Annotated in this window: 51 protein-coding genes, 2 tRNA genes and 1 rRNA gene; 51 read left to right on the top strand and 3 right to left on the bottom strand. The window is 37.7% G+C overall.

Annotation, left to right across the window (positions count from 1 at the left end):
* From rrf to rsmI, 11 genes are all read left to right on the top strand, one after another.
* A 5S ribosomal RNA gene (gene rrf / locus ACFX4G_RS28215) occupies positions 1 to 77 on the top strand; the annotation flags it as partial.
* 139 nt (positions 78 to 216) lie between these two features.
* On the top strand, positions 217 to 399 hold the full coding sequence (locus tag ACFX4G_RS26420) for a sigma factor G inhibitor Gin (protein ID WP_013081329.1): 183 nt from the start codon (positions 217 to 219) through the stop codon (positions 397 to 399).
* A gap of 153 nt (positions 400 to 552) precedes the next feature.
* Positions 553 to 1,977: an aminotransferase class I/II-fold pyridoxal phosphate-dependent enzyme gene (locus tag ACFX4G_RS26425; RefSeq protein ID WP_377577996.1), complete on the top strand. Its 1,425-nt coding sequence runs from the start codon at positions 553 to 555 to the stop codon at positions 1,975 to 1,977.
* A gap of 16 nt (positions 1,978 to 1,993) precedes the next feature.
* Positions 1,994 to 2,620 carry a dTMP kinase gene (gene tmk, locus ACFX4G_RS26430; protein ID WP_377577999.1) on the top strand — a complete coding sequence of 209 codons (627 nt, stop codon included), beginning with the start codon at positions 1,994 to 1,996 and terminating at the stop codon, positions 2,618 to 2,620.
* A gap of 63 nt (positions 2,621 to 2,683) precedes the next feature.
* Positions 2,684 to 3,013, top strand: a complete 330-nt coding sequence (locus ACFX4G_RS26435; protein WP_043979044.1) for a cyclic-di-AMP receptor — start codon at positions 2,684 to 2,686, stop codon at positions 3,011 to 3,013.
* A gap of 33 nt (positions 3,014 to 3,046) precedes the next feature.
* Complete coding sequence (gene holB, locus ACFX4G_RS26440; protein ID WP_377578002.1) at positions 3,047 to 4,039, top strand: DNA polymerase III subunit delta'; 993 nt, start codon at positions 3,047 to 3,049, stop codon at positions 4,037 to 4,039.
* Positions 4,040 to 4,043: 4 nt separating this feature from the next.
* On the top strand, positions 4,044 to 4,871 hold the full coding sequence (locus tag ACFX4G_RS26445) for a PSP1 domain-containing protein (RefSeq protein WP_013054847.1): 828 nt from the start codon (positions 4,044 to 4,046) through the stop codon (positions 4,869 to 4,871).
* 14 nt (positions 4,872 to 4,885) lie between these two features.
* The gene (gene yabA / locus ACFX4G_RS26450) at positions 4,886 to 5,251 is read left to right on the top strand and encodes a DNA replication initiation control protein YabA (RefSeq protein ID WP_013054848.1); all 366 of its coding nucleotides are present in this window, start codon (positions 4,886 to 4,888) and stop codon (positions 5,249 to 5,251) included.
* Positions 5,252 to 5,329: 78 nt separating this feature from the next.
* Positions 5,330 to 6,076, top strand: coding sequence for a tRNA1(Val) (adenine(37)-N6)-methyltransferase (locus ACFX4G_RS26455; RefSeq protein WP_097825382.1), 747 nt, complete (start codon positions 5,330 to 5,332; stop codon positions 6,074 to 6,076).
* On the top strand, positions 6,063 to 6,350 hold the full coding sequence (locus tag ACFX4G_RS26460) for a GIY-YIG nuclease family protein (protein ID WP_043979037.1): 288 nt from the start codon (positions 6,063 to 6,065) through the stop codon (positions 6,348 to 6,350). The genes ACFX4G_RS26455 and ACFX4G_RS26460 overlap by 14 nt, the downstream gene beginning before the upstream one ends.
* Positions 6,328 to 7,200, top strand: a complete 873-nt coding sequence (rsmI, locus tag ACFX4G_RS26465) for a 16S rRNA (cytidine(1402)-2'-O)-methyltransferase (protein WP_377578005.1) — start codon at positions 6,328 to 6,330, stop codon at positions 7,198 to 7,200. Before ACFX4G_RS26460 ends, rsmI begins: the two co-directional genes overlap by 23 nt.
* 32 nt (positions 7,201 to 7,232) lie before the next feature.
* On the opposite strand, the gene ACFX4G_RS26470 is transcribed toward rsmI, so the two are convergent.
* Positions 7,233 to 7,523, bottom strand: coding sequence for a transition state genes transcriptional regulator AbrB (locus ACFX4G_RS26470; protein WP_170836841.1), 291 nt, complete (start codon positions 7,521 to 7,523; stop codon positions 7,233 to 7,235).
* A gap of 566 nt (positions 7,524 to 8,089) precedes the next feature.
* Here ACFX4G_RS26470 and metG point away from each other — a divergent pair.
* The 25 genes from metG to ACFX4G_RS26595 all read left to right on the top strand — a co-directional run bounded on the left by metG (position 8,090) and on the right by ACFX4G_RS26595 (position 31,491).
* Positions 8,090 to 10,072: a methionine--tRNA ligase gene (gene metG, locus ACFX4G_RS26475; protein WP_097825381.1), complete on the top strand. Its 1,983-nt coding sequence runs from the start codon at positions 8,090 to 8,092 to the stop codon at positions 10,070 to 10,072.
* 90 nt (positions 10,073 to 10,162) lie between these two features.
* Positions 10,163 to 10,933, top strand: coding sequence for a TatD family hydrolase (locus ACFX4G_RS26480; RefSeq protein WP_013081336.1), 771 nt, complete (start codon positions 10,163 to 10,165; stop codon positions 10,931 to 10,933).
* Positions 10,934 to 11,156: 223 nt separating this feature from the next.
* Positions 11,157 to 11,720, top strand: coding sequence for a ribonuclease M5 (gene rnmV, locus ACFX4G_RS26485; protein ID WP_013081337.1), 564 nt, complete (start codon positions 11,157 to 11,159; stop codon positions 11,718 to 11,720).
* Positions 11,714 to 12,592 carry a 16S rRNA (adenine(1518)-N(6)/adenine(1519)-N(6))-dimethyltransferase RsmA gene (rsmA, locus tag ACFX4G_RS26490; protein WP_377578009.1) on the top strand — a complete coding sequence of 293 codons (879 nt, stop codon included), beginning with the start codon at positions 11,714 to 11,716 and terminating at the stop codon, positions 12,590 to 12,592. Before rnmV ends, rsmA begins: the two co-directional genes overlap by 7 nt.
* Positions 12,593 to 12,669: 77 nt before the next feature.
* Positions 12,670 to 13,542: a sporulation peptidase YabG gene (gene yabG, locus ACFX4G_RS26495; RefSeq protein WP_013081339.1), complete on the top strand. Its 873-nt coding sequence runs from the start codon at positions 12,670 to 12,672 to the stop codon at positions 13,540 to 13,542.
* 273 nt (positions 13,543 to 13,815) lie between these two features.
* Positions 13,816 to 14,049: a biofilm formation stimulator Veg gene (gene veg / locus ACFX4G_RS26500; protein WP_013054859.1), complete on the top strand. Its 234-nt coding sequence runs from the start codon at positions 13,816 to 13,818 to the stop codon at positions 14,047 to 14,049.
* 194 nt (positions 14,050 to 14,243) lie between these two features.
* Complete coding sequence (locus tag ACFX4G_RS26505; protein WP_013054860.1) at positions 14,244 to 14,414, top strand: small, acid-soluble spore protein, alpha/beta type; 171 nt, start codon at positions 14,244 to 14,246, stop codon at positions 14,412 to 14,414.
* A gap of 198 nt (positions 14,415 to 14,612) precedes the next feature.
* Positions 14,613 to 15,482, top strand: coding sequence for a 4-(cytidine 5'-diphospho)-2-C-methyl-D-erythritol kinase (gene ispE, locus ACFX4G_RS26510; protein WP_013054861.1), 870 nt, complete (start codon positions 14,613 to 14,615; stop codon positions 15,480 to 15,482).
* Positions 15,483 to 15,538: 56 nt separating this feature from the next.
* Positions 15,539 to 16,360, top strand: a complete 822-nt coding sequence (purR, locus tag ACFX4G_RS26515) for a pur operon repressor (RefSeq protein WP_013054862.1) — start codon at positions 15,539 to 15,541, stop codon at positions 16,358 to 16,360.
* 21 nt (positions 16,361 to 16,381) lie between these two features.
* Positions 16,382 to 16,759, top strand: coding sequence for a RidA family protein (locus ACFX4G_RS26520; RefSeq protein WP_013054863.1), 378 nt, complete (start codon positions 16,382 to 16,384; stop codon positions 16,757 to 16,759).
* A gap of 155 nt (positions 16,760 to 16,914) precedes the next feature.
* The gene (gene spoVG, locus ACFX4G_RS26525; protein WP_013054864.1) at positions 16,915 to 17,205 is read left to right on the top strand and encodes a septation regulator SpoVG; all 291 of its coding nucleotides are present in this window, start codon (positions 16,915 to 16,917) and stop codon (positions 17,203 to 17,205) included.
* Between the two features lie 194 nt (positions 17,206 to 17,399).
* Complete coding sequence (gene glmU / locus ACFX4G_RS26530; protein ID WP_377578012.1) at positions 17,400 to 18,779, top strand: bifunctional UDP-N-acetylglucosamine diphosphorylase/glucosamine-1-phosphate N-acetyltransferase GlmU; 1,380 nt, start codon at positions 17,400 to 17,402, stop codon at positions 18,777 to 18,779.
* 18 nt (positions 18,780 to 18,797) lie between these two features.
* Positions 18,798 to 19,751: a ribose-phosphate diphosphokinase gene (locus tag ACFX4G_RS26535; protein WP_013054866.1), complete on the top strand. Its 954-nt coding sequence runs from the start codon at positions 18,798 to 18,800 to the stop codon at positions 19,749 to 19,751.
* Between the two features lie 187 nt (positions 19,752 to 19,938).
* Positions 19,939 to 20,568 carry a 50S ribosomal protein L25/general stress protein Ctc gene (locus tag ACFX4G_RS26540; RefSeq protein ID WP_230185357.1) on the top strand — a complete coding sequence of 210 codons (630 nt, stop codon included), beginning with the start codon at positions 19,939 to 19,941 and terminating at the stop codon, positions 20,566 to 20,568.
* 139 nt (positions 20,569 to 20,707) lie between these two features.
* The gene (pth, locus tag ACFX4G_RS26545) at positions 20,708 to 21,265 is read left to right on the top strand and encodes an aminoacyl-tRNA hydrolase (protein ID WP_052500310.1); all 558 of its coding nucleotides are present in this window, start codon (positions 20,708 to 20,710) and stop codon (positions 21,263 to 21,265) included.
* Between the two features lie 59 nt (positions 21,266 to 21,324).
* Positions 21,325 to 21,555, top strand: coding sequence for an anti-sigma-F factor Fin (fin, locus tag ACFX4G_RS26550; RefSeq protein WP_013054869.1), 231 nt, complete (start codon positions 21,325 to 21,327; stop codon positions 21,553 to 21,555).
* A 69-nt stretch (positions 21,556 to 21,624) separates the two neighbouring features.
* Complete coding sequence (gene mfd, locus ACFX4G_RS26555) at positions 21,625 to 25,155, top strand: transcription-repair coupling factor (protein ID WP_377578016.1); 3,531 nt, start codon at positions 21,625 to 21,627, stop codon at positions 25,153 to 25,155.
* A gap of 249 nt (positions 25,156 to 25,404) precedes the next feature.
* Complete coding sequence (spoVT, locus tag ACFX4G_RS26560; RefSeq protein WP_013054872.1) at positions 25,405 to 25,941, top strand: stage V sporulation protein T; 537 nt, start codon at positions 25,405 to 25,407, stop codon at positions 25,939 to 25,941.
* 228 nt (positions 25,942 to 26,169) lie between these two features.
* On the top strand, positions 26,170 to 27,774 hold the full coding sequence (locus tag ACFX4G_RS26565; RefSeq protein ID WP_043979013.1) for a putative polysaccharide biosynthesis protein: 1,605 nt from the start codon (positions 26,170 to 26,172) through the stop codon (positions 27,772 to 27,774).
* 12 nt (positions 27,775 to 27,786) lie between these two features.
* Positions 27,787 to 29,247, top strand: a complete 1,461-nt coding sequence (gene yabN / locus ACFX4G_RS26570; protein WP_237075563.1) for a bifunctional methyltransferase/pyrophosphohydrolase YabN — start codon at positions 27,787 to 27,789, stop codon at positions 29,245 to 29,247.
* 20 nt (positions 29,248 to 29,267) lie between these two features.
* Positions 29,268 to 29,534 (top strand): RNA-binding S4 domain-containing protein, encoded by a 267-nt coding sequence (locus ACFX4G_RS26575; RefSeq protein WP_013054875.1) that lies wholly within the window; start codon positions 29,268 to 29,270, stop codon positions 29,532 to 29,534.
* Positions 29,535 to 29,633: 99 nt separating this feature from the next.
* Positions 29,634 to 29,939, top strand: a complete 306-nt coding sequence (yabP, locus tag ACFX4G_RS26580) for a sporulation protein YabP (RefSeq protein WP_013054876.1) — start codon at positions 29,634 to 29,636, stop codon at positions 29,937 to 29,939.
* A complete protein-coding gene (gene yabQ, locus ACFX4G_RS26585; RefSeq protein WP_097825374.1) occupies positions 29,936 to 30,559 on the top strand; it encodes a spore cortex biosynthesis protein YabQ in 624 nt (207 codons plus the stop codon). Before yabP ends, yabQ begins: the two co-directional genes overlap by 4 nt.
* 4 nt (positions 30,560 to 30,563) lie before the next feature.
* Entirely contained in the window at positions 30,564 to 30,935 is a 372-nt protein-coding gene (locus ACFX4G_RS26590; protein ID WP_013054878.1) for an FtsB family cell division protein, read from the top strand.
* 88 nt (positions 30,936 to 31,023) lie between these two features.
* Positions 31,024 to 31,491: a S1 domain-containing RNA-binding protein gene (locus ACFX4G_RS26595; protein ID WP_013054879.1), complete on the top strand. Its 468-nt coding sequence runs from the start codon at positions 31,024 to 31,026 to the stop codon at positions 31,489 to 31,491.
* Positions 31,492 to 31,611: 120 nt separating this feature from the next.
* Here ACFX4G_RS26595 and ACFX4G_RS26600 read toward each other — a convergent pair.
* Positions 31,612 to 31,683 (bottom strand) — tRNA-Glu (locus tag ACFX4G_RS26600).
* Positions 31,684 to 31,693: 10 nt separating this feature from the next.
* Positions 31,694 to 31,767: transfer RNA gene (locus ACFX4G_RS26605), tRNA-Met, on the bottom strand.
* A 312-nt stretch (positions 31,768 to 32,079) separates the two neighbouring features.
* Here ACFX4G_RS26605 and spoIIE point away from each other — a divergent pair.
* The 15 genes from spoIIE (at position 32,080) to lysS (ending at position 49,011) form a co-directional block, all read left to right on the top strand.
* The gene (gene spoIIE, locus ACFX4G_RS26610) at positions 32,080 to 34,557 is read left to right on the top strand and encodes a stage II sporulation protein E (protein WP_377578021.1); all 2,478 of its coding nucleotides are present in this window, start codon (positions 32,080 to 32,082) and stop codon (positions 34,555 to 34,557) included.
* A 71-nt stretch (positions 34,558 to 34,628) separates the two neighbouring features.
* Complete coding sequence (locus ACFX4G_RS26615; protein ID WP_013054881.1) at positions 34,629 to 35,369, top strand: VWA domain-containing protein; 741 nt, start codon at positions 34,629 to 34,631, stop codon at positions 35,367 to 35,369.
* Entirely contained in the window at positions 35,338 to 36,303 is a 966-nt protein-coding gene (locus ACFX4G_RS26620) for a protein kinase domain-containing protein (protein ID WP_097825373.1), read from the top strand. Before ACFX4G_RS26615 ends, ACFX4G_RS26620 begins: the two co-directional genes overlap by 32 nt.
* Positions 36,304 to 36,399: 96 nt before the next feature.
* A complete protein-coding gene (gene tilS, locus ACFX4G_RS26625) occupies positions 36,400 to 37,776 on the top strand; it encodes a tRNA lysidine(34) synthetase TilS (protein WP_013081349.1) in 1,377 nt (458 codons plus the stop codon).
* 27 nt (positions 37,777 to 37,803) lie between these two features.
* Positions 37,804 to 38,343, top strand: coding sequence for a hypoxanthine phosphoribosyltransferase (hpt, locus tag ACFX4G_RS26630; RefSeq protein WP_377578025.1), 540 nt, complete (start codon positions 37,804 to 37,806; stop codon positions 38,341 to 38,343).
* Between the two features lie 93 nt (positions 38,344 to 38,436).
* Positions 38,437 to 40,347, top strand: a complete 1,911-nt coding sequence (ftsH, locus tag ACFX4G_RS26635; RefSeq protein ID WP_013054885.1) for an ATP-dependent zinc metalloprotease FtsH — start codon at positions 38,437 to 38,439, stop codon at positions 40,345 to 40,347.
* 217 nt (positions 40,348 to 40,564) lie between these two features.
* Positions 40,565 to 41,332 carry a type III pantothenate kinase gene (locus tag ACFX4G_RS26640; RefSeq protein WP_013054886.1) on the top strand — a complete coding sequence of 256 codons (768 nt, stop codon included), beginning with the start codon at positions 40,565 to 40,567 and terminating at the stop codon, positions 41,330 to 41,332.
* A gap of 12 nt (positions 41,333 to 41,344) precedes the next feature.
* Positions 41,345 to 42,223: an Hsp33 family molecular chaperone HslO gene (gene hslO / locus ACFX4G_RS26645; protein WP_377578028.1), complete on the top strand. Its 879-nt coding sequence runs from the start codon at positions 41,345 to 41,347 to the stop codon at positions 42,221 to 42,223.
* Between the two features lie 201 nt (positions 42,224 to 42,424).
* Positions 42,425 to 43,363, top strand: a complete 939-nt coding sequence (gene cysK / locus ACFX4G_RS26650; RefSeq protein WP_013054888.1) for a cysteine synthase A — start codon at positions 42,425 to 42,427, stop codon at positions 43,361 to 43,363.
* 97 nt (positions 43,364 to 43,460) lie between these two features.
* A complete protein-coding gene (pabB, locus tag ACFX4G_RS26655) occupies positions 43,461 to 44,876 on the top strand; it encodes an aminodeoxychorismate synthase component I (RefSeq protein WP_377578031.1) in 1,416 nt (471 codons plus the stop codon).
* A gap of 2 nt (positions 44,877 to 44,878) precedes the next feature.
* On the top strand, positions 44,879 to 45,460 hold the full coding sequence (pabA, locus tag ACFX4G_RS26660; protein ID WP_013054890.1) for an aminodeoxychorismate/anthranilate synthase component II: 582 nt from the start codon (positions 44,879 to 44,881) through the stop codon (positions 45,458 to 45,460).
* Positions 45,461 to 45,464: 4 nt separating this feature from the next.
* Positions 45,465 to 46,328 (top strand): aminodeoxychorismate lyase, encoded by an 864-nt coding sequence (pabC, locus tag ACFX4G_RS26665; protein ID WP_043979051.1) that lies wholly within the window; start codon positions 45,465 to 45,467, stop codon positions 46,326 to 46,328.
* Positions 46,329 to 46,349: 21 nt separating this feature from the next.
* Positions 46,350 to 46,709: a dihydroneopterin aldolase gene (gene folB / locus ACFX4G_RS26670; RefSeq protein ID WP_013054892.1), complete on the top strand. Its 360-nt coding sequence runs from the start codon at positions 46,350 to 46,352 to the stop codon at positions 46,707 to 46,709.
* Positions 46,710 to 47,255, top strand: a complete 546-nt coding sequence (gene folK, locus ACFX4G_RS26675) for a 2-amino-4-hydroxy-6-hydroxymethyldihydropteridine diphosphokinase (protein WP_028410339.1) — start codon at positions 46,710 to 46,712, stop codon at positions 47,253 to 47,255. It abuts the gene before it with no gap.
* Between the two features lie 271 nt (positions 47,256 to 47,526).
* Positions 47,527 to 49,011, top strand: coding sequence for a lysine--tRNA ligase (lysS, locus tag ACFX4G_RS26680; protein WP_013054894.1), 1,485 nt, complete (start codon positions 47,527 to 47,529; stop codon positions 49,009 to 49,011).
* Positions 49,012 to 49,291: the final 280 nt, after the last annotated feature.

The raw sequence follows: 49,291 nt of genomic DNA on the forward strand, positions 1-49,291 counted from the left end.
CCGAACACGGAAGTTAAGCTCTTTAGCGCCAATGGTAGTTGGGACTTTGTCCCTGTGAGAGTAGGACGTTGCCAGGCACCTGAAAAAGGACTAGCTATTTTAGCTAGTCCTTTTTTTATTATTCACAGAGTATAAGCTATCTACATAAAATGGGGTAAATGAAGTGCATAAAGAAGTTACATCTTGTCGATACTTATTTAGTGGAGGTGGAGAGTAATGGAAAAACAAATTAAAACATGTTCCGTTTGTCATGAACAGCATACAAAGGGTATTGAGGTGTTTTCCAGCTTTATATGCCAACACTGCGAGGTAGAGATTGTAGAGGTGGATTCATCTCATTTTCGTTATCAATTGTTAGTAAATCAATTAAAGAGAATATCAGGAGCGTTTTCTTACTAAAAGCCCTTTTTTATAAGGGCTTCTTTATATGGCTCAAAAAAATCAACTAAGTTTGTTATAATGAAAGAAAAATCAATTTTGATAGAAAAAATACTTACATATTCTTTTATCAAGTTAGCAATGTTATATTTACAAAAAGTAAGGAATGGATGTATGGATACATATTTACCTTTATATAACCGTTTAGTAAGGCACAGCGAAAAGAGGTCACTCTCTTATCACGTGCCCGGCCATAAAAATGGTCAAATTCTACCTTCATATATTCAGTCTTCTTACGCAGACTTTTTGCAATACGATCTAACAGAAATTAGCGGATTAGATGATTTACATGAAGCAGAATCTGTTATTAAAGAGGCACAAGATTTAACGGCAAAGTTGTATGGAGTAGATGAAAGCTTTTTTTTAGTTAATGGTTCTACTGTAGGCAATCTCGCCGCGATTTTATCTCTTTGTCAAGAAGGAGATAAAATTGCTGTTCAAAGAGATTCTCATAAATCTATTTTTAATGCTATTGCTTTATCAAAGGCATCACCTATTTTTTTAGCTCCTGAAATAGATTCAAAAACACATCTTAGTACAGGTGTATCCATTAAAACAATTAAAGCAGCTGTAGAGGGTTCTGAGGATATAAAAGCATTTGTATTAACAAATCCTACTTACTACGGGGTGGCGCGAGATCTAAAGGAGATCATTGACTTTATTCATGGCTACAATATTCCTATAATTATTGATGAAGCTCATGGAGCCCACTTTATTTTAGGTAATCCTTTTCCGTCGTCAGCTGTTACGTATGGAGCGGATCTTGTTGTTCAGTCAGCACATAAAACGCTGCCAGCTATGACTATGGGTTCTTATTTACATATGCAGGGGACGTTGATAAATAAGCAAAGCGTTCGGCATTACCTACAAGTACTGCAGTCAAGCAGTCCCTCATACCCTATTATGGCTTCTCTTGATTTAGCACGGTATTATCTGCAGCAGTTTACTCAGCATGATATTGATAGAATGACTGATAATATTCATTCGTTTGTTGAAAAGATTAATGAGATTGATACACTTTCAACTATTGATGTGGAAACAGATCAAACTGCTACCGACCTTTTGAAAATGACGTTGACTTGTTCGGCTGCAACAGGATATCATTTGCAAAAGGAACTGGAAAAGCAAGATATTTATACAGAACTAGCTGACGTTAACTATGTATTGTTTGTTCTACCTTTGAGCAGCAGTTGGGATTTTAATGATACAATTAAGCGGGTTAGACAAGCAGTAGAGAATATACAGCGTAAGTCATATAAAAAACCAATAATCAAACCATTTCGTTTTTCAAGAGCAACGGTTCTCCTGCCTATGGAAGAAAGAAAACTAAGATCAAAGCATATGTGTTCGTTTGAAGAGGCGATTGGGTGTGTAAGCGCACAATCTGTTATTCCATATCCTCCTGGAATTCCCATTTTAATGGAGGGAGAAACGATTACAAGCAATCATATTGACTATATTTTGCATATTCAAAGGTTAAATGGTCATATTCAGGGCGGATCTTGTATGGAAGAAGGAAAGATAGAAGTATTTAAATAGAGAAAGGAATTTATACATGTCAGGAACGTTTATTACATTCGAAGGGCCAGAAGGTGCTGGTAAGACGACGATCATCCATATGGTTCAACAAAAATTAGTACAAGAGGGTTATACCATTGTATTAACAAGAGAACCTGGAGGCATACGAATTGCTGAACAAATTCGTGAAATCATCTTAAATCCATCTAATACGGAAATGGATGCCAGAACCGAAGCACTTCTTTATGCTGCGGCTAGAAGACAACATCTTGTAGAAAAAGTGATTCCTGAGCTAAATAAAGGGAATATAGTATTATGTGACCGTTTTATTGATAGCTCACTTGCTTATCAAGGAAATGCGCGGGGCATAGGCGTAGAAGATATTTTTGCTATCAATCAATTTGCTATTGAGCAAACGATGCCACAGGCCACTTTATATTTTGATATTGAGCCTGAGGTAGGATTAGAAAGAATTAATAAAGGTCGAAAAGATGAGATTAATCGATTAGATTTAGAATCCTTAGACTTTCATTATAAAGTACGAGATGGATATTTATCTCTTTTGAGTGAATTTCCAGAGCGTATTCGACGAATTGATGCAAATCAATCCGTTGAAAAAGTCTGTGAAGAAGCTTATAAACAAATAAAATTGATTTTAAAATAAATACAGATGATTGTTATTCTTGCTATACTATTCTTAACAAAAAAGTAAAATGAGGTGTTATTCATGAAATTAGTAATGACCGTTATTCAAGATTCAGATAGCTCAAAGCTTTTAAATGCACTTGTAGAAAGAGGGTTTCGTTCAACCAAATTATCAAGTACGGGCGGATTTTTAAAATCAGGGAATACAACAATTATGATTGGTACAGATGATCATAAAGTAGATGAAGTACTTGATATTATTAAGGGCCAATGTGAAAACCGCAGGCAGATGATTTCTCCTGTGGCACCGATGGGCGGTAATGCAGATTCATACATTCCGTATCCTGTTGAAGTTGAAGTGGGCGGAGCTACAGTATTCGTACTACCAGTAGATCAATTTCATCAATTTTAAGAGAGAAGATTTTAAATAGAAAGTGATGATTGAATGGGAAATACATGGGAACAGCTTGAAGCTCTTCAGCCGAACGTATTAAAGATTTTGCAAAACAGCTTACTTAAAGAGCGAGTTGCTCATGCTTATTTATTTGAAGGAAGCAAAGGAACAGGTAAAAAACAAATTAGTTTTTTGTTTGCTAAAGCGCTGTTTTGCCAAAAGCCAGTTAATCATAGGCCATGCCATGAGTGCAGTAACTGCCGGCGAATTGATTCAGGTAATCATCCAGATATTCACTTGATTGAGCCAGCCGGTTTATCGATTAAAAAAGAGCAAATTCAATTTTTGCAATCAGAATTCACAAAAACCGGTGTTGAATCTAATAAAAAGTTATATATTGTGAATCATGTTGATAAAATGACAGTAAGCGCAGCAAATAGTTTACTGAAATTTTTAGAAGAGCCTGGCAACGGAACTTATGCAATTTTATTAACAGAAAATATACAGCGCTTATTAGATACAATTATCTCACGTTGCCAAGTAATATCATTTCGATCTCTTACACCAGAACAGTTAGCTGAAAAACTAGTAGAAAAGGGCCTTTCCGGAGTAGATGCGTCCATCTTGTCTAATTTAACAAACAGCATTGATGAAGCAATTGAATTAAGTAAAGATGAATGGTTTGGACTTGCAATAAAGTTAGTGATACAATTATATGAAGTGTTAACAACGAGACCTCAACAAGCTCTTCTTTTTATTCATGAAAAGTGGGTAACACATTTTAAAGAAAAAGAACAAGCACATATTGGTTTAACTTTATTGATGCTTCTTTATCGTGATTTGTTGACGCTGCAAGTTGGACAAGAGTCTAAAATCGTCTATCGTCATAAAATAGAAGAATTAAAACAGCAAGCTCTTCAGACAACGCAGGAAAAAGCGATTTATCGCTTAGAGGTTATCTTGAAGGCCAAAAATAAATTAAATTCAAATATGAATCTACAGTTATTAATGGAACAGCTGGTGTTGGATTTGCAGGAGGGATAAAAGCTTGTATGATGTAGTAGGCGTTCGCTTTAAAAAAGCGGGAAAAATATATTATTTTGACCCTGGAGAACTTACAATTCCAGATGGTGAGTTTGTTATTGTAGAAACAGTTCGTGGTGTTGAATTTGGCAGAGTGGTTATTAATAAAAAGCAAGTAAGTGAACACGATGTCGTACTTCCTTTGAAAAAAGTAATCCGCATTGCCGAACAAAAAGACAGGCTGATTGTGGATGAAAATAAACAAGCTGCTAGAGAAGCGTATGATGTATGCGTGCAAAAAATTCAATCACACGATTTAGATATGAAGTTAGTAGATGTAGAATATACGTTTGATCGTAATAAAGTCATTTTTTATTTTACAGCAGACGGCCGTATTGATTTTAGAGAGTTAGTTAAAGATTTAGCTGCTATTTTCCGTACGCGAATTGAGCTTCGTCAAATCGGTGTACGAGACGAGGCAAAGCTGTTGGGCGGGATAGGTCCTTGTGGACGTATGCTATGTTGCTCAACGTTTTTAGGTGATTTTGAGCCGGTTTCTATTAAGATGGCCAAAGACCAAAACCTATCGCTTAATCCAACGAAAATTTCTGGTTTATGCGGACGTTTGATGTGTTGTTTAAAATATGAAAATGATGAGTATGAAACGGCAAAAGAACAGCTTCCTGATATAGGTTCAACAATTAAAACTTCAGATGGTTCAGGACGTGTAGTGGGTTTGAATATTTTGGAAAGAATTATTCAAGTGGAACTGTCAGATCACGAACAAATTTTAGAGTATACTCTGGATGAGATCAATAATGAAGGTGCTGTTTCGTTTCAAGCCACAGATTAACGAGGTGGGCAAAGGTGGATAAAAAAGAGATTTTTGATTCGGTGACAAACATGGAGGAACAAATTGGTCATTTATATAAGCAGTTAGGTGAGTTGAAAGAGCATCTTGCTGAGTTAATTGAAGAAAATCATCACCTGCAAATAGAAAATGATCATTTGCGCCGTCGCCTTGACCAGACAAACTTCGAAACGAAGCTGAAAAATAGACATTCAAAAGCAAGCGCTCAAACAAAAGAGCAAAAACAAATTGATATCGGAGAAGGATATGACAATTTGGCTCGCCTTTACCAAGAGGGTTTTCATATTTGTAACATTCATTATGGAAGTGTGCGTAAAGATGGAGACTGTTTGTTTTGCTTGTCATTTTTAAATAAAAAGTAACAACACCTCTCCCTTTTGGAGAGGTTCTTTTTATGAGTAAAAGATGTAAATAATAGATGTACAAGGAGAAGAACGACTATGGTTGAGTTATATGGAGATGAACGTTTAGATTATCTATTAGCCGATGAGGAGATGCGCATTATTCAAAGTCCGTCTGTCTTTTCCTTTTCATTGGATGCTGTGCTTTTATCTCACTTTGCTTATGTCCCAATTCGTAAAGGTAACTTGGTTGATTTATGTTCAGGAAACGGTGTAATCCCCCTGTTTTTATCTAAACGAACAAAGGGAAAAATTATTGGTGTAGAAATTCAAGAGCGGCTACATAGTATGGCGCAAAGAAGTATTGTGTATAATCAGCTCGATGGGCAGATTAAAATGATACATGGTGATTTAAAAAATGCGCCTCAAGAACTGGGTTATGGAAAATATGATGTTGTAACATGTAATCCTCCTTATTTCACCACATCCAATAAAGAAGAGATAAATGAAAACGAACACTTTGCAATCGCTCGCCACGAAATTCATTGTTCGTTGGAAGATGTGATTAGAGCCAGTAGTCAACTAGTGAAGCAAGGCGGAAAAGTGGCATTAGTTCACCGTCCAGGAAGACTGTTAGATATCGTTACGTTAATGAGGCAGTACCGTTTAGAGCCAAAGAGACTTCAGTTTGTCTATCCTAAAGATGGGAAAGAAGCAAATACACTTTTAATTGAAGGTACGAAGGATGGAAGTCCAGATTTAAAGATTCTTCCTCCCCTGGTGGTCTACCAAGATAATGATGAATACACGGACGAATTAAAAAGGATTTTATATGGAACAAAATAATCATTATTTTTACGTAGTTGAATGCAAGGACTGTACGTATTACGCTGGTTACACGAATAATTTGCAAAAACGTATTTCTGTCCATAATGAAGGAAAAGGGGCAAAATATACGAGAGCAAGAAGGCCTGTTTCATTAATTTGGCATGAGGTGTTTACTTCTAAAACAGAAGCTATGCAAAAAGAATATTGGTTCAAACAGTTAAGCAGAGTGAAAAAACAGGCTTACATTCGAAGGGAGCAAGAAAAGCAGAATGAAATCACAAAAAAGTTATGATGTATCGAATGAACGAGGCGTTTTATATTTAGTTCCCACTCCTATTGGAAACTTAGAGGATATGACATTTCGTGCGATTCGAATTTTAAAAGAAGTTGATTATATTGCCGCAGAAGATACGAGACAAACGAAAAAACTATGTAACCACTTTGAGATCGATACACCTATTACAAGTTATCATGAACATAATAAACATACAAAAAGTGAACAGCTGTTAAGCGACTTAGACAGTGAAAAAAATATTGCTTTAGTAAGCGACGCAGGCATGCCTTGTATTTCAGATCCTGGTTATGAGTTAGTGGTAGCTGCCGTTAAAGAAGGATATACGGTTGTTCCGCTGCCGGGGCCTAACGCAGCATTAACAGCTATAATTGCTTCGGGACTACCTACGGGGCAGTTTTACTTTTATGGATTTTTAAACAGAAATAAAAAACAGCGTAAAGAACAGCTTCAAGAGCTTCAGTATATTAAGGAAAGCATGATATTTTATGAAGCTCCTCATCGATTAAAAGAAACGCTAAAGAGTATAGAAGAAATTTTAGGGAACCGATCTATTGTGTTATGTAGAGAGTTAACAAAACGCTATGAAGAATTTTTAAGAGGAAGTGTATTAGAAGCAATTGAATGGACAAATGCCACAGATATTAGAGGCGAATTCTGCTTAATTCTTGAAGGGACAAATGAAGAAGCGCCAGATGAAAGTAATCTATGGTGGGAACAGCTCACCATTATCGAGCATGTTGATCACTATGTAGAAGAAGGACTTTCAAACAAAGAAGCTATTAGGCAAGTGGCAAAAGACCGAGATGTGTCAAAGCGAGACATTTATAGTGAATATCACGTACATTAAAAAAAGCTGTCTATCATAGACAGCTTTTCGTTTTATTTAGAAGCTTGTAAAGAATCTTGAAGTTCTTTCATGATTTGTTCTGCACCTTCACGGCTTAGAATTAATTTGCCGCTAGCAAGTTGAATATTATCATCAGATACTTCACCTGTTACTTGGCAAGTCATGTTTGGTTTGTATTTTTTTAAGATAATGCGCTCTTCATCTACATAGATTTCTAGAGCATCTTTCTCTGCAATTCCTAATGTACGTCGTAATTCAATTGGAATTACTACGCGTCCTAATTCATCAACTTTACGAACAATACCTGTAGATTTCATATTAATCGTTCTCCTCTCAGTAATCATTTTTCTATGTTATTACTTTCGTCATTATTCGACAATTTCAACGTACTTTCATAATACCAGCGTTTCCAAAACTAGTCAATCATTTTATATGTAAAAAAATGTAGCTGGTAAAAAATTTTTTTCTCCACTTGTTTACAAGCTAATTGTGACCGTCAGTCAAGGAATGACAAGGGGTTTCATTGGAAAAAAGATTAATCGTCTAAATAGCTTGATATTAACTATTTTGAAGATAGGGTAAATATAATTCGACATAAAACGACAAAATTAGACCTATTTGTCGTTTTCATCAAAGTGACTTTTTGAATGAGGGTATATTTTATATAAAAATAGGGCGAAGCTGATACAATTAACAGGATTATTTTTTGGAAAAATAATGATTATTTAAAAATGAAGTGAATCCGTCATATTCCGGTGTATATAGGAAGAGAATGTTTTGAAATTATCATGTAAAATAGTATGATAGATAGTAGAATAAGAAGACAGGGTTTATATGATTACGTACATATAAATCAAAATGTTGAAATGGAATGTTGGAGGTTATGAACATGGCAGATGGAAATAATACATTTTATATTACTACGCCGATTTATTATCCGAGTGGTAAATTACATATAGGGCATGCATACACGACAGTAGCAGGAGATGCAATGGCTCGTTATAAACGTTTGAGAGGGTTTGACGTACGTTATTTAACAGGTACAGATGAACATGGTCAAAAAATTCAGCGAAAAGCAGAAGAGAAAAATGTGACACCTCAGCAATACGTCGATGATATTGTATCTGGAATCAAAGAGCTGTGGGATAAGATGGATATTTCGTATGACGATTTTATCCGTACAACAGAACCCAGACATAAAGAAATCGTGGAAAAGATTTTTGCGCGCCTTTTAGAACAAGGTGACATTTATCTTGATGAGTATGAAGGTTGGTATTCAGTTCCCGATGAGACGTACTATACAGAGCATCAACTAGTAGATCCAATCGTTGAAAATGGAAAAGTTGTAGGCGGAAAAAGCCCGGACAGCGGACACCCTGTAGAGCTCGTTCGAGAAGAGTCCTATTTCTTTAAAATGGGGAAATATGTAGATCGTTTACTAGCTTTTTATGAAGAAAACCCTTCATTTATTCAACCAGAGTCCCGTAAAAACGAAATGATCAATAATTTTATTAAGCCTGGCCTTGAAGACTTAGCTGTTTCTCGTACGACGTTTGATTGGGGGGTAAAAGTTCCAGGTAATCCAAAACACGTTATTTACGTATGGATTGATGCGCTTTCTAACTATATCACCTCTCTTGGGTATGGTACAGAGAACGATGAAAACTATCGAAAATATTGGCCGGCTAACGTACATTTAGTAGGAAAAGAAATCGTACGTTTCCATACTATTTATTGGCCAATCATGTTGATGGCCCTTGATTTGCCACTTCCTAAGAAAGTATTTGCTCACGGCTGGTTATTAATGAAAGATGGAAAGATGTCGAAGTCAAAAGGGAATGTAGTAGACCCAGTGACATTGATTGACCGCTATGGACTGGATGCCCTTCGTTACTACTTACTTCGTGAAGTTCCATTCGGTTCAGACGGCGTATTTACACCAGAAGCGTTTGTTGAACGTATTAACTTTGACTTAGCAAATGATCTTGGCAACCTAGTTAATCGTACAGTGGCGATGATTAATAAGTATTTTGATGGTGTTATTCCAACTTATGAAGGTAATGTAACAGAGTTTGATGCACTTATCGTCCAAGCTCAAAAAGATACAGTGAACAAATATGAAGAAGCGATGGAAGATATGGAGTTTTCAGTGGCTCTTGCTTCTATCTGGCAATATGTAAGCCGCACGAATAAATACATTGATGAAACGCAGCCTTGGGCGTTAGCAAAAGATGAGAATAAGCGTGCAGAACTTGCTTCTGTTATGACACATCTAGCTGAATCAATTCGTCACATTGCGGTATTGCTGCAGCCATTCTTAACGCGTACACCTGAGAAGATTTTTGCTCAGATTGGTGTAAAAGAAGATGTGTTAAAAACGTGGGAAAGCACAACGCGTTTTAATATGCTTAAAGAAGGCACAAAAGTAGAAAAAGGTGAGCCAATGTTCCCTCGTCTAGATCGAGAAGAAGAGGTAGCGTTTATTAAAGAGCAGATGCAAGGGAGTGCTCCAAAGGAAGAAAAACCTGTTGTGAAGGAAGAGCCTTCTGAAGAGATTATGATTGATGATTTCATGAAAGTAGAGCTTCGTGTAGCGCAAGTTACGCAAGTAGAACCAGTTAAAAAAGCAGATAAACTATTAAAGCTGCAGCTTGATCTTGGCTATGAAAAACGCCAGGTTGTCTCAGGTATTGCCAAGTTTTATAAGCCTGAAGAATTAGTAGGTCGAAAAGTAATTTGTGTAACCAACTTAAAACCTGTGAAACTGCGCGGTGAACTATCACAAGGAATGATTTTAGCGGGGGAAGATGAGAATGGTCTTTCACTAGCAAGCGTAGATCAAAACTTAGCAAACGGCACGAAGATAAAATAAGTACACGAAGATAAAATAAGTATAGGTAAAAGGGGTGTTTCACGTGTAACATGCGAGGACCCCCTTTTATTCATGGAAAGGATCGATTAGATGTTATTTGATACACATGTTCATTTAAACGCAGAACAGTATGAAGATGATTTGCAAGAAGTAATTAATCGTGCGTTAGAAAAAGGTGTTCAAAACATGGTAGTTGTTGGATTCGATGAACCTACCATTAAAAAGGCTATTCAAATAGCTGAAACGTATGACTTTATCTATGCTAGTGTAGGATGGCATCCAGTAGATGCAGTTGATATGACGGATGAGCACTTAGCTTGGATTGAAAAGTTAGCTCAGCATCCGAAAGTTGTTGCTTTAGGAGAAATGGGATTAGACTACCATTGGGATAAATCGCCTAAAGAGGTTCAAAAGGACGTATTTCGCCGTCAAATTCGCTTAGCTCGCAAAGTGAATTTACCTATCATTATCCATAATCGTGATGCAACCGAAGACGTGGTAACCATTTTAAAAGAAGAGCACGTAGAAGAAGTTGGCGGGATTATGCATTGCTTCACGGGCAGTATTGAAGTAGCGAAGCAGTGTATGGATATGAATATGTATATTTCTTTCGGTGGACCTGTTACTTTTAAAAATGCGAAAAAACCAAAAGAAGTTGCTACAGAGCTTCCTTTAGATAAACTATTAATTGAAACAGACTGTCCTTATCTGACTCCTCATCCATTCCGCGGCAAGCGCAATGAACCTGGCTATGTTTCATACGTAGCAGAGCAAATTGCAGAGTTAAAAGGGATAACGTATGAAGAATTAGCTGATATTACAACAGCTAACGCTAAAAAGCTATTTGGAATTAATGATTAAAACTTTTTCTCATATAACAATCATTTTCGTGTTAAAGTAAAGATAGGCGCAGAGGAGAATGTTATCCTCTGCCTTTTTCAGTTAAAATAACAGGTAGATGTTTTTTAATTTAGTTGATAATAAGATAAAACGTTGATTTCATAGAAGAAAAATGATGTGCGCAATGAGCATTTCATTTTTACTGAAAAGCAAATGAACAAAACTGAATGTTTTGGAGGAAGCAATGAAGATTAAAGAAATTATTGTAGTAGAAGGCCGAGATGACACTGTAGCAATTAAACGTGCAGTGGATGCGGATACCATCGAGACAAATGGATCAGCTGTAAATGAAGAAACCATTGAGAAAGTAAAATTAGCTCAAAAAACACGAGGCGTGATTATTTTTACAGATCCAGATTATCCAGGACAGCGAATTCGAAATATTGTTTCAGAACGTGTTCCCGGATGTAAACATGCATTCCTAGATAAAGAAGAGGCTCGCCCTAAAAATGGCAAAGGTATTGGAGTTGAACATGCTTCTATTGCATCTATTCAAAAAGCACTAAAAGATGTGAAGCAAGAGTGGATGGGGGCAGCTATGGAGATTTCTCAAGAGGATTTAATCGTAGCTCGTTTGATAGGAGATAGTAAAGCCAAGTCTCGACGTGAAAGAATAGGGAAGTTATTAAAAATTGGTTATGCCAACGGAAAGCAGCTCCATAAACGATTACAGATGTTCCAAATTTCAAAAGAGGACTTTATCAGAGCTGTTGAGCAGATAAATAAGGAGGAAAAGGGATCGTGTTAAAAGATATTGCAACGCCTAATCGAACCAAGGAAATTTTAAAGAAATACGGTTTTACATTTAAAAAGAGTTTGGGACAAAATTTTTTAATTGATACGAACATTTTACATCGTATTGTTGATCATGCGGAAATAACAGAAGAAACGGGAGCTATTGAGATTGGACCTGGTATCGGGGCCTTAACTGAACAGCTAGCAAAGCGTGCAAAAAAAGTGCTGGCATTTGAAATCGATCAGCGTTTGCTTCCGATTTTAGCGGATACTCTTTCTCCTTACTCAAATGCAAAAGTTATTCATCAAGATGTGTTAAAAGCGGATTTAAAAGGGACGCTCGAACAAGAATTCGAAAACATAGAAGATTTAATGGTCGTTGCGAATTTACCGTATTACGTGACGACACCCATTTTGATGAAGTTATTAGAAGAGCAAATTCCGGTACGTGGAATCGTCGTTATGCTTCAAAAAGAAGTTGCTGACCGTATAGCAGCTAAACCGGGAACAAAAGAGTACGGTTCACTTTCTATTGCTATTCAATACTATACAGAGGCTGAGACGGTTATGATTGTGCCTAAAACAGTGTTTAATCCGCAGCCTAATGTAGACTCAGCTGTTATTCGATTGTTAAGAAGACCGAAGCCAGCGGTAGAAGTCCAAGATGAAGCATTCTTCTTCCAAGTTGTACGAGCAAGCTTCGGACAGCGCCGAAAAACAATTTTAAACAATCTAGTGAACAACTTGCCAAATGGAAAGCAGAAAAAAGTGGACATTGAGCAAGCACTTTCAACTGCTGAAATTGATCCGAAACGAAGAGGCGAAACGTTATCTATTCAAGAATTTGGAAAGCTAAGTGATCAACTTTTAAAATCATTTCGCTAAATTATCACATTTTTATCATGAAGTCATAGGCTATGAAGAGAATTTATTTTTGAAGTAGCAAAGACGGAGTGAAGCATATGAACATCAAAATTGGTGATATAGTTACACGACCTTCTTATCAAAGAGATTTGCTTTTTCGTGTTATAGCTATTAATGACAGCGAAACGGGGAAATATGCGACTTTAATAGGAGAAGACGTTCGGTTGATTGCGGACGCTCCTTGTACAGATCTAGAGGTTGTGGATGCTAAAGAACAGGATCAAAGAAAAAAACAAGAAGAAGAACTTTTAGAAAGATCCTTGGAGCTTATTCAACAGGATTATCGGCTCGTTCGAGAGAAAACTGAATATAGCATGACAAATGGATACAGCCATTCACATCGCTTATTTCAAATTCCAGGAAAGGTCCTGCACGTAGACGGAGACCCTAATTATTTACGTAAATGTTTGTTGGTTTACGAAAAAATTGGTGTTCCTGTTTATGGTGTTCATTGCGTTGAGTCAGAAATGCCTGAGAAGGTTGGAAAGCTAATTGAGGATGTAAGACCCGATATTCTAGTGCTGACAGGTCATGATGCCTATTCCAAAGGAAAAGGAAATAAAGATGATCTCCTTGCTTATAGACATTCCAAGCACTATATTCAAACAGTCCAAGAAGCAAGAAAAAGAGTTGGTAATTTAGATCAGCTGGTGATTTTTGCAGGTGCCTGTCAATCGCATTTTGAATTATTGATTCAAGCTGGAGCGAACTTTGCTAGTTCACCTTCACGTGTAAATATTCATGCTCTTGACCCTGTGTATGTAGTAGCAAAACTAAGTTTTACTCCTTTCACAGATCGTATTAATGTATGGGACGTCTTACGTAATACATTAACGGGTGCTAAAGGTTTAGGAGGAGTAGAAACAAAAGGGCTGCTTCGCACGGGCATGCCTTATGAAAGCGATGAGTAGAAATAAAAACAACTGGTTACAGCATGTACACGCATGATGTGCAACCAGTTGTTTTTTCGTATGAAGCCAAAGTATACGCTTAATTACACAAAATCATTTTCAATATTTGCTAAAGATATACATATTTCGTTGAAAAACGAGCATACTAACAGCGAAATGTAGATTCATGTTGAAAATTATTTATTGACACAATTAGAGATAGATTGTTATAATTTTATGTTTTTGACTATTTTTCTAACATGTGTTACACTATACATAGTGAGGTGGACCAATATGGCGAAAACTTTGTCTGATATTAAGCAAGCGCTGGATTTGCACCTAGGCCAACGATTAACTTTAAAAGCAAACGGTGGTCGTAGAAAAACAGTAGAACGTTCAGGTGTATTAACAGAAACGTACCCATCTGTTTTTATCGTTGAATTAGATCAAGAGGAAAACTCTTTGGAGCGCGTTTCGTATAGTTACGCAGATGTGTTAACGGAAACAGTGCAACTGAAATTTTTCTAAGAATGACATAGGCAATATAGCAAGTGGTGATGAGCAGTGGACATTGGTTTACTGCTTTTTTATTGGTCTTTTTTTCAAATTATATATGCATTATTTTTTATACATACTATACATATCGTCCTCGCGTTTCTTATGTAAAAGAGCGAGGAGATTCAGGTTGAAATTTCATTTTATACGTAAAGGAGCCATGTGCAATGTCAAGGCGTAGAGGGATTATGTCATCGAAGCTGAAAGAAGAACTGGCTAAAGAACTTGGTTTTTACGATACTGTACAAGCAGAAGGCTGGGGCGCTATCCGGGCAAAAGACGCAGGCAATATGGTGAAGCGAGCTGTAGAGCTTGCACAGCAGCAGCTGAAGCAATAGCATAGTGAAAATCAATGCTTATATGACTATTTAAAGTGAAATGAGGAAAACCGAAGTGTATAACCGCTTCGGTTTTTTTGTCCCAAAATGAAAGATAAAACATAGGATTAAACAAAGATGTTTAAATGAACAGCTATATCTTGTTCATTTTATGATAAAATAGCGTTAAACTCGATAAGATGAAGTAGGTGAAGTAAGTTGAAATTAATGGTGAAAGCACCGGCTAAAATAAATTTGTCACTTGATGTGTTACATAAACGTCCAGATGGTTACCATGAAGTTAAGATGATTATGACAACAATTGATTTAGCGGACAGAATTGAACTTTCTGACCGTGAAGATGGACGAATTGTTATCTATTCTCATAATCGCTTTGTTCCAGATGACCAGCGAAATCTCGCTTATCAGGCAGCGCAGATTTTGAAGCGACGTTATAACATTTCAAAAGGTGTAAATATATTAATTGATAAACATATTCCAGTAGCTGCTGGATTAGCTGGAGGCAGCAGTGACGCGGCTGCTACATTACGCGGTTTAAATACGTTATGGGAATTAGGGTTATCATTAGACACACTTGCAGAAATAGGGGCTGAGATTGGCTCTGACGTATCTTTTTGCGTGTACGGAGGGACAGCTCTTGCTACAGGGCGCGGAGAGATTGTAGAGCATATTGAGGCACCTCCAAGCTGCTGGGTGATTTTGGCTAAGCCTGAAATAGGTGTTTCTACAGCAGATGTATATCGAAACTTAAAAATTGAAGAGATGGATCATCCTAAAGTAGATGAGATGGTTCACGCCATACAATCAGGAAATTATGATCAAATGTGTAGCCTTGTAGGAAATGTATTGGAAGCAGTAACGCTGAAAATGCATCCAGAAGTAGCTCTCATTAAAGAACAAATAAAGCGTTTTGGCGCCGATGCTGTGCTCATGAGCGGCAGTGGGCCAACTGTATTTGGACTTGTACAGCATGATTCACGTATGCATCGCATTTATAATGGATTACGTGGCTTTTGTGATAAAGTTTATGCAGTTAGGCTACTAGGTGAACGAATAACGCTTGAATAAATCCGTATGTTAATGTTATATTTACATTACAATATTCGGATTTTCAGGAGGATGTTATGAAGTTTCGACGTAGTGGACGATTAATTGATATGACCAACTATTTCATTCAAAACCCTCAGCGCCTTATCCCTCTTACGTATTTTGCAGATAAATATGATTCCGCAAAATCATCGATTAGCGAAGATATGGCGATTATTAAACAAACTTTTGAACAGCAGGGTATCGGAACTTTGGTTACGCTACCAGGGGCTGCCGGCGGAGTTAAATTCATTCCAAAGATGACGAATGAAGAAGCCGGTCAGCTTGTTCAAGAATTATGTGGGTTGATTGAAAAACCTGAGCGTTTACTGCCAGGTGGATATTTATATTTAACTGATATTTTAGGGAACCCCCGCGTTGTGAATAAAATCGGTCGCTTGTATGCATCGCTTTTTGCTAACCGCAAAATCGATGTGGTGATGACTGTAGCAACAAAAGGTATTCCTATTGCGTATGCGGTTGCTCAGTATTTAGACGTGCCCGTTGTTATTGTGCGCAGAGACAGTAAAGTAACTGAAGGATCGACCGTTAGTATTAACTACGTGTCGGGTTCATCTAAGCGCATTCAAACGATGCTGTTAGCTAAAAGAAGTTTAGCGGTGGGGTCAAATGTACTCATCATTGATGATTTCATGAAAGCTGGCGGTACTGTAAATGGAATGGTTAGCTTGCTTGAAGAGTTCGATGCAACTGTTGCTGGTATTGGAGTTTTAGTAGAATCAGAAGATATTGAAGAACGTTTAGTGGATGAGTATGTGTCCCTTGTACAATTAACAGATGTAAATATCAAAGATAAACAAATTCGTGTACAAGAAGGCAATTACTTAAAATATATTTGATCAAGTAAGGGAGAGGAACATATGTTACAGGTTCAAACGAAAAATGCACCGCAAGCTATTGGTCCATATTCACAGGGAATTGTTGTGAATAACTTGTTTTACAGTTCAGGTCAAATTCCACTTCGTCCAGATGGTACGTTGGTCGAAGGAGATGTTCAAGTACAAGCTACTCAAGTATTTGAAAATCTAAAAGCAGTTCTTGAAGAAGCTGGAGCTTCTCTAAATACAGTTGTAAAGGCAACCGTGTTCATTAAAGATATGAACGACTTCGCAGCGTTAAATGAAGTCTATGGCGACTACTTCGGGGACCATAAGCCGGCACGTTCATGTGTAGAAGTTGCGAGACTACCTAAAGATGTACTTGTTGAAATTGAAGTTATTGCGCTTGTTAAAGGGTAATTAAATTAACAAATTTCTAACAAAAAGCAAGTAACTTCCAATTGTTCACTTTTTTTGCGAAAATTTTCTAAAAATTTTTTCTGAATAGCAGGAAAACACAAAATTCTGTGGAATTAAGTATGTAAAGCTTCGCATAGAAAAAGGTGGTGAACAAGATGGAAGTAACTGACGTAAGATTACGCCGCGTGAACACTGAAGGACGTATGAGAGCGATTGCTTCAATCACATTAGATGGTGAATTTGTTGTTCATGATATTCGTGTGATTGATGGTAATAATGGCTTATTTGTAGCCATGCCAAGTAAACGTACACCGGATGGTGAGTTCCGTGATATTGCACATCCAATCAATTCAAATACTCGCGGAAAGATTCAAGATGCTGTTTTAGCAGAATATCATCGTTTAGGTGAGGTAGAAGTTGAATTCGAAGAAGCGGGTGCTTCGTAAACATATGATACATTAAGAGTCTACTGAAAAGTAGGCTCTTTTCTTTTTGATTACCATTTATATAATTTCACACCTTTGTAAAACTTTAGCATTACCAAAAAATAAAATTCATGACTTATAAATGATTCCTTGAAATGCTGTCATTTTTGATATAATATTCTTAATGGATAAAAAGGTAAAATTGGAGGCCTGTTATGTCAAAAAGATATGCAGTCATATTGGCAGCTGGTCAGGGTACACGTATGAAGTCATCTTTATATAAAGTGTTACACCCTGTGTGTGGCAAACCGATGGTGCAACACGTAATTGATCAGTTATCACGTTTGGATTTAACAAATTTAATTACAGTTGTAGGTCACGGTGCCGAAAAAGTGAAATCACATGTTGGAGATAAAAGCTTATTTGCTTTACAAGAAGAGCAGTTAGGAACAGCTCATGCAGTAATGCAAGCAGAATCTTTACTTGCACATGAAAAAGGTACGACAATTGTTGTATGTGGAGATACTCCGCTTATTACAGCTGAAACAATTGAATCTTTATTAAAGCATCATGAAGCAACAAATGCAATGGCAACTATTTTAACAGCTCGTGCAGAAGATCCAACAGGATATGGACGCATCATTCGAAATGAACAAGGGTCTGTTGAAAAGATTGTGGAGCATAAAGATGCCACAGAACAAGAGCGTCTTGTACAGGAAATTAATACTGGTACGTATTGTTTTGATAATGAGAAATTATTTGAGACACTTTCAAAAGTTTCAAATGATAATGTACAGGGAGAGTATTATTTACCTGATGTTATTGAAATTCTAAAAAATGAAGGTCAAATTATTTCTGCATATCAAACATCCGATTTTGCTGAAACATTGGGCGTTAATGATCGATTTGCTCTGTCTCAAGCAGAAGAAACAATGAAAAAGCGCATCAACAAGCAGCATATGTTAAATGGAGTGACGATTGTGGATCCTTCTAACACGTACATTTCAGCAGATGCTGTCATTGGCAGAGATACGGTTATTTATCCTGGTACGGTTATTCAAGGAACAGTTGTAATTGGAGAGAATTGTGAAGTAGGACCTAACAGTGAAATTAAAGACTGCAAAATAGGTAATAATACTTCTATTCGCCATTCTGTTGCTCACGATAGTGAAATTGGTCACGAAGTCACAATTGGCCCATTTGCACATATTCGTCCTCAATCATTAATTGGAGATGAAGTGCGCGTAGGAAACTTTGTAGAAATTAAAAAAGCATCTTTTGGCAAAGGTAGCAAAGCTTCTCATTTAAGTTATATTGGAGACGCAGAGGTCGGAAAAGGTGTAAACTTAGGGTGCGGATCTATTACAGTTAACTACGATGGGAAAAATAAATTTTTAACAAAGATTGAAGATGGGGCATTCGTAGGATGTAACTCAAACTTAATTGCACCTGTAACAATTGGTGAAGGCGCCTATGTTGCAGCTGGTTCAACCATAACGGATGATGTGCCAGGAAAAGCATTATCAATTGCTCGTGCGAAACAAGTAAATAAAGAAAACTATGCTGAAAAGCTTGATATTAATAAAAAATCCTGACGGAGGTTTCACAATAAAATGTCAAATGTATATGCTGATGAAAATTTAAAGTTATTTACGCTAAATTCAAACAAGGCTTTAGCTGAAGAGATCGCAAAAGTAATTGGTGTGGAATTAGGTAAATGTTCGGTTGATCGTTTCAGTGACGGTGAAATTCAAATTAACATTGAAGAAAGTATCCGTGGTTGTGATGTATTTATCATTCAATCAACAAGTGCTCCAGTTAACGAACACTTAATGGAATTATTAATTATGATTGATGCATTAAAACGTGCATCAGCTAAAACAATTAACATCGTTATGCCTTACTATGGCTATGCTCGTCAGGATCGTAAAGCTCGTGCACGTGAACCAATCACTGCCAAATTAGCAGCAAATATCATTGAAAAAGCGGGAGCTACTCGTATTATCACATTAGATTTACATGCTCCTCAAATTCAAGGTTTCTTCGATATTCCAATTGACCATTTAGTAGGTGTTCCAATTTTAGGTGAATACTTCAAAAGTAAAAACCTTGATGACGTTGTTGTTGTATCTCCGGACCACGGTGGCGTAACGCGTGCTCGCCGTTTAGCGGAACGTCTAAAAGCGCCGATTGCTATCATTGACAAACGTCGCCCACGTCCAAACGTAGCAGAAGTTATGAACATTGTTGGACAAGTGGAAGGAAAAACAGCAATCTTGATTGATGATATGATTGATACAGCTGGTACAATTACAATTGGTGCAAGTGCATTAATTGAAGCAGGTGCAAAAGAAGTATATGCTTGTTGTACACACCCAGTACTTTCAGGCCCTGCGATTGAGCGTATTCAAAACTCTACAATCAAAGAGCTAGCTGTAACAAACTCTATTGCTTTAACAGAAGATAAGAAAATTGATAAAGTAACAGAACTTTCAGTAGCTCCGTTAATCGGTGAAGCGATTATTCGTGTTCACGAAGAGCAATCAGTTAGTACATTATTTGATTGATAAACAGAACCTCTTTCCATTTGGAAAGAGGTTTTTTTGAAAAAAATTTAAATGTGCTAACCCTTGATTTTAAAGCGCTTTGGACGGAAAGAACAAAGATATATTACTGTTCAAACTGGGTTTCATGTTTAGCAACCTTCTAAAAAGGGTACATTTTAAGTAGAAAACATACTGGAAGGTGAATAAAATGAGTATTTCAATTCAAGCAAATAAAAGAACGGATTTCAAAAATTCTACAAATAGAAAGATTCGCGACGAAGGAAACTTCCCAGCGGTTGTTTACGGAAATAAAACAGAATCCACACCTATTTACTTAAACAGTGCTGATTTTATTAAGACTATTCGTGAAGCAGGACGCAATGGAGTGTTAACATTACAAGTGGATAAGCAAAAATATTCCGTAATGTTACATGATATTCAAACTGATCCATTAAAAAACGAAATTGTCCACGCCGATTTCCAAGTGGTCGACATGAAGAAAGAAATTGATACTGAAGTTTCTTTATCTCTAGTAGGAGAAGCAAAAGGAACAAAAGAAGGCGGCGTATTACAGCAGTCTCTATATGAAATTTCATTAAAAGGCTTGCCGCAGGATATCCCATCGTCTATTGACGTAGATGTATCAGAGTTAGGAATTAATGATACAATCACAGTAGCGGATATTAAGGTAGATAAAAAGCTAGAAATTACGCATGATGCAGAAGATACAGTTGCTTCTGTGCTACCTCCTCAACAGGAAGAAGAGCCGGACAGCGGCGAAGTTCAGGATGCTGAAGGCGATGTTGAAGCAACAAAAGAAAAAGATAACGAAGAATAATATAAAAAGACGTAACCAAAAGGTTACGTCTTTTTGTGTGAATTGATTATAATAAAAGTGATACTATATAGTAATGTAAAACATTAAAGACATTTACCTATTATGTACAACTTACATAGAGTGGAAAGGAGTATCTATTTTGAAATTAATCGTTGGTTTAGGGAATCCTGGAAAAGAATATGACCGTACCCGTCATAACATAGGATTTATGGCAATTGATAAAATTGCTGAACAGTTTATGATTTCATTAGATAAAACAAAGTTTAACGGAATATATGGAACAGGTATAATAAAAGGAGAAAAAGTCATATTATTAAAGCCTCTAACATATATGAATTTATCAGGAGAAAGTATTCGCCCGTTAATGGACTATTTTGATATAGACGTCGAAGACTTGCTTGTTATTTACGATGACTTAGATTTACCGTGCGGAAAAGTAAGATTGCGTACAAAAGGAAGTCCGGGCGGCCATAACGGAATAAAATCAATTATTCAGCATTTAAAAACCCAAGAGTTTAACCGGATTCGTATTGGAATCGATCGTCCGAAAAATGGTATGAAAGTAGTTGATTACGTACTAGGGCGCTTTACAGAAGATGAAATGGTTCATATGGAAGAAGCGATGAAAACGTCTGTACACGCGAGTGAGGATTTTTTAGGTAAACCGTTCTTAGAAGTAATGAATCGCTATAATTAAGTAGAATAAAATTTCTCTCAATCGTCCATACTAACACTAAAAGATTTGGGAGGATTTGTATGTCTATTCATTATTTCTGTAGACATTGTGGCGCAAAAGTCGGTATGATAGAAAAGACAGCTCACAATACAGAAGCACTCGGTTTTAATCACCTAACCGCAGATGAACGAAAAGACTTTATTCACTACCATAATAGTGGAGATATCGTGGTTAAAATTATTTGTGAAGACTGTCAAGAAGCGCTAGAACGAAATCCAGACTATCATCAGTACGAAACATTTATACAATAAAAAGCTTTGGTCTCAAACCAAAGCGTTTTTCTGTTTAGTTTAGACATATCATGGGAGGAGGGAATTCCTTTGCGAGGGATTAGACAGCAATTTGAAGAAAATAAAGAAATTGGAGCTGTTGTCAACAGTTTAGAAGAAGGTTTGAAAGAACAGTTAGTAACGGGAATTTCCGGTTCAGCTCGATCTGTATTAATGGCACTCTTAAATGAGGATAAAAAATACCCCTTATTAGTAGTGACTCATAATTTATATCAAGCTCAAAAAGTGTATGAAGACCTTTTGCATCTTTTACCGGAAAAAGACGTTTTCTTATACCCTGTTAACGATTTAGTTGCTACAGAAGTGGGGATTGCAAGTCCAGAATTAAAGGCTCAGCGAATTGAAGTACTCAATTATTGGAGTCAACATACAGGTGGAGTAGTTGTAACACCGCTTGCAGGAATTCGAAAGCTGCTGCCTCCTAAAGCAAGATGGGAGCAAACACAGCTGCCGTTTCAAATGGGAATTGACATCGACGTTGATCATTATTTAAAAAGGTTAGTTGAGTTGGGCTATGAGCGGGCATCGATGGTTTCAGCTCCGGGTGAGTTTAGTGTGCGCGGAGGAATCATTGACATTTATCCGTTAACAGAAGAGCTACCTGTCCGAATTGAATTATTTGATACGGAGATTGATTCCATTCGTACTTTTACAATCGAGGATCAACGCTCTCAAGAGCAGTTAAAAGAAATTTCAATCGGCCCTGCTACGGAAATCATTGTGAATCAAAATGAAGTAGCCCAAGGAATTGAAGAACTAGAAGCACAGCTGGCTTCGACGCTGCAACAAGTAAAAAACGCAGCGCTAAAAGCTACCTTAACAGAAAATATTAAAGGTGAAATCGAACAGCTGCGTCAAGGCCAGCTTCTTGAAAATATGTTCAAGTATTTATCATTCTTCTACGAATCGCCTGCTAGTTTACTAGATTATTTACCAGAAGGCGGCCTTGTCATCTTTGATGAGACCACTCGAATTCAAGAAACGTCTGATCAGCTTGAAACAGAGGAAGCTGAATGGATAACCGAATTATTAGGACAGGGGCAAATTGTTCGAGACGTTCAATTATCTCATAAGCTCCCATCTCTTATTCAGCGAGCAAAACATCAGTTTTTATACTTATCGTTATTTTTGAAGCACGTATCGTATACTAGTCCGCAAAATATTATTAATATTTCATGTAAGCAGATGCAGCAGTTTTACGGCCAAATGAACTTATTAAAAAGTGAAATTGAACGTTGGAAAAATGCTAATTATACGGTAGTCCTCTTAGGAGCAGATAAAGAGCGCGTGAAAAAACTTGAAGGTGTGCTGGCAGATTATGATATTGATTCATCTATTTTAGATGGAAATGGTCAGCTTGTGCCAGGTCTTGTTCAAATCATTGAAGGCGATTTACAAATGGGCTTTGAACTGCCGATGCAAAAATTAGCTGTTTTAACCGAGGAAGAATTGTTTAAAAAACGGGTAAAGAAATCAAAGCGTCGTCAAAAGCTTTCCAATGCAGAGCGTATTAAAAGCTATTCAGAGTTAAACGTAGGTGACTATGTCGTACACGTGAACCACGGTATTGGCCGTTACTTAGGAATGGAAACGTTAGAGATTAACGGTAATCATAAAGATTATATCCATATCAAATATGAAGGCTCTGACAAGCTGTACGTTCCTGTTGAACAGATTGATCAAGTACAAAAATATGTAGGCTCTGAAGGGAAAGAGCCAAAAGTATATAAACTTGGCGGAAATGACTGGAAGAAAGTGAAACGAAAAGTTGAGTCTTCTGTTCAAGACATCGCTGATGACTTAATTAAACTGTATGCAGAGCGTGAAGCAAGTAAAGGTTATGCATTTTCTCCGGATGGCGATTTACAGAGAGAATTTGAAACAGCTTTCCCTTATCAAGAAACCGAAGATCAGCTTCGTTCTGTACAAGAAATTAAAAAAGATATGGAACATGAAAGACCAATGGATCGTCTGCTTTGTGGAGACGTTGGATATGGAAAAACAGAAGTAGCCATTCGTGCTGCGTTTAAAGCTGTGACAGATGGAAAACAAGTGGCTATTTTAGTGCCAACCACTATTTTAGCTCAGCAGCATTATGAAACCATCCGTGAGCGTTTTCAAGACTATCCAATCAACATTGGGCTGTTGAGCCGCTTTCGCAGCCGTAAACAGCAGCAAGAAACAATTAAAGGGTTAAAAAACGGGACCGTAGATGTAGTGATTGGTACACATCGTTTACTATCTAAAGACGTGATTTATAAAGATTTAGGATTGTTAGTTATCGATGAAGAGCAGCGTTTTGGTGTAACGCACAAGGAAAAAATCAAGCAAATGAAAGCAAACGTTGATGTCCTTACACTTACAGCAACGCCTATTCCACGAACATTACATATGTCTATGTTGGGCGTAAGGGATTTGTCTGTTATTGAAACGCCGCCTGAAAATCGTTTTCCGGTTCAAACATATGTAGTGGAGTATAATCCGGTTCTAGTTCGTGAAGCGATTGAGCGTGAGTTAGCGCGTGATGGCCAAGTTTACTTTTTATATAATCGCGTAGAAGATATTGAACGAAAAGCAGAAGAAATTTCGATGCTCGTGCCTGATGCTAGGGTAACGTATGCCCACGGAAAAATGAATGAAACCGAACTCGAAGCGGTTATTTTAAGCTTTTTAGAAGGCGAATATGACGTGATTGTGAGTACAACCATTATCGAAACGGGAGTAGATATTCCAAATGTAAATACGCTTATTGTCAACAACGCTGATAAGATGGGATTATCACAACTGTACCAATTAAGAGGGCGTGTAGGTCGTTCAAACCGCGTGGCATATGCGTACTTTACGTATCACAAAGACAAAGTACTGACAGAAGTAGCTGAAAAGCGTCTGCAAGCTATTAAAGAATTCACCGAATTAGGTTCTGGTTTTAAAATTGCTATGCGTGATCTTTCAATACGTGGTGCCGGAAACTTACTGGGTGCTCAGCAGCATGGATTTATCGATTCTGTCGGTTTCGATCTCTACTCGCAAATGCTTAAAGAAGCGATAGAGGAAAGACGCGGGTCTGACGGAGAAAATGTGAAATTTAATGTAGAAATGAATCTGGACTTAGACGCGTATATTCCTGATCAGTACATTACAGACGGCCGCTTGAAAATTGAGATGTATAAGCGCTTTAGAGGAATTGAAGCACTAGAGGATATTCAAGAATTGCAGGATGAAATGATTGATCGTTTTGGAGAGTATCCGGCTGAGGTTGAGTATTTGTTTAAAGTAGCGGAAACAAAAGTATATGCAACGCAGAACTTAGTAGAATCTATTCTTCAGTCAAAACAAGAAATTTCTATTCTGCTGTCTGAAGAAGCGAGCTCAACGGTAGACGGCCAAAAATTATTCATGCTAGGTGATCAATTTGGCAGAATGGTCAGCTTAGGTATGGAAGGCAAGAAAGTAAAATTAGTGGTTAATGTAAAAGGACTTGCTCAAAAAGAATGGCTCAATATTGTGTACCAGTTAGTAAAAGGAGTAGCCACTGTTAAAAAAGAACAAGTTACGAATTAAAAAGAAGGCTCATTTTTGAGCCTTCTTTTTATATAGCCGAAATAAAAATACCCAAATCCCCATGTTTTGGCGGTTTTTTGGACATTTTTTTAATAAAAGCACACTTTTTAACAAAAAAAGAGATGGTTGGTGAATAGAAGTTGTAGAGTGAAGAATACTAACCTCAACAAAGGTGAACCTTTTATCATATAGCCATCAGTGATATTCACCAACTATTTTAATCATCATATGAAAGAGAGGCTTCAATGAATGAAAGCAACAGGTATTGTTCGTCGTATTGATGATTTGGGTCGCGTTGTGATTCCAAAAGAAATTAGAAGAACGCTTCGCATCCGAGAGGGAGATCCCCTAGAGATTTTCGTCGATCGCGATGGAGAAGTTATTTTAAAGAAATATTCGCCAATTAGTGAATTAGGAGACTTTGCAAAAGAGTATGGCGAAGCGCTATACGATAGCTTGGGTCATCCTGTACTTATTTGTGACCGCGATGTATTTATTGCGGTAGCAGGAAGTTCTAAAAAAGAATACTTAAATAAAAACATTAGTTCGTTAGTGGAATCTGTTATGGAAAGCCGCAGTTCTTCTTTAGTAACTGATGGGAAAAACCTTGAATTTGTCGATGGATACGAAGAAAATATTTCTTCTTACACAATCGGTCCGATTATTGCAAATGGAGATCCGATTGGAGCTGTTGTCATTTTCTCAAAAGATAAGTCCCTTGGTGAAGTAGAGCATAAAGCGGCCGAAACAGCAGCTAGCTTCTTATCTCGTCAAATGGAGCAGTAAGCGTAATTATCTTTATTTTACATTATTTACTGAAAAGGTAGCAGTTTCTGCTGCCTTTTTCATGCTGTCTTACCTTAGAAATAAAGAGAACATGATATAATGGTACGGTATTTTATTTATTGGAAAGTGCAGGATGTTTTATAAGAACAAAGCTCTATTCTATTGCGGTTAGCGGCTAATAAAAAGAGTTGTTCACATCATTACAAGCTGCAGGTGAAAGGTGTAGGAATGCAGAAACAATCAAAGCTCTATTCTATTTTTAACGGCGCCATTATTTTAACGCTCGCAGGTTTATTTACGAAAATCTTAAGTGCCACTTATCGTATTCCATATCACCATATCGCGGGAGATATAGGGTTTTATATCTATCAGCAAGTTTATCCGCTATATGGAATTGCGCTACAGCTAGGTACATATGGTTTCCCTGTAATTATTTCAAAGTTAGTAGCTGAGTATGCGGTAACAAATCGGAGAAAGGAAATCCGAGGAATACTTCAAGTTTCGTTTGCTTTTTTGTTTGTAGTAGGCTGCACGATATTTGCGTTTGAATATATTTTCGCAGAAACGATTGCCGAGTGGATGGGAGATCGTAAATTAACGGTTCTCATTCAAATTATTTCATTTTCCTTTTTACTTATTCCGTTTATTGCTGTTATTCGTGGTTATTATCAAGGATTACATAATATGTTTCCTACAGCGCTGTCTCAAATTGCAGAACAAGTTGTACGGGTAGGGACTATTTTGTATCTGTCTATTTTCTTGATCCAACATGGTTATGATCTATATACTGCAGGGGCGGGAGCTATTTTTGGTTCCATAACAGGCGGTATCACATCCCTTATTATTTTATTTTTATTTGTTTTTAGAACAAAGACAAATTCTAAGGGAGTATTTCAACGCATAAAAAAAGCAGACATCAAGAGAATATTTAAAATCCTTATTATTCAAGGCTTATTAATTTGTATTAGCGGTATGGGTCTGCTGTTTATCCAGCTTATTGACTCCTTTACTTTATATTCTAGTCTAACGGCGCACGGCATGGCTGAAGAAGCAGCACAAATTTTAAAAGGTATTTACGACCGCGGTCTTCCGTTGATTCAATTAGGTACAGTAGTAGGTACAGCTTTTTCGCTTTCGCTTGTACCTGTTATTTCTTCAGCCATTGCGAAAAAGAACTTGTCATTTGTGGTTGAAAAAGTTCAGCTGTCTCTCCGTCTATCGCTTGTAGTCGGAGTTGGAGCAGCTTTTGGCTTGATTGCGCTGATGAAACCCATTAATATGCTTTTATACGGTGACTCCCACGGAACGGACGTTTTACAAATTTTGAGCTTGTTAGTTATATTTACAACAGTAGCAGCAACTGCTGGAGCTGTGCTGCAGGGGATGGGAGCTGTTTTTGCGCCTGTAATAGCCGTCATCGCTGGCATGGCAGTCAAACTAATATTGAATCTTTGGCTAATACCAGATTTTCAAACCATAGGAGCAGCCATTGCTTCCTCAGCTGGATTCGCTATCGTTGCAGCAATCAATCTATTTTGTCTGTATAAAAAGTTAGCTGTACCTCTTGTTCCGAAAAAGGCGAGTGGAGGTATTTTTATAACGGGCATAGCAATGGTCGTTCTTTTGCAAAGCTATTTATTTTGTTTACATCACTTTGTATGGTCTAATGGTTTAGATACAAGCAAACAAGTGGTTGAAACAGGAGCTGGTGTTTTAATAGGCGGTTTGTTTTATTTGTTTATCATTATGAAACAACACATTTTTACCGAAGAGGAATTACGTTTACTTCCAATGGGAAGTGTTTTAGCTAAATACGTATTAAAAAATAAATAAGAAGGTGAAGCAATGACAGGTAAAGTAACAGTTATTGGTTTAGGAGCAGGCGATTTAGAACAGCTACCTGTAGGTATTTATCGCTTGCTACAGCAGGAAAAGCATATTTATATGCGCACAAAAGAACATCCTGTAATCAAAGAATTAGAAAGTGAAGGCTTGACGTATGTATCCTATGATGACGTATACGAATCTTATGATGCATTTGAAGAGGTATATGAACATATATCAAATGATTTAATCGATAAAGCTTCAATAGAAGAAGTGGTGTATGCCGTTCCTGGGCACCCTTTAGTGGCAGAACGTACGGTTCAATTACTTTTACAAAAAGGAAAAGAACGAGGCATTCCTGTTGAAATTAAAGGAGGACAAAGCTTCTTAGACCCAATTTTTGGTGCGCTAAAGATCGATCCTATCGAAGGATTTCAGCTGCTAGATGGAACAGATTTAAAGCGAAGCGAAATAGAGTTAACCGGTCATGTTCTAATTGCTCAAGTGTACGATCAGTTCGTTGCTTCAGAGGTAAAGCTAACGCTGATGGAACACGTTCCTGATGATTACCTCGTTTATATTGTAACAGCAGCGGGAAGCAGTGAAGAAAAAATCCAGCCGGTCAAGCTGTATGAATTGGATAGAGAAATGTCGCTCAATAACTTAACGACTATTTATGTGCCTCCAGTAGCAGACGAAACAATTTTATATCATCAATTTGACTCGTTCAGAAGGATTATTGCCACGCTCAGAGGGCCAAACGGATGTCCTTGGGATCAAAAACAAACGCATGAATCGCTCAAGCGCTATTTGCTAGAAGAGTCATATGAGTTATTAGATGCAATTGACCGTCAAGATGACGATAATATGATTGAAGAGCTTGGTGATGTATTGCTGCAAGTATTGCTTCATGCCCAAATCGGTGAAGATGAAGGAATGTTTTCAATTGATGATGTCATTCGCAGTGTTTCAGAGAAAATGGTAAGACGCCATCCGCATGTATTTGGGGAAGTGAGCGTGAATGATGCAGATGAGGTCTTAAAAAATTGGGATGAAATCAAAAAAGAAGAAAAAGGAGAGGAACCTTCTTCTCTGTTAGCTTCTGTACCTGGGGCTATGCCTTCTTTAATGAAAGCGCATGGATACCAAAAACAAGCTGCAAAAGTTGGTTTCGATTGGTCAGAAGTTGAACCAATGTGGGGGAAAGTACAGGAAGAACTTGCTGAATTCCAAGAGGAAGTACAGCATGCTGATAAAGAAAAAATGAGCGATGAATTTGGAGATATTTTATTTGCTTTAGTGAATATTGCAAGATTCTATAAAATCGACTCTGAAGCTGCATTAGCTAAAACGAATACAAAATTTTTAAATCGATTTCAATATATTGAAGAAAAAGTGAGAGCTTCTGAAAAACCATTTGAATCTTTTTCGTTAGAAGAGTTAGATGAATTTTGGGAAGAAGCAAAAAAAACAGGTTTGTAAAACAGAAAGGTGAGGGAATTATGAGGTTAGATAAATTTTTAAAAGTATCACGTTTAATTAAGCGCCGTACATTAGCAAAAGAAGTATCAGACAAGGGGCGTATTACCATTAATGGTATCGTTGCAAAAGCAAGCACAAATGTGAAAGTAGGAGATGAATTAGCGATCACATTTGGCACGAAGAAAATTACCGTTAAAATAGAGGCTCTTCAAGAAGCAGCTAAAAAAGAAGAAGCAGCTAATTTGTACTCAATTGTCAAAGAAGAGCGTATTTCATCTGAAGTATAACTGATGAAGGCTTGTTCTAAATCACCTTTCTCATTCATATGTTTTAAACAACAGATAACAAGAGCGAATGCTCTTAATGAATGAGGTGGGGATGAAGATATGAGCCAATTTTACGAAACAAGCAATTCAAACAAAGACCATACTCCAAATCATGATTTAGTGATGAAGGGTCGGCGTCTCTTAGATATCACGGGTGTGAAGCAGGTAGAGAGCTTTGATAATGAGGAATTTTTACTTGAAACAGTGATGGGTTTCTTGTCAGTTAGAGGGCAAAATCTGCAAATGAAAAATTTAGACGTTGATCAAGGAATTGTATCGATAAAAGGAAAAATCTTTGATATAGTTTACTTAGATGAGAACCAATCGGAGAAGGCTAAAGGATTCTTTAGTAAGTTGTTTCGATGAGTTTAAACATTCAGCTCTATACAATGCTTGCGATGGTATCGATGGGAAGCGGTTTAGGTGCTTCTCTCGATACTTATCGTTACTTTGTTAATCGCTCTAAATCACGCCCATGGTTTGTATTTGTGAATGACGTATTGTTTTGGATGGTGCAAGCTCTTCTCATTTTTTACGTGTTGTTTTTAGTGAATGAAGGAGAACTGCGTTTGTATGCGTTTCTTGCTTTGTTTTGCGGCTTTGCCGCGTATCAAAGCTTATTTCAATCACTGTATTTAAAAGTATTAACATTTACTGTCTCGAGCGTATTAAGTTTATATCGAGGTGTTTTAACGCTTAGTAATATTTTTTTGGTCAAGCCTATCCGCTTCTTTATTCATATTTTAGTTGTAGTCGCTTTAGGGATCTACCGAGCTGTTCATAAGTTGCTCGTATTCTGTCTAAAGCTTATTTACGTACCGACCAGGTGGCTTCTTTTCGTATTTTGGAGAATGGTGCCTAAACCTGTAAAACGATTTTTACATATGGGTTTTCGGTATATAGAAGGAATTTACAATCGTGCAAAGAATATGATAATGAGAATCGTTGCATGGGTGAACACTTTAAAAAACAAGGGGGACGACTAATTCAATGAGTGCGGTACGAAAAAAAAAGGTCGCGAAGTTAAATACTGATTATAGCCATAAACAAGAGCAAATTAAACAAAATACAGATCGAAAGCGTATCGGTTTAATTAGGCGTTTGACTGTTTTCGGAGTGTTGGCCTTAATCATTGGTGGATTGATGGTATCAGCTTTAATTACGCAAACCTCAGCTATTGAGAACAAAAAAGCTGAGAAGGTGAAATTAGAACAGCAGCTGACAAAATTACAAAGCAAGCAAAAACAGTTAAAAGGTGAAATCGTCAAGTTAAATGACGATGATTATATTAAAAAGATTGCCCGCAGAGATTATTTTTTATCAGAAGACGGGGAAATTATCTTTAATGTAAAAAAAGACTAAACGTATGGTTCGTTGACAGTGTATTTTTGCTTTTTGTATAATATAATAAATTGATTTCTTTTATCATTTAAGGAGGAGCATTTTTTTTATGTCAATCGAAGTAGGCAGCAAGTTACAGGGAAAGGTAACAGGTATTACGAACTTTGGAGCTTTTGTTGAGTTACCAGGAGGTTCAACAGGCTTGGTTCATATCAGTGAAGTAGCTGATAATTACGTAAAGGACATTAACGACCATTTAAAAGTGGGCGACGAAGTTGAAGTCAAAGTAATTAACGTTGAGAAAGATGGTAAAATTGGTCTTTCAATTAAGAAAGCGGTAGACAAACCAGAACGTCCAGAGAGACCGGAGCGTCCTGCAAGAGCGCCACGCTCAGACCGTCCACGTGATTCACGCCCACAACGTAATAACAATCGTGGTGGCGGTAATGATTTCCGTACAAAAGAAACATTCGAACAAAAAATGAATCGTTTCTTAAAAGACAGTGAAGAACGTTTATCTTCCCTAAAACGCCATACCGAATCAAAACGCGGTGGACGCGGTGCAAAACGCGGTTAACTTGCTGCTTATATCAAATAGATAGCGAGTTTTTGGAAAGTGCCTTTTATTTAAAAGGTGCTTTTTTTATATGTAAAAAAGAGTAGAAAAAAAGCATGTACTGTTGTACATGCTTTTTGATGACCCGTACGGGATTCGAACCCGTGTTACCGCCGTGAAAGGGCGGTGTCTTAACCGCTTGACCAACGGGCCGTTATTCGAGTAGCGGCGGAGGGGATCGAACCCCCGACCTCACGGGTATGAACCGTACGCTCTAGCCAGCTGAGCTACACCGCCATTATACGTTCTCTAAAAGACATTTATAATAATATAAAAAAGAAGGGTTATTGTCAATAACTTTTTTGTTATTTTTATAGACTATTATTTGCTTTTAAAAAAGAATGATGAGCATAGGCTTTCTCTGAGGCAAACAGTATCTCTGATATTTTTTAAATTGCCATGTAAGATTGTACATCTTTTTGTATAGTTTTCAATATAATACTAGAAAATAGTCGAACGATTATAGGTATTTTGCTAGTCCGTTTGACAAAATTTCACCTTTCGCCGCGATATAATAATGAATAAGTATAATTAGCGGGTGGTGGGAGAATGCAAAAGACGGAAAGAGATTTTGCAAGTCCAACAACAGAGGCGGTATTTAACCGAACTAGATTAGAAATTTCCCGTGTGTTTACAAAGGCGGGTATGAAAACGGAAAAGGTGTTATTTCAATGGGGATTGTTGCTGCTAGTCGTAGGTTTTTTATTAGGACGAGCGTTAATTTTAATGAAAATCATGCCATTTGCTTTGCCATTCTTTGCAGCTGTAATGGCTATAAAGAAAGAAAAAGCACCGTTAGCAAGTTTAGCCGTATTGGCAGGGGCATTTAGTGTTTCCATTCAAAATGGAGGTACCGTATTTGCTACACTATTTGTTTTCTTACTAATTCATCGATTTAGCGGCATACTGACAATGGATCCGTTAAAGAAGCTGCCGTTCACTGTATTTAGCGCGATGTTACTTACAAAACTAACTATTTTTTATGTGTTTACCAAGGAATTCACCATGTATGATTTTACATTTGTGGCAGTAGAAGCAGGGTTGAGCTTTATCTTAACCATGATTTTCTTACAAAGCGTGCCTTTAATTTCATACCGAAAGCGAAAACAATCATTAAAAACAGAAGAAGTGATTTCTCTAATCATTTTGTTGGCATCTGTTATGACGGGGACAATAGGGTGGATGATTTACGGGCTTTCGGCTGAACATATATTATCTCGTTACTTAGTATTAGTTTTTGCGTTTGTATCTGGCCCCACGATAGGAGCTACGGTAGGGGTCGTAACCGGTTTAATTTTAAGCTTCGCGAATGTTTCCAGTTTGTATGAAATGAGTTTACTCGCTTTTTCCGGCTTGCTTGGAGGACTTTTAAAAGACGGTAAAAAGCTAGGAGCAGCTCTTGGGCTGGTTGTTGGTTCATTGCTAATTGGCCTATATGCTCAGGCAGATCAAGGGTTGACGACTAATTTGTATGAATCACTGACGGCTGTTGTCCTATTTTTATTAACCCCATCTTTTGTTTTGAAAAACTTGAGTAAATTAGTACCAGGGACATCTGAAAACATGCTTGAACAACAGCAGTACGTGCGCAAGATCCGAGATGTAACAGCGAATCGCGTAGAACAGTTCTCAAATGTTTTTCAAGCACTTTCCAAAAGCTTTACGCAAAATGGATTTTATGATGAAAAGCCAAGCGCCGATAAAGAAGTCGATTATTTCTTAAGCAGCGTTACCGAAAGGACGTGCCAATTTTGTTTTAAAAAAGAACAATGTTGGGCACAGCAGTTTGATACAACCTATGAATATATGAAGGAAATTATGCTTGAAGTTGATAATGGCACTCTTGAACAAAATCCAAGACTAATTCGAGAAATGGACAAACATTGTGTGAAATCGAAAAAAGTCATCGATGTGATTGAGCATGAACTTACGTATTTTAAAGCCAATCAGCACTTAAAAGCCCAAATTCAAGAAAGTAGAAGGATTGTAGCAGAACAGCTTCACGGTGTTTCTGAAGTCATGGGGAATTTTGCAAAAGAAATTAAGCGAGAGCGCGAAAATTTAAATGTACAAGAAGAACAGATTTTAGAAGCTCTTCGCAACTTTGGGATGGAAATCAATCAAATTGAAATTTATAGCTTAGAACCTGGAAATGTAGATATTGAAATGTGGGTGCCATATTGTCACGGAAGAGGAGAATGCGAGAAGATTATTGCGCCAATGCTTACAGATATCTTAGGTGAAAGTATTGTAGTAAAGAACGAAGAATGTGCTAAATATCCTCAAGGCTATTGCCACGTTTCGTTTGGCTGTACAAAAGCGTACGTTGTTGATACAGGCGTAGCACATGCTGCTAAAGGCGGAGGGTTTGTATCCGGTGACAGCTACTCCATGATTGAGCTAAACGCTGGTAAGTATGCACTAGCTATTAGCGATGGTATGGGGAATGGAGAGCGTGCCCACTATGAAAGCAGCGAAACGCTTCAGCTGTTAAAACAAATTTTACAAACAGGAATAGAAGAGACAATTGCAATTAAATCGATTAACTCTATTTTATCGCTGCGTACAAACGATGAAATCTTTTCTACGTTAGATTTAGCGATGATCGACTTACAAGATGCCAATGTAAACTTCTTGAAAATCGGTTCTACGCCAAGCTTCATCAAACGTGGAGATAAGGTGATTAAAATACAGGCAAGCAATTTGCCAATGGGCATTATTGAAGAATTTGAAGTGGATGTTGTAAATGAACAAATGAAGGCCGAAGACTTATTAATTATGATGAGTGATGGCGTATTTGAAGGACCAAAACACGTTGAGAACTACGAAATGTGGATGAAGCGAAAAATTGGCGAGCTTCAAACAAACGATCCACAAGAAATTGCAGACTTAATTATGGAAGAAGTTATTCGAACAAAATCAGGTTTGATTGAAGATGATATGACGGTAGTTGTGGCAAAACTTCAGCACAATACTCCGAAATGGTCATCGATTCCTTCTTACGCTTATCGTAAAAAAGCACAATAGTTAGATAGAAGTATATTTTATCTCCTCCTCGTCTATCATGTTAATACTGATAATGAGGAGGGGATTTTTTTATGAAAAAAGGTACATTGAAACAGATGTTGGTCATTACGGACGGTGGTTCGAATACAGGTGAAGATCCGGTAGCAATGGCAGCACTAGCTAAAGAACAAGGGATTAGTGTAAACGTTATTGGTGTGATGGAAGAGGACACAATTGATGAGCAAAGCACGAATGAAATAGAAGGCATTGCCATGTCAGGCGGTGGCGTGAGTCAAATTGTTTACGTAAAACAGCTTTCTCAAACTGTTCAAATGGTTACAAGGCAAGCAATGACGCAAACACTTCAAGGCGTTGTAAATAAAGAGCTTCAGCAAATTCTAGGTTCCTCTAATTCAAGATTAGAAGAGTTATCTCCTGAGAAGCGAGGAGAAATCATGGAAGTTGTTGATGAACTTGGGGAAACGGTTGACTTAGAGATTCTTATTTTAGTTGACATGAGCGGAAGTATGAAAAATAAGCTTCCTACTGTAAAGGAGTCACTGTTAGATTTATCGTTAAGCTTGAATGCTCGCATGGGGCATAATCAATTTTCAATCTTTTTATTTCCTGGGAAAAAGAAAGATGTAGAGAAGCTAATGGACTGGAATCCAAGATTAGAGTCGCTTTCAACAATTTTTCCAAAACTAACAGCAGGAGGTATTACGCCTACTGGACCGGCTATCAAAGAGGCTACTCATTATTTCACCAAAAAGCGCTCATTGAGAGGGTTGTTAAAAAATAATGAACAATACATTGAAGAATCAGGTATGTAACCTATCTCCGGGAACAGAAATTCAAGGGAAATGGCATCACGTCCATTATAAAATTCTTGAGAAATTAGGCGTGGGGGCAACTGGAGTTGTCTATTTAGTTCAATTAGTAAACGGAACGCTAGCAGCGTTAAAAATAAGCTTTTCCAACATGTCTGTTACAGCAGAAGTGAATGTATTAAAAAAGCTCTCTCAAGTCAAAGACAAAGTGCTAGGACCGCGCTTACTTGATGTAGATGATTGGAGCTATGGTTCTCATGCTCTTTCTTTCTATGTAATGGAGTATGTGAAAGGGCAGCCTCTCCTTTCCTTTATCTCAACAAGAGGGACAGAATGGCTGCAAGTATTTGCAAGTCAACTCTTAACAGACTTGGAAAACCTTCATGAAGAAGGTTGGGTATTTGGCGATTTAAAACCAGAAAACCTGGTCGTAACATCTAACCCCGTAAAAGTTCGATGGATTGACGTCGGAGGAACAACTCTGCAAGGGCGGTCAATAAAAGAATTTACCGACTTTTATGATCGGGCGCACTGGGGGCTTGGCTCCCGAAAAGCAGAACCGACCTATGATTTGTTTGCTGTATCTATGGTTTTGATTCACGCAGCTTATGGCAAGCGAATTAATAAAACGGACAAACCGGCTGAACAATTAAAACAATTTATATTAACAACAAAGCAGTTGGAACCTTTCGGGGACGTTTTGTATCAAGCGGTTACGGGAAAGTATAAGTCAGCTAAAGAAATGAAAACAGAGGTGTTATCGGTCGAAAAAAGAAGAGGGGCAAAAAGTAAAGGAACAAAACCTCAAAACGTTCGTCAACCGTCTGCCCCTCGTGTTAAAGTAAAGAAGAAGCGTTTTCACGTGTTAGAGACGCTACTACTTTGTACGTCTGTAATGTTGATTTATATTTTGTATCTATTTATTCAAGTGCTATAAAGTTTGGAGAAATTGTGAAACTTTCCTTATAGTCATTCGTATAAAGTAAATTAATGATACATTATTGCGTGTACATTATAAGGATGAGTCATTCCTATGGAAAAGCAAGTGAACAATTTTATGACAAAACATCAGTTATTATCCGCAGGCTCTACAGTGGTTGTAGGTATTTCTGGTGGTCCTGATTCTTTAGCACTGCTGCATTTCTTATGGAGTCTGAAAGAGCAAAAATCTCTCACTATTATTGCTGCTCATGTTGATCATATGTTCCGGGGAGAAGAGTCACAGCAAGACATGGAATATGTGCAGAACTACTGCAAACAATTGAATATTAAATGTGAGGCGAAGCAGATTGATGTTACTGCCTATCAGAAGGAAAGAAAGTTATCTTCTCAAGTAGCAGCCAGAGAATGCCGCTATACATTTTTTACTCATGTTATGAAGAAGCACAAAGCAAATTTTCTTGCATTAGGACATCACGGAGATGATCAGATTGAAACGATGTTAATGCGAATGGTCCGAGGCAGTACGATGAATGGATACGCAGGGATGCAGCCCAAGCGGCCATATGCGGATGGATTTATTATTAGGCCGTTCCTAGCCGTAACGAAAGAAGAAATCAATCGCTACTGTAAGCTACATGGGCTTACCCCTCGGATTGATCCGAGTAATGAGAAAGACTCGTACACGAGAAATCGGTTTCGTCATTACGTTTTGCCATTTTTAAAGCAAGAAAATGCAGCTGTACATGAAAAATTTCAACAATTTAGCGAGAACTTGCATGAAGATCAAGCATACTTAGAGGAATTAACGACCGATGTGATGAATAAAGTAATGAGAAAGAAATTGCAAAATGAAATTCTCATCGATAGAGATTGTTTTCTAAGGATACGCAAGCCTTTACAAAGGCGTGGTATTCAACTAATATTAAACTATCTCTATAAAGAAATTCCTCCAACCCTTTCCTCAGCGCATGTTGACATGTTAGTAGGATTTTGCGAAAGTGAAAAACCGTCTGGGACGCTTGACTTTCCAAATGGTTTACGTATTATCCGATCTTACAACGACTGTCTTTTCACCTTTAATGAGGGGAACATCGAGCCATATGAATTTATTGTTCCGATTCCAGGGGTCGTCGAGCTTCCAAATGGTCACCAGCTTATTTGTGAAATACATAATAAAGTCGAAGATATAAAAGGAAACGATGTTTTTCTTTTAGATGAAGCTCACGATTTACAATCATTAAAGGTAAGGACACGAAAAAATGGCGATAAAATGCGAGTAAAGGGCATGAAGGGACATAAAAAAGTAAAGGATATTTTTATCGATGAAAAAATCCCTTTACACTTCAGAGATCATTGGCCGGTAGTGGAAGATAGCCAAGGAACTATTTTGTGGCTACCTGGTTTGAAAAAATCTGCTTATGAACTGCATACACATAAGTCCAGATATGTTATTTTATACTATAAGTAGCGAAAACTTCTAGGAGGCAAGTAAGGAATGAAGCAGGATATTCAAGAAATTTTGATTTCAGAAGAAGAAATACAACAGAAAGTAAAAGAATTGGGTAAGCTATTATCTGAGGAATACGCTGACAGTTTTCCTTTGGTAATCGGTGTATTAAAAGGCGCTATGCCTTTTATGTCTGATCTAATTAAGCGTGTTGATACATATTTAGAAATGGATTTTATGGATGTATCAAGTTATGGCAATGCGATGGTTTCTTCTGGTGAAGTAAAAATCCTAAAAGATTTAGATACATCAGTTGAAGGTCGAGATATTCTTATCTTAGAGGATATTATCGACAGCGGCTTAACGCTTAGCTATCTTGTAGAGTTATTCAAGTACCGTAAAGCTAAGTCAATTAAGATTGTCACACTCTTAGACAAACCAACAGGTCGTAAAGCATCTATTAAAGCAGATTACGTTGGATTTGAAGTACCCGATGCATTCGTAGTAGGGTATGGATTAGATTATCAAGAAAAATATCGTAACCTGCCGTATATTGGGGTTCTGAAACCGCAAGTATACAGCAATTAATAAGCACATATCCAAGTGCAATTTATTGGATAGGATAAATGTTCTATGTTAGTATTGAATACAGTATTTGTTTATCGTGGGAGGAGGTAAGAAATGAATCGGATCTTCCGTAATACCATCTTTTATTTACTTATATTTTTAGTCATTATTGGCGTGGTAAGCTTCTTTAGTGGCTCTAATCAAAAAGCAGAACCAATGAGATACGATACATTTGTTCAACACTTAGACAAAGGTGATGTGAAATCACTCTCTATGAAGCCTGAAAGAGGCGTGTATGTTGTGCAAGGGAAGTTAGATTCTTATAAAAAGGATCAAACGTTCCAAACTTACATCGTAGATGGTGACAAAGCACTTGATCGTATTGACGCTGCTTCAGAAAATAATCAAGTAGAAGTTGATTTTAAACCTGCTGATGAAACAAGCGGCTGGGTAACGTTCTTTACGTCAATCATTCCGTTTGTTATTATTTTCATCCTATTCTTCTTCTTACTGAACCAAGCTCAAGGTGGCGGAAGCCGCGTTATGAACTTCGGTAAAAGTAAGGCTAAGCTTTACAGCGAAGAAAAGAAAAAGGTTAAATTTAAAGACGTAGCTGGTGCAGACGAAGAAAAACAAGAACTTGTGGAAGTTGTTGAGTTCTTAAAAGATCCTCGTAAATTCGCAGAGCTAGGTGCAAGAATTCCGAAGGGTGTCTTACTTGTGGGACCTCCTGGTACTGGTAAAACATTATTAGCAAGAGCTGTTGCTGGTGAAGCAGGCGTTCCTTTCTTCTCTATCAGTGGTTCAGATTTTGTTGAAATGTTTGTTGGGGTCGGCGCTTCTCGTGTTCGTGATCTATTCGAAAATGCGAAGAAGAATGCTCCATGTATTATCTTTATTGATGAAATCGATGCTGTAGGTCGTCAACGTGGCGCAGGTCTTGGTGGTGGACACGATGAGCGTGAACAAACATTAAACCAGTTGCTTGTTGAGATGGATGGTTTTGGTGCTAACGAAGGTATCATTATCATTGCAGCAACAAACCGCCCGGATATCTTAGATCCAGCGTTATTACGTCCAGGCCGCTTCGACCGTCAAATTACGGTAGATCGTCCAGATGTAAATGGCCGTGAAGCAGTGCTTAAAGTACATGCTCGCAATAAGCCTTTAGATGAATCAGTAAACTTAAAAGCAATTGCTATGCGTACGCCAGGTTTCTCAGGTGCAGATCTCGAAAACTTGTTAAACGAAGCTGCCTTAGTAGCTGCTAGACAGGACAAAAAGAAAATTGAAATGGTTGACATTGACGAAGCAACAGACCGCGTAATTGCAGGTCCAGCTAAGAAAAGTCGAGTTATTTCTAAAAAAGAACGCAATATTGTTGCTTATCATGAAGCAGGACATACAATTATCGGTGTCGTATTAGACGAAGCTGATATGGTACATAAAGTAACCATTGTTCCACGTGGGCAAGCTGGTGGATATGCTGTTATGTTACCAAAAGAAGATCGCTACTTTATGACGAAGCCAGAGCTGCTGGATAAAATTGTTGGATTGCTTGGTGGTCGCGTAGCTGAGGAAATTATTTTCGGCGAAGTGAGTACAGGTGCTCATAATGACTTCCAGCGTGCAACAAGCATCGCTCGTAAAATGGTAACAGAATACGGTATGAGTGAAAAGTTAGGACCAATGCAATTCGGTCAATCACAACAAGGCCAAGTATTCTTAGGTCGTGATTTACACAGTGAACAAAACTACAGTGATGCGATTGCTCATGAAATTGATAATGAAATCCAACGTTTCATTAAAGAAAGCTATGAGCGTGCGAAGCAGATCTTAACGGAAAACCGTGACAAGTTAGAGCTTGTAGCTCAAACATTGTTAGAAGTAGAAACGTTAGACGCTGAGCAAATCAACCACTTAGTAGATCATGGAACTCTTCCAGACCGTTCTAGTCACGTAACAGATGAAGATGTTAAAGTAAACATCCAAACAAAGACAGACGATGAAGAGCCAAAAGCATAAGACAATAAAGATCAGTGGAGATATTCTCCACTGATTTTTTAATGGGCAAAAGTTAGGTTTGGTAAAAGATTTTCGTATATATGGTGGATAAGTAGGATATCCACTAGAGAATCGTGTCATTATATTCCTATTTTATCTAGAATATACACGTCTATTTACCAGTTATGGTATGATGGTTTCAGTGTGAATACTGAATTTATATAAAGTGGTGATTGAAATGATTTTTGTATTAGATGTTGGAAATACGAATACGGTATTAGGTGTATACGATGGAGATGAATTGAAGTATCACTGGCGTGTAGAAACAAGCCGTAATAAAACAGAAGACGAGTATGGCATGACAATCAAAGCCTTGCTTGAGCACGTTAGTTTATCTTTTAAAGATATTCATGGTATTATTATTTCCTCTGTTGTTCCTCCTATTATGTTTGCATTGGAGAGAATGTGTCAAAAGTATTTTCATTTAAAGCCGCTTGTTGTTGGTCCTGGAATTAAGACGGGTTTAAATATTAAATATGAAAATCCGCGTGAAGTGGGAGCAGACCGTATTGTAAATGCTGTTGCTGGAATTCAGCTATACGGAAGCCCTTTAATTATCGTTGATTTTGGTACCGCAACCACATATTGCTATATTGATGAAAATAAGCAATATATGGGTGGTGCGATTGCCCCTGGTATTAATATTTCGACAGAAGCTCTTTATTCAAGAGCATCTAAGCTTCCGCGAATTGAAATTGCGCGACCAAATAGCATTGTGGGAAAAAATACAGTATCTGCGATGCAAGCAGGTATTTTATATGGATACGTTGGACAAGTAGAAGGAATTGTAGCAAGAATGAAAGAGCAAGCAACAGTAAATCCTAAAGTTATTGCTACTGGAGGACTCGCAACATTGATTGCTAAAGAGTCGGATATTATTGATATTGTGGATCCATTTTTGACTTTAAAAGGATTGCAAATAATTTATACAAAAAATATGGAGTAAGAGGTGTATATTATGGGTGACTATTTAGTAAAAGCATTAGCTTACAATAGTCAAGTTCGCGCTTATGCAGTAAAAACAACGGATACAGTTGGAGAAGCGCAGCGCCGTCACTATACATGGCCTACAGCCTCTGCAGCATTGGGGCGTTCAATGACTGCGGGAGTCATGATGGGGGCTATGCTAAAGGGTGAGCAAAAGCTAACAATTAAAATTGAAGGCCGCGGCCCAATTGGCGTTATTTTAGTAGACAGCAATGCTAAAGGGGAAGTGCGTGGATATGTAACGAATCCACAAACGCACTTCGATTTAAATCAGCATGGGAAATTAGATGTAGCACGTGCTGTAGGTACAGAGGGCACGCTAAGTGTCGTAAAAGATATCGGAATGCGTGATCAATTTAACGGACAAGTACCTATTGTATCGGGAGAATTAGGAGAGGATTTCACGTATTATTTTGTGACATCTGAACAAGTCCCATCTTCAGTAGGTGTAGGTGTACTTGTTAACCCTGATAACACGATCTTAGCTGCGGGCGGATTTATCATTCAGCTTCTGCCGGGAACAGATGATAAAACGATTACAGCTATTGAACAACGATTACAGAAGATTGAACCAATTTCAAAACTGATTCAAAAAGGTCTTTCTCCTGAGGAAATCTTAGAAGAAGTTCTTGGAAAAGAAAATGTGAAGTTTCTGGAGACAATGCCTGTAGAGTTCAAATGTCAGTGCTCAGAAGAAAGAATTGCCAATGCTATTATCAGCTTAGGACAAGAAGAGATTCAATCGATGATTGAGGAAGACGGCCAAGCTGAAGCCCAGTGTCATTTCTGTAATGAGACCTATCGTTTTGATAAAAAGCAGCTTGAAGAAATGAAAAAACAAGCAATTTAAATGAAATAAAAGATTCTTAAAAGGCGTCATTTTATAAATGAGCGCCTTTTTTTATAGATATTAAGTTCTATTTCTGTATATATTGATCTAAAAATATAACAAAATTAGGTAAATGGAAAGACAAAATGATTGACAATTTAGAAAACATCTGATAAATTGTATACAAAATCAATAAAATTAGTTGGTATTAGGAGTGGTCATATGGCACGTATTGCAAATTCAATTACAGAGTTAATTGGTCAAACACCAATCGTAAAACTAAACCGTCTAGTTGAAGAAGATATGGCGGATGTATATTTAAAATTAGAATTTATGAACCCGGGAAGCAGCGTAAAAGATCGTATCGCATTAGCGATGATTGAAGATGCGGAAGCAAAAGGTGTGTTAAAACCTGGCGACACAATCATTGAACCAACAAGTGGTAACACAGGAATTGGCTTAGCAATGGTAGCTGCAGCAAAAGGATACCGTGCTATTTTAACAATGCCTGAAACGATGAGTATTGAGCGTCGTAATCTGCTTCGTGCATACGGTGCAGAGTTAGTATTAACACCAGGTCCAGAAGGAATGAAAGGGGCGGTTAATAAAGCAACTGAGCTTGCAAAAGAGCACGGCTACTTTATTCCTCAGCAGTTCCAAAACGAGGCGAACCCAGAAGTGCACCGTCAAACAACGGCTAAAGAAATTATCGAGCAGTTCGGCGATCAGCTAGATGGATTTGTGGCAGGTATCGGTACTGGCGGTACTATTACAGGTGCTGGTGAAGTGTTAAAAGAAAAGTACCCAAATATCAAAATTTATGCGGTAGAGCCAGCTGATTCTCCGATTTTAAGCGGTGGTCAACCAGGACCTCATAAAATTCAAGGAATTGGTGCAAACTTTGTTCCGGATACGCTTAACACGGAAGTATATGACGAAGTTGTCGCTGTTCAAAACGATCAAGCTTTTGAATATGCCCGTAAAGTAGCAAAAACAGAAGGTGTACTAGTAGGTATCTCTTCTGGGGCTGCGATTTATGCTGCGTTAAAAGCTGCAAAACAGCTTGGAAAAGGTAAAAAAGTGTTAGCGATTATTCCAAGTAACGGTGAGCGTTACCTAAGTACTCCATTGTTCCAATTCGAGGAACAAACACAAGCATAAAAACGATAAAAGAACAGCTTCTATATGAAGCTGTTTTTTTTCATCTAAGAATCATGTAAAATGAAAGCAGGTGATTTATTTTTAGGAGAGTGAACAAATGCAGCAAAGAATGACTTGGGGCGAATCTATTTCTATCTCTAAAAACCAATGGTTCAAAAAATATCAAGAGTTGTCAAAAGAGGAACCGAATCATATCCTGCTTGAAAGCGGTCGAGGCGGAAAGTTTCAAATGATGGGATTAAAACCTGTAGCCATTTTGCGAGGCGAACAAAACGAGCTTCATATCAAAACGGATGGCCAAGTTACTGTTCAAAAAGGTAATCCGCTTCATCTTATGCGAGACTGGATGAAGAAGTTTGAAGCAGAGGTGAATCCAGATCTTCCTCCTTTTCAAGGTGGAGCAATTGGCTTTATTAGCTATGATTATATCCGCTATGTAGAAACCATACCTGACCTTGCTGAAGATTCATTGAAAACGCCGGACGTTTATTTCCTTATTTTCGATCACGTATTTGTATACGATCAAGAAAAGGAAAAGCTCTGGATTATCGTTAATGACGAAGCAGATTGTAAAGAGCAGGCATATAAGCGTATTGATCAATACAAAAAGGACTGGATGGAGGCAAGTGATGAAGGACTCTCATATGAGCGGATTCATCGTGTTGCCGAAAAGAGTGAGGTTTCGATGTCTGAAGCTGCTTTTTCAGATGCCACAACACGCGTACATGAGTACATCGGGCAAGGCGATGTGTTTCAAGTGAACTTATCTGTTCGACAGTCTCAACAGCTTCAAACTCATCCTATGCATATCTACGAACAGGTACGAAAAATCAACCCGTCACCTTACATGTCTTATATGCAGACAGAAGAATTTCACATTGTGAGCTGTTCACCAGAACTATTAGTGAAAAAAGCCGGTGATGAAATCAGTACGAGACCGATTGCGGGAACACGCTCCCGCGGTAAGGATGATCAAGAAGATCAACAGTTAGCGGATGAGCTTATTCATAACGAAAAAGAGCGTGCAGAGCATGTGATGCTTGTTGACTTAGAGCGTAATGATCTTGGTAGAGTAAGCGAATATGGTACTGTGCATGTTGATGAGTTTATGGTTATTGAAAAATATTCACATGTCATGCATATTGTGTCTAATGTAAAAGGCAAGCTCGCGCGCAACAAAGATTTTGTAGATATCGTAGATGCGGTTTTTCCTGGAGGAACGATTACTGGAGCACCTAAAGTTCGTACAATGGAAATCATTGAAGAACTTGAACCAGTTCGAAGAGGAATTTATACAGGATCGATTGGTTGGATTGGGTTTAATGGAGATATGGAATTAAATATTGCGATTCGCACTATGATTATTCAAGACGGCCAAGCTTATGTGCAGGCTGGTGCGGGTGTTGTGATTGATTCAAATCCGAAACACGAATACAAAGAATCACTGAAAAAAGCAATTGCACTATGGAAAGCAAAAGAGCAGAGCGAAAATGAGCTGAGTGAGGGTGAGTAAAGATGATATTAATGATTGATAATTATGATTCTTTTACGTTTAATTTAGTACAGTATTTAGGTGAGCTAGGGCATGAGCTTCTTGTAAAAAGAAATGATGAAATTACACTTTCTGAAATTGAAGTGCTAAATCCAGATTTCTTGATGATCTCCCCAGGACCATGCAGTCCTAACGAAGCGGGAATCAGTCTAGAAGCCATCGAGTATTTTGCAGGTAAGATTCCAATATTCGGCGTATGCCTAGGGCATCAGTCGATTGGGCAAGCTTTTGGAGGGAATGTGATTCGTGCGGATAAATTAATGCACGGGAAAACATCTGAAATGCATCATGATGGCCGTACTATCTTTAAAGGTCTTGATAATCCGTTCACGGCAACGCGTTATCATTCTTTGATTGTAGAAAAAAGTTCACTGCCGGATTGCTTTGAGATTTCAGCGTGGACAGCAGAAGATGAAATTATGGCGATTCGCCATAAATCATTACCTATTGAAGGAGTACAGTTCCATCCTGAATCTATCATGACTTCTTACGGTAAAGAAATGCTGAAGAATTTTATTGAAACTTACGAAAAAAAGCGAGTGTAATGATATGTATATATACGTAAATGGCGAAGTAAAGTCTGCGTCTGAAGCCACTATTTCTCCGTTTGATCACGGATATATGTATGGCCTAGGGCTGTTTGAAACGTTACGAGTGTATGAAGGTCATCCATTTCTAGTGGAAGACCATCTGGATCGACTGCATAGCAGCTTACGTGAATTAAATATTGTATGGGACTACTCTACACAGGACGTGTTGGAAATCATTAATAGTCTGTTAATGAAAAACAATGAGAGAAATGCGTATGTTCGATTAAATGTCTCAGCAGGAAATGGCGGAATTGGCTTGCAGGTGGAAGAATACGACAAGCCATCTACAATCGTATATATGAAATCAATGCCTCATCCATCGAGCCCCCTTGTAAAAGAGGGGCTTATTCTTGAGACGAAACGAAATACGCCTGAAGGAACCATGAGGTTAAAGTCTCATCATTATTTAAATAATGTACTAGCTAAGCGAGAAGTTGGTTCAGACTTAAATAAAGAGGGTATCTTTTTAACAAAAGAAGGGTTCTTAGCCGAAGGTATTGTGTCCAATTTATTTTTTGTAAAAGATGATTGTGTATATACGCCGTCTCTTGAAACAGGTATCTTAAATGGAATTACGAGACAGTTTATCTTTACGCTTTTACAAAAGAAAAACATAGAGGTTGTAGAAGGCTTATTTACGGTGGAACAGCTCTTGGAGGGTGATGAAGCTTTCGTTACAAATTCCATTCAAGAAATCGTACCTCTTCGAAGTATAAAGGATAAGCAGTTTTCAGTAGGAGACCATACGCTGACAGCTCAGTTGCAAAAAGAGTATCGCTCTTACACAATGTCGCTAATGAGTCGACACGAGCTACATGTATAAAAGCGAAAGGAGAGACTAAAGATGGATAAAATTTATGTAAATGATATGCGTTTCTATGGCTATCATGGCGTATTTCCAGAAGAAAATAAATTAGGGCAGCGTTTTCACGTGGATTTAGCTGTGGAACTGGATTTAAAGCAAGCTGGTACTACGGACAATTTAGAATACTCGGTGAGCTATGCAGATTTATACCAAACATGCCAGGAAGTTGTAGAGAAGCGCACGTTCAAGTTAGTTGAAACGGTGGCTGAAACGATTGCATCTGAATTGCTTGCTAATTACGAACTCGTGCAGGCTTGTACAGTAAAGGTATATAAACCCGATCCGCCAATTCCCGGTTATTATCAATCGGTAGCTATTGAAATTAAAAGGAGCCGTTGAATGACAACAGAAGCATATATTGCATTAGGATCAAATATTGGAAATCGAATGGAACATTTGAAGTCAGGAGTTACTGGCTTGATGAAACACTCTGAGATTAAGGTAGTGGCTGTTTCATCTGTTTATGAAACGGCCCCTGTCGGGTATACGAATCAAGCAAGCTTTTTAAACATGGTAGTAAAAATACAAACAACGTATTCGTCAGAGCACCTTTTAGATTGTTTGCAAGCCATTGAACAAACGGCAGGCCGAAAAAGAGAGATTGTATGGGGACCTAGAACCCTTGATTTAGATATCTTACTTTATAGTAATGAAATCATTCACACGGATAGACTGAGCGTCCCTCATCCCCGAATGTTTGAACGAGCGTTTGTGATGGTTCCTCTAAACGAACTAGCTCCATCTCTTATTCTCCCTGTAGCAGAAGAAAAAGTTGAAACCATCACAACACGTTTATCAGATTTAAAAGATGTAAAATTATTTCGAGAGCAAACAACGGGTATACTAGATATGTTCGAAAATAATCGTAATGATTTACATAAGTGAAAATGAATCTTATTAGTTGATTCATTTTTATATTGGCGTAAAGTAGAGTTCATAGTGAAAACTTTGAGATTTGGGTTCGCAGGTTTTGGGTTTATTCGGTAGCTTGTTAGAGAAATCGAAGAAAAAGAGAAGCGAAGCAAGAATAAAGCGATTTGACATAGAGAAACGACTGAACCTATAATAATTTTAAAGAAACGTAGTAGTTGCCAGTAAACATGCTGGCCTTTTTCTGTTTCGGAAAACTTAATTATACGATGGAGATGAGTAAACGATGAGTCATGAAGAATTAAATGATCAATTTCTCGTTCGTCGCGAAAAAATGAGCAACCTACGAGATCAAGGTATTGATCCGTTTGGTCAACGTTTTGAACGTACACATACATCACAGCAATTAATTAGTGAGTATGACGAGTTAACAAAAGAACAGTTAGAAGAAAATGAAGTGCCTGTGTCACTAGCTGGTCGTATTATGACAAAGCGTGGAAAAGGAAAAGCAGGTTTCGCTCACGTTCAAGATTTAACAGGACAAATTCAGCTTTATGTACGTAAAGATGCAATTGGCGAAGAACAGTACGAAATCTTCAGTAGCGTAGATATTGGTGACTTGGTAGGGGTTGAAGGTGTTTTATTCAAAACAAAAGTTGGCGAACTTTCTATTAAAGTAAAAGATTTTACGTTACTAACAAAAGCGCTTCGTCCACTTCCAGATAAATATCATGGTTTAAAAGATATTGAACAGCGCTACCGTCAACGTTACTTAGATTTAATTACAAACCCAGAAAGTAAACAAACATTTATCTCAAGAAGCCGCATTATTCAATCGATGCGCCGTTACTTAGATAATCATGGATATTTAGAAGTTGAAACACCGATGATGCATTCAATCGCAGGTGGAGCAGCAGCTCGTCCGTTTGTGACACACCACAATGCGCTTGATATGGAACTTTATATGCGTATTGCGATTGAACTTCATTTAAAACGTTTAATCGTAGGTGGATTAGAAAAAGTATACGAAATTGGCCGTGTATTCCGTAATGAAGGTGTATCTACACGTCACAATCCTGAATTTACAATGATCGAATTGTACGAAGCGTATGCGGACTACAAAGATATCATGGCTTTAACAGAGAACTTAATTGCACACATTGCGCAAGAAGTACTTGGCACAACAAAGATTCAGTATGGCGATCAAGAGGTAGATTTAACTCCAGAGTGGACAAGACTTCATATGGTCGATGCTATTAAACAATATACGGGCGTAGACTTCTGGGGAGAAACATCTGTTGAAGAAGCTCGTGCTTTAGCGAAAGAACACGGGGTAGAAATCACTGAACATATGCAATATGGACATATTGTAAATGAATTCTTTGAACAAAAAGTAGAAGAGCAGTTAATTCAACCAACGTTCATTTACGGACATCCTGTAGAAATCTCTCCATTGGCTAAGAAAAATGCGGAAGATCCGCGTTTTACTGACCGTTTTGAGCTGTTTATCGTTGCGCGTGAACACGCGAACGCATTTACAGAGCTAAATGATCCAATTGACCAACGTGAGCGCTTTGAAGCTCAGTTGAAAGAGAAAGAACAAGGAAACGATGAAGCACATGAGATGGATGATGACTTCATTGAGGCATTAGAATATGGTATGCCACCTACAGGTGGTCTAGGAATCGGTATTGACCGCCTTGTTATGCTACTAACAAATGCACCGTCAATCCGTGATGTACTATTATTCCCACATATGCGTCAACGCTAAAAAAGAGATGGCTACGGCCATCTTTTTTTAGTTAATAATATTAGAAAATTTAAACTTTTAATTTACCTCTTGTTTTTATGAAATTGATTTGGTATATTTATATCTGTTGCTAACGCAGACAAGCGAAAACAACAAAAAGAAATGAAAAAGTTGTTGACATTACGTTGATAACTTGATAAGATATTAAAGTCGCTTAAGAGCGACGGTTGAACTTTGAAAACTGAACAAAGCGACAAACGTCAACGTTAATTTTTATTTTTTAAATTGAGCAAGTCAAACA

Source organism: Priestia sp. YIM B13486 (assembly GCF_042787865.1).
Lineage (GTDB): Bacteria > Bacillota > Bacilli > Bacillales > Bacillaceae_H > Priestia > Priestia megaterium.

What these genes read in the sequence shown, in the direction of transcription:
- ACFX4G_RS26420 (WP_013081329.1), top strand. Translation starts at nt 217, where the DNA reads ATGGAAAAACAAATTAAAACATGTTCCGTTTGTCATGAACAGCATACA.
- ACFX4G_RS26425 (WP_377577996.1), top strand. Translation starts at nt 553, where the DNA reads ATGGATACATATTTACCTTTATATAACCGTTTAGTAAGGCACAGCGAA.
- tmk (WP_377577999.1), top strand. Translation starts at nt 1,994, where the DNA reads ATGTCAGGAACGTTTATTACATTCGAAGGGCCAGAAGGTGCTGGTAAG.
- ACFX4G_RS26435 (WP_043979044.1), top strand. Translation starts at nt 2,684, where the DNA reads ATGAAATTAGTAATGACCGTTATTCAAGATTCAGATAGCTCAAAGCTT.
- holB (WP_377578002.1), top strand. Translation starts at nt 3,047, where the DNA reads ATGGGAAATACATGGGAACAGCTTGAAGCTCTTCAGCCGAACGTATTA.
- ACFX4G_RS26455 (WP_097825382.1), top strand. Translation starts at nt 5,330, where the DNA reads ATGGTTGAGTTATATGGAGATGAACGTTTAGATTATCTATTAGCCGAT.
- ACFX4G_RS26460 (WP_043979037.1), top strand. Translation starts at nt 6,063, where the DNA reads ATGGAACAAAATAATCATTATTTTTACGTAGTTGAATGCAAGGACTGT.
- rsmI (WP_377578005.1), top strand. Translation starts at nt 6,328, where the DNA reads ATGAAATCACAAAAAAGTTATGATGTATCGAATGAACGAGGCGTTTTA.
- metG (WP_097825381.1), top strand. Translation starts at nt 8,090, where the DNA reads ATGGCAGATGGAAATAATACATTTTATATTACTACGCCGATTTATTAT.
- ACFX4G_RS26480 (WP_013081336.1), top strand. Translation starts at nt 10,163, where the DNA reads ATGTTATTTGATACACATGTTCATTTAAACGCAGAACAGTATGAAGAT.
- rnmV (WP_013081337.1), top strand. Translation starts at nt 11,157, where the DNA reads ATGAAGATTAAAGAAATTATTGTAGTAGAAGGCCGAGATGACACTGTA.
- yabG (WP_013081339.1), top strand. Translation starts at nt 12,670, where the DNA reads ATGAACATCAAAATTGGTGATATAGTTACACGACCTTCTTATCAAAGA.
- veg (WP_013054859.1), top strand. Translation starts at nt 13,816, where the DNA reads ATGGCGAAAACTTTGTCTGATATTAAGCAAGCGCTGGATTTGCACCTA.
- ACFX4G_RS26505 (WP_013054860.1), top strand. Translation starts at nt 14,244, where the DNA reads ATGTCAAGGCGTAGAGGGATTATGTCATCGAAGCTGAAAGAAGAACTG.
- purR (WP_013054862.1), top strand. Translation starts at nt 15,539, where the DNA reads ATGAAGTTTCGACGTAGTGGACGATTAATTGATATGACCAACTATTTC.
- ACFX4G_RS26520 (WP_013054863.1), top strand. Translation starts at nt 16,382, where the DNA reads ATGTTACAGGTTCAAACGAAAAATGCACCGCAAGCTATTGGTCCATAT.
- spoVG (WP_013054864.1), top strand. Translation starts at nt 16,915, where the DNA reads ATGGAAGTAACTGACGTAAGATTACGCCGCGTGAACACTGAAGGACGT.
- glmU (WP_377578012.1), top strand. Translation starts at nt 17,400, where the DNA reads ATGTCAAAAAGATATGCAGTCATATTGGCAGCTGGTCAGGGTACACGT.
- ACFX4G_RS26535 (WP_013054866.1), top strand. Translation starts at nt 18,798, where the DNA reads ATGTCAAATGTATATGCTGATGAAAATTTAAAGTTATTTACGCTAAAT.
- ACFX4G_RS26540 (WP_230185357.1), top strand. Translation starts at nt 19,939, where the DNA reads ATGAGTATTTCAATTCAAGCAAATAAAAGAACGGATTTCAAAAATTCT.
- fin (WP_013054869.1), top strand. Translation starts at nt 21,325, where the DNA reads ATGTCTATTCATTATTTCTGTAGACATTGTGGCGCAAAAGTCGGTATG.
- spoVT (WP_013054872.1), top strand. Translation starts at nt 25,405, where the DNA reads ATGAAAGCAACAGGTATTGTTCGTCGTATTGATGATTTGGGTCGCGTT.
- ACFX4G_RS26565 (WP_043979013.1), top strand. Translation starts at nt 26,170, where the DNA reads ATGCAGAAACAATCAAAGCTCTATTCTATTTTTAACGGCGCCATTATT.
- yabN (WP_237075563.1), top strand. Translation starts at nt 27,787, where the DNA reads ATGACAGGTAAAGTAACAGTTATTGGTTTAGGAGCAGGCGATTTAGAA.
- ACFX4G_RS26575 (WP_013054875.1), top strand. Translation starts at nt 29,268, where the DNA reads ATGAGGTTAGATAAATTTTTAAAAGTATCACGTTTAATTAAGCGCCGT.
- yabP (WP_013054876.1), top strand. Translation starts at nt 29,634, where the DNA reads ATGAGCCAATTTTACGAAACAAGCAATTCAAACAAAGACCATACTCCA.
- yabQ (WP_097825374.1), top strand. Translation starts at nt 29,936, where the DNA reads ATGAGTTTAAACATTCAGCTCTATACAATGCTTGCGATGGTATCGATG.
- ACFX4G_RS26590 (WP_013054878.1), top strand. Translation starts at nt 30,564, where the DNA reads ATGAGTGCGGTACGAAAAAAAAAGGTCGCGAAGTTAAATACTGATTAT.
- ACFX4G_RS26595 (WP_013054879.1), top strand. Translation starts at nt 31,024, where the DNA reads ATGTCAATCGAAGTAGGCAGCAAGTTACAGGGAAAGGTAACAGGTATT.
- spoIIE (WP_377578021.1), top strand. Translation starts at nt 32,080, where the DNA reads ATGCAAAAGACGGAAAGAGATTTTGCAAGTCCAACAACAGAGGCGGTA.
- ACFX4G_RS26615 (WP_013054881.1), top strand. Translation starts at nt 34,629, where the DNA reads ATGAAAAAAGGTACATTGAAACAGATGTTGGTCATTACGGACGGTGGT.
- ACFX4G_RS26620 (WP_097825373.1), top strand. Translation starts at nt 35,338, where the DNA reads ATGAACAATACATTGAAGAATCAGGTATGTAACCTATCTCCGGGAACA.
- tilS (WP_013081349.1), top strand. Translation starts at nt 36,400, where the DNA reads ATGGAAAAGCAAGTGAACAATTTTATGACAAAACATCAGTTATTATCC.
- hpt (WP_377578025.1), top strand. Translation starts at nt 37,804, where the DNA reads ATGAAGCAGGATATTCAAGAAATTTTGATTTCAGAAGAAGAAATACAA.
- ftsH (WP_013054885.1), top strand. Translation starts at nt 38,437, where the DNA reads ATGAATCGGATCTTCCGTAATACCATCTTTTATTTACTTATATTTTTA.
- ACFX4G_RS26640 (WP_013054886.1), top strand. Translation starts at nt 40,565, where the DNA reads ATGATTTTTGTATTAGATGTTGGAAATACGAATACGGTATTAGGTGTA.
- hslO (WP_377578028.1), top strand. Translation starts at nt 41,345, where the DNA reads ATGGGTGACTATTTAGTAAAAGCATTAGCTTACAATAGTCAAGTTCGC.
- cysK (WP_013054888.1), top strand. Translation starts at nt 42,425, where the DNA reads ATGGCACGTATTGCAAATTCAATTACAGAGTTAATTGGTCAAACACCA.
- pabB (WP_377578031.1), top strand. Translation starts at nt 43,461, where the DNA reads ATGCAGCAAAGAATGACTTGGGGCGAATCTATTTCTATCTCTAAAAAC.
- pabA (WP_013054890.1), top strand. Translation starts at nt 44,879, where the DNA reads ATGATATTAATGATTGATAATTATGATTCTTTTACGTTTAATTTAGTA.
- pabC (WP_043979051.1), top strand. Translation starts at nt 45,465, where the DNA reads ATGTATATATACGTAAATGGCGAAGTAAAGTCTGCGTCTGAAGCCACT.
- folB (WP_013054892.1), top strand. Translation starts at nt 46,350, where the DNA reads ATGGATAAAATTTATGTAAATGATATGCGTTTCTATGGCTATCATGGC.
- folK (WP_028410339.1), top strand. Translation starts at nt 46,710, where the DNA reads ATGACAACAGAAGCATATATTGCATTAGGATCAAATATTGGAAATCGA.
- lysS (WP_013054894.1), top strand. Translation starts at nt 47,527, where the DNA reads ATGAGTCATGAAGAATTAAATGATCAATTTCTCGTTCGTCGCGAAAAA.